The organism is Tateyamaria pelophila, assembly GCF_019966495.1.
GTDB lineage: Bacteria > Pseudomonadota > Alphaproteobacteria > Rhodobacterales > Rhodobacteraceae > Tateyamaria > Tateyamaria pelophila.
Genome location: NZ_JAIMIA010000004.1, coordinates 57,672 through 115,342, shown reverse-complemented (window position 1 = coordinate 115,342; position 57,671 = coordinate 57,672). Strand labels below are relative to the sequence as shown.

The following is a 57,671-nucleotide window of genomic DNA, read 5'->3' as shown; positions in this document are numbered from 1 at the left end:
AGCGGTGGCCTGCGAAGTCGATACGCTGGCGATGGCGCTGACCCTGGAACGGTACAAGGATCAGGCCGAAACGACTGAAATCGGCGATGCTTCAGCCATGCTGAAATATGCGGGAACCGAATTGAACAAACGTCGGTACGAACTGATGATGAAGGTCAGGGGGGCAGATGCTTTGAGGTGGGATGAGGGCGACGCCGAAGATTGGCTGCGGACCAAGGCCAACTCGATCGAAGGCGGCACATCCGAGGTGATGCTGTCGATCATCTCGCGCCGTGTTCTGGGACTGCCGGGATGAGCCTTTTGCCAACCGAAGACGAGATCATGCTGGCCGACACAGCCCGCGGTTTTCTGGACGCCGCGGCCCCCGTCAGCCATTTACGCGGCCTGCGCGATGCGGGCATGACGCATGATCCGGCGCTATGGGCAGAGATGGTCGCGATGGGTTGGGCCGGTGTCTTGGTGCCGGAGGCGCAAGGCGGTGCAGACATGGGCCACGCGGCGGCTGGCGTTCTGGCACGTGAGATGGGTCAGACCCTTGTGTCCTCACCGTTTCTCAGCACAGCCGTGATGGCCGCAACGGCCTTGCGACAAGTGGCGAACACACGCGCAAATGACGCCCTCCGCCAGATCGCCGACGGCACGCGCATCTATGCACTGGCCCTCGACGAAGCCGCGAAACACGATCCGGCAAAGACCGAGCTTCAGGCGGAGGCTGATGGCAACGGATTTCGCCTGACCGGGGCCAAGACGTTTGTGGTCGATGGCGGTTTTGCCGACCGGGTTCTGGTCCTGGCGCGCACAACGGGCGGCTTGACCCTGTTCGATCTGCCGACCGACCGGAAGGGCATCACGCGAAAGACCCAGGCAATGATCGATAGCCGGGATGCGGTCGATCTGGATTTTGACGCGGTCAGCGCAACAGGCGATGATGTCTTGGGTCATGTGGACGACGCCATGACTGTGCTGGCGCCCGCCCTTCACGCCGGGCAAGCCGCGCTCGCCGCCGAAATGACCGGACTTGCCGCACGGGCTTTGGCCATGACCGTTGGCTATCTCAAAGAGCGCAAACAATTCGGTGTTCCCATTGGCGCATTTCAGGCACTTCAACATCGGGCCGCACATCTCTGGTCTGAAACGGAAATCACCTCGAGCGCAATACTGAACGCAGGCCGTGTTCTGGACAGTGGCGACGATGCCACGCTGGCCGTGAGCCTTGCCAAGGCCCGCGCCACCCAAACCGCCCAACTGGCGGTTCAGGAAGGTGTGCAAATGCACGGGGGTATCGGAATGACGGATGCCTTTGATATGGGGTTCTATATGAAACGAGCGCGCGTCTCTGCCGAATGGCTTGGCGACTACAGTTATCACGCGGAACGCGTTGCCCGGCTGCGCGGCTTCTGAGAAAGGATCAGACATGACACCTGACACTCTGTTTTCACTGCACGGCAAGACGGCTCTGGTGACCGGAGGTGCGACTGGCATCGGGCGCATGGCCGCCACCGGGTTGATGATGGCCGGTGCGCATGTACTGATTGCCTCGCGCAAGGAAGATGCCTGTATCGCTGTCGCGCAAGAGCTGAACGCCATGGACGCGCCGGGATCGGTCGAGGGGTTCGCGGGCGATGTCAGCACCGAGGCCGGGATTGATGCGCTTGCCAAAGCTACAACCGAACGGACGGGCAAACTGCACATTCTGATGAACAATGCCGGCATCACCTGGGGCGCGCCGATGGGCCAGTTCCCGCATCACGCGTGGGAAAAAGTGATGAACGTCAACGTTGCGGGCCTGTTCCACCTGACACAGGCGCTGTTGCCAACACTGATCGCGACGGCCACGCCCGAGGATCCGGCGCGGGTCGTCAATGTCGGCTCGGTGATGGGCGAGGCGGCCCTGGGGGACGGGGCCTATAGCTATGCCGCGTCGAAGGCGGCCGTGCTGCACCTGACCAAGATCATGGCCAAGGAGCTGGCGCCGCATCACGTCACGGTCAACGCCCTTGCCCCTGGACCATTTGTCAGCCGGATGACCGCCTTTGCCACCGCCGATGAGGGCATGCGCGAAAAGGTCGGGGCGGATGTGCCGCTGGGTCGCGTGGGCCGGGATGAGGACATCGCCGGCTGCATGCAGTTTCTCTGTGGTCTCGGCGGCAGTTACCTGACCGGAGCGGTCCTGCCGGTCTCCGGCGGCATTCAGGTGATGAGCGGGCCGAACCTGTTTCGCTCGGCCCTCGAGGGAAAATCATGATCCGCTTTGAGGATCGCGTCGCTATCGTGACCGGCGCCGGGGTCGGGTTGGGCCGATGCCATGCACTGGGTCTGGCCGCGCGCGGAGCCAAGGTCGTTGTGAATGATCTGGGGGTCGGTCCGGATGGCCGCGGGCAAGGTTCGGACGCGGCGCGCCGCGTCGTATCGGAGATTGAGGCCGCAGGCGGTGAGGCGATGGCCCACGGTGCGGATGTCTCGGACGCGGATCAGGTTGCGGATATGGTGGCGCAAACCATGGCGCGCTGGGGTCGGATCGACATCCTGATCAACAATGCGGGCATCTTGCTGGACAAGACATTCGCCAAGATGCCGCTCGCAGATTTCCGCAAGGTGGTCGACGTGCACCTGATGGGCAGCGCCACCTGTTGCCACGCGGTCTGGCCGATCATGCGGGCGCAAAAATACGGACGGATCGTGCTGACATCCTCTGGCTCGGGACTTTATGGCAATTTTGGCCAGTCGAATTACGGGGCCGCAAAAGCGGCGATGGCGGGGCTGATGAACGTCCTGCACCTCGAAGGCGCGCGCGATAACATCCGGGTCAATACACTTGCGCCCACAGCGGCAACACGGATGACAAAGGATTTGCTGCCCGAAGCGGCTCTCGACCTTCTCAAACCCGAAACCATCACACCGGGCGTGCTGTACTTGGTCAGCGAAGATGGCCCCAGCCGCACGATCCTGAGTGCCGGCGCCGGAACATTCGCCCAGACTCGCATCTACGAGACGCAAGGCCACTTGATCGAGGGCGATATCACGCCCGAAGCGGTCGCAAGTCACTGGGCGCAAATTACGGACCCTTCGGATCAAGAAGAACTGCAAGATGCATTTGCCCAAACCCGTAAATACGCGCTGCGTGCCGCACAGGCCAAAAACATCAAGCTGGACTGGTAAAGCATTGGCGATCATTCCTCTCTTGGCTAAAAGTATCCCGGGGGTCTGGGGGCTGGCCCCCAGTAAAGGCTCGGTTTTGGGGCTGACCCCGAGTAAAAACTCCGTCTGGGGGCTGACCCCGATAAATCTTCCCTACCGAGGCCGATCTCCCGATTCTGACTTTTCATGACACAAGGACACATACTCATGCGTGACGCCGTTATCGTCTCCACTGCCCGCACGCCCATCGGCAAAGCCTATCGGGGGGCATTCAACGCAACAACACCGCAAGCCCTTGCGGCACATGCCATTTCCAACGCGGTGACACGCGCGGGTCTGGATGGGGCCGAGGTGCAGGATGTGGTCATGGGGGCAGCACTTCAGCAAGGTCACACTGCGTCCAACATCGCGCGGCAGGCGGCGATCCGGGCCGGGTTGCCCGTGACCGTGGCAGGCATGTCGCTGGACCGGCAATGCGCGTCCGGCATGATGGCGATTGCGGCAGCCTCCAAGCAAGTGGTGCAAGACGGGCAGGACGTCGTTATTGGCGCGGGCGTCGAAAGCGTGTCGATGGTCCAGACACCCGAAATGCGCGCCCATGCCGATCCGTGGCTCAAGGCACGCAAACCCGAGATTTACATGACCATGCTGGAGACCGCGGAAACGGTTGCAGCCCGTTACGGCGTCACCCGCGAAGAACAGGACCGTTATGCGGTGCAATCCCAGGCCCGGACGGCGGCGGCACAGTCTGCGGGCAAGTTCGATGACGAGATCGTGCCGATGACGACTGTGATGAAAGTACAAGATCGCGAGACCAAGGACATCTCGGACCATGAAATCACGCTTGAAAAAGACGAAGGCAATCGCCCCGGCACGACCTACGAGAACATTGCAGGCCTCAAGCCCGTGTTCGCCAATGGCCTCCACTTGGCGCAAGGTGAATTCATCACCGCGGGCAATGCATCGCAGCTCAGCGACGGAGCATCGGCGGCGGTCGTGATGGAGGCGAGAATGGCCGAAAAACGCGGTCTGGCACCCCTGGGGCGCTGCGTGGGTGTGATCGCGGCAGGCTGCGAGCCGGACGAAATGGGGATCGGCCCGGTCTTTGCCGTCCCGAAACTGCTTGAGGTCCACGGCCTCAAGATGGACGATATCGGTCTTTGGGAATTGAACGAAGCCTTTGCCGTGCAAGTGCTGTATTGCCGTGACAAGCTTGGCATTCCGGACGAACTTCTCAACGTGAATGGCGGCGCGATTTCCATTGGGCATCCTTACGGAATGTCAGGCGCGCGGATGGTCGGGCATGCTTTGATCGAAGGAAAGCGGCGCGGTGCAAGGCATGTGGTCTGCACCATGTGCGTCGGCGGTGGCATGGGGGCTGCAGGCCTGTTCGAAGTGCTTTGATCGCAGTTTTTGCGGCATCTGTCGGAGCCTCCGGCGGGGATTTTTTGGAACAGAGAAGAATGGACCAGTGCTTTGACTAACCGAACGGACGGCCATTTGCCTGACGCTTTGCAGGGGTTGCGCATTCCGATGATTGCGGCGCCCTTGTTCATCATTTCGGTACCCGAGTTGGTGATTGCGCAGTGCAAGGCCGGCATCGTCGGTTCGTTTCCGGCGTTGAATGCCCGCGAGGCAGAAGGCGAGCCTCCTTTGCTTGAGCTCTGGCTGACCCAGATCAGCGAAGAATTGGATCGTCACAATCAGGCCAACCCGGACAGGCCCGCAGCGCCCTTTGCCGTCAATCAGATCGTGCACCGCTCCAACACACGTCTGGACCGCGATCTGGAGATTTGCGCGCGTCACAAGGTGCCGCTTTGGATCACGTCCCTTGGCGCCCGGGTCGAGGTGAATGAGGCCGCCCATTCCTGCGGCGGCATCGTGTTACACGACATCATCAACAATACCTTTGCCCGCAAGGCGATCGCCAAAGGGGCGGATGGTTTGGTCGCCGTGGCCGCGGGCGCCGGTGGCCATGCAGGCCAGCAATCGCCCTTTGCTCTGATCGCTGAAATTCGCGAGTGGTTCGACGGGCCTTTGGCGTTGTCGGGCGCTATTGCCACGGGCGAGGCATTGCTGGCTGCGCGTGCACTCGGGGCGGATTTCGGCTATGTCGGGTCACCGTTCATTGCCACGGAAGAAGCGAATGCGCAGACGGACTACAAGGAGATGATCGTGCAAAGCGGCGCCGAAGATATCATTTATTCTTCACTTTTTACAGGCGTTTGGGGGAATTACCTGCGTGGGTCCGTCAAAAATGCAGGTATGGACCCGGACAACTTGCCTCAGGCAGATGCGTCGTCGATGAATTTTGCGTCCGGATCGTCCAAACCCAAGGCGTGGAAAACCATATGGGGATCGGGGCAGGGCATCGGGGCCGTGAAATCCGTCGGTTCTGCGGGGGCCATAGTGGATCGCATGGCTGCGGAATACGCTCTGGCCGGACAGCGCGTGGCCCAGGAATTCAGGGACTGACATGACCGATACCCAGACACTCGATACCAATGTCGTCTCCGCCTACCTCAAGGACAAATTGCCGGGGTTTGACGGGCCCGTCACAGCACGTAAATTTGAAGGCGGTCAGTCGAACCCCACATTCCTTTTGATGACGGGAGCGGGCGACTACGTGCTGCGCCGCAAACCACCGGGTCAATTGCTGAAATCCGCACATGCCGTTGACCGCGAATTCCGGGTGCAACGCGCGCTTGCCGGTTCCGATGTGCCTGTCGCGACGATGCATGTGCTCTGTCAGGATCAAAGCGTGATCGGATCGGATTTCTATGTGATGGATCACGTGGCGGGCCGGAATTTCAATGAACCCACCATGCCCGAACTGGACAATGTGGGACGCGGCGCAGTGATCGAAGATATGAACCGGGTGCTGGCCGCTTTGCACGCTGTGGACATCGACGCGGTTGGGCTTGGCGACTACGGCCCCCCCGGAAACTACCTGGAACGACAGGTCGGGCGCTGGACCAAGCAATATCGCGCCTCCGAGACCCAAACGATCCCAGCCATGAACACATTGATGGACCGTCTCGCAGCCGAGATGCCCACCGATGACGGGCAGCGCACGCTGGTGCACGGAGACTACCGGATCGACAATCTGATTTTTGAGGCTGAAGGCACACGCTGTCTGGCTGTTCTGGATTGGGAATTGAGCACGATCGGCCACCCGTATGCCGATCTCGCCTCGGTCATCATGCAATGGCAACTGCCAGCAGGCAGCGACGGGCGCGGCCTGCAAGGTGTGGATCGCGCCGCTTTGGGTCTGCCCAGCGATGCGGAATTCATTGCAAATTATTGCCAACGGCGCGGTTTGCCCGGCATAGACAACTTTGGCTTTTATCTGGGCTTTTGCTTTTTCCGCATGGCTGCCATCATTCAAGGTGTGCTGAAACGGGCGTTGGATGGCAATGCATCGAACCCGGAACGCGCGATGAAAGTCGGCGCATATGTGCCCATTTTCGCCGAAAATGGCCTGAAATCTCTAAATAGTACGCACTTATAAAACCTTGCAGGCATAACCTAATGCATTGAGTGAAGCTGAGGCGCGCCGTGAGACACGTATGAAGAGTGCTTGCGACGCTTGACTTATTGCTCTGGTGTGTAACGCTGCGGACATCCCGGCAGACAATCCGCGCGACAAACGGCGCACGCGCCGGGCACATGTTCTAGGGAGGAACTCATGCGCAAATCCATCACGCTTGGCGTGGCTGCAGCACTGACTCTGAGCGTCAGCAGCTTTTCCGTCGCCGCAGATACCATAAAGATCGCCTTCATCGACCCGCTGAGCGGCCCCTTTGCGGGCACCGGCGTCAACGGATTGCATCAGTATGAATTCGCCGCTGAGGAATTGGTCAACAAGAAGGGCGGCGTTCTGGGCGGCGACATGTTCGAGATCGTGGCCTTTGACAACAAGATCAGCCCAAAGGAATCGCTGATCCAACTTCAGGTCGCCATCGATCAGGGCATCCGCTACATTGCGCAGGGCAACAGTTCTGGTGTGGCCAATGCGCTGACGGAGGCCATCGACAAACACAACCGCCGCAACCCCGAAGACCGTGTCCTGTTTCTGAACTACTCGGCCGTCGATCCCGCGCTGACCAATGACAAATGCAACTTCTGGCACTTCCGCTTTGACGCGAATGCCGACATCAAGATGGACGCACTCACCGACGTCATCGCCGAGGATACCGGCATCACAAAGGTCTACATCATCGGGCAGGACTATTCCTTTGGCAAAGCCGTCGCCGCCGCCGCCGTACGATTCATTGGTGAAAAACGTCCTGATATCGAGATTGTCGGAAACGAGCTGCACCCGATTGGCAAGGTCAAGGATTTCACCCCTTACAGCCGCAAGATCATGGCTGCGGAAACGGACGCGATCATCACGGGCAACTGGGGCGCGGATATGCTCGGTCTGGGGAAATCGGTCCTCGAAAATGGCTACGAGGGTCCGATCTTTACCTATTACGCCGCGGCCGACGGCATCACGGCCGCCTTTGGTGAAACCGGCGAAGGATCGCTCAGACTTGTCGCTGAGGGCCAGATCAATCCGCCTGCCAGCGACGCCGCAGCCGCCTATTACGAGTCTTTCAAAGCCAAATATCCCGACGGTAACATCAGTCAGGCCCGGATCACCAACGTGATCGAGATGCTGGCCAAGGCGATCGAGGAAGCAGGTACAGCTACGGATGTTGTGCCAGTCGCCTATGCCTTGGAAGGGATGGAGCACGAAAGTCTCTGGGGCGGCAGCGTTAAAATGCGCGAAGTTGATCATCAGTTGATCCAGGATGTCCACATCCACGCGCATACAGGCGATGATATCACCTTCGACTACGACAATTCCGGCTTTGGGATCAAAGTCGAAAACACGGTAACCATGGCCGCGATGGACAGTCCAACCACCTGCAACATGCGCAGGCCCTGAGGTCCGACAGGTCGGCGCGCGCTCAACCGTGGGCCGACCTGTCGCGTTTCTCCTGGCTTGAAATATCCCGGGGGAGTCCAAAGGACGGGGGCAGAGCCCCCCCAAAACATGTTGTGGCGCAGCCGCATTCGGATCAATTCGGGACAGCTCAAATGGATCTCATCCTTGTCAATCTTATCGACGGACTGGTCACCGGACTGTTGCTTTTCATGCTGTCAGCCGGCCTGACGCTGATCTTTTCGATGATGGGCGTGTTGAACTTTGCCCATGCCAGTTTCTACATGTTGGGCGCCTATTTTGCCTTTCAGATCAGCATGGCGCTTGGGTTCTGGATGGGTCTGCTGCTCGCGCCCCTGATCGTGGGCGTCTTGGGGGCGGGGGTGGAACGCTACGGGCTCAGGCGCGTGCACCAATACGGCCACGTTCCAGAACTGATCTTCACCTTCGGGCTGGCCCTGCTGATCGAAGAACTGGTGCAATTCATCTGGGGCAAGAACCAGATGCCTTATGAAGCGCCGGAGATCCTGCAATTCACCGCCTTCGCCATCGCGGGCAATTCCATTCCGGCCTACAAGATTTTCATGATCTTCATCTCGGTCATCATCTTCATCGGTCTGCTCTGGGTCCTCACACGGACCCGGGTGGGGATGATCATTCAGGCAGCGCTGACCTATCCCAAGACGGTCGAGGCCCTTGGCCATAATGTCCCGCTGATCTTCATGGGGGTTTTTGGCGTCGGCACGGCGCTGGCAGGCGTCGCCGGCGTGATCGCAGGCCCGGTTCTGGGTACTTTCCCCGGCATGGCCTTCGTGCTGGGCTCCATTGTTTTCGTCACCATCGTGATCGGCGGGCTTGGCTCGCTCTGGGGCGCGCTTGTCGCATCGCTGCTCATTGGCTGGATGACGACCTTCGCCAAATCCTACAACCTGCGGATGGAAGACCTGCTGACCTGGCTCGGATTCACCAAACCGGAAAACATCTGGGACAGCGCGTGGCGGGACCTCTGGACAATCACCAGCCCGCAGATCGCCGATATCCTGCCGTATATCCTGATGGTGCTGATCCTGATCTTCCGACCCTACGGGCTGTTTGGAAAGCGTGACGCATGAGCGATCAACAGGCCAGGAAACCCGCACAGCCGCTGCAGGCAGGATCGATCGCCTTGCCGATGATACCGTGGGGGATCGCGGCGGTCCTGCTCTGCATCCTGCCGTTCATCTTTACCAACAATTCCGCCATCACGATCATGAACCAGATGGCCATCACGATCATCTTTGCGCTGGCTTACAACATGTTGCTGGGGCAGGGCGGCATGCTGTCCTTCGGTCACGCGGTCTATGCTGGTGTCGGGGGATTTGCCTGCATGCATATCATCAACTCGGGTGATTTCTTCTCCGGCCTTCCCTTGCCGGTTCTGCCGATTTTCGGCGGCCTCGTGGGGATGTGGCTGGCCATTATCGTGGGCGCGTTTTCCACCCGCAAGGCGGGCACGGTTTTTGCCATGATCAGCCTTGGCGTCGGCGAATTGATCGCAGCCTGCTCGGTCATCATCGTTGTGTTCTTCGGTGGAGAAGAAGGGGTTTCGGGCGACCGGACCTACGGGTTGCCCTTCTTCGGCGTCGAGTTTCTGCAGCAGATCGAAGTTTACTATCTGATCGCCTTCTGGCTGATGCTGTCGGCCATTCTGATGTATCTTTATTCGCGCACCCCGATGGGCCGGATGGCCAATGCGGTGCGCGACAATCCCGAGCGGGCCGAGTTTCTGGGCTATTCCGCGCGCTGGGTCCGGTTCTACAGCTTCGTCGCGTCCGGCTTTTTCGCAGGTATCGCGGGTGCGCTCTTCGCCATCAACTACGAGATTCTGACCGAAGAAAACCTCAATACCACCCAATCCGGCATCATCCTGCTGGTGACCTTCCTTGGCGGCGTCGGGTTCTTCTTTGGTCCGATCCTTGGCGCGATCGTCTTCACGCTGGTGCAAACGGTGCTCAGCCTCCAGACCGAACTTTGGGGATTCTACCTCGGCATCATCTTTGTGGCGACGGTCATGTTCTTTCCCGGTGGTCTGGCCGGCCTGATCATGATGCATGTACCGGCCCTCAGGCTGGGCAAATTGGGCCGTCTTGGCGTGCCATATCTCAAAACGCTGCTGCCCGCGGCCATCGGCGCACTGGGCGCAGCCGCGCTGGTCGAAATGATCTTTCACGTCCGCCATGCCCCCAACGGCGATCAGGAGATGACCCTGTTCTGGACGACATTCGACAGTCACACGATCCTGCCTTGGGGGATTGCAACCTTGGTCACCGTCGTGGGGTTTGGCATCATGCGTGCCACGGCACCGGCACTGGTCGAGGCCTGGAACGAGGCCAACACCCCGGATGGAATGTCGGAATGACCGCAGCGCTTGAACTGGACGGGCTGAAAAAGTCCTTTGGCAAGACCGAGATCATTCGCGGTGTTGATCTGTCGATTGGCACCGGCGAACGCCACGCCATCATCGGGCCGAACGGGGCCGGGAAATCCACACTTTTCAATCTGATCACCGGGCGTTTTGCCCAATCAGGGGGGGCTATCCGCCTGCATGGCACCGATCTGGCTGGCAAGGCCCCCTTCGAGATCAACCGCATGGGGCTCAGCCGGTCGTTTCAGATCACCAATATCTTCCCCAAGATGACCGTGTTCGAAAACGTGCGTTGCTCCCTGCTCTGGGCGATGGGCTATCGCTATAATTTCTGGTCGATGGTGGGGCGCAGCCGGGCGCTGACGGACGGGGCAGATGAAATCCTTGAACAGATCAACCTGACCGCGCGGCGCGATCTGCCTGCCGGTGTGCTGAGCTATGCCGAACAGCGTGCGCTTGAGATCGGGATCACCATTGCCGGCGGCGCTGACGTGATCATGCTGGATGAACCCACCGCCGGGATGAGCCATTCGGAAACGGACTATATCGTCGATCTGATCCGCACCGTGACCGAAGGCAAGACGCTGATCATGGTGGAACATGACATGGGCGTGGTCTTTGGTCTGGCCGATCAGATCTCGGTGCTGGTCTATGGCGAAATCATCGCCACCGGCACGCCCGAAAACGTACGTGCCAACGCCCGGGTGCAAGAAGCGTATCTTGGCACTGCGTTGGAGGATCACTGATGCTGACCGTCACGGATTTGCATGCGTATTACGGCAAGTCCCATATTCTGCAGGGCGTGGACTTGCAGATTGGGGAAGGCGAAATTGTCGCCCTTCTGGGCCGCAACGGTGTGGGCCGGTCCACGACATGCAAAGCTGTGATGGGTGAGGTAGAGCCGCATGGCTCAGTCATATTCAAAGGACAGGAGATTGCAGGCAAGAAAGCCTTTGAGGTGGCCAATCTCGGAATTGGGTATGTCCCGGAAAACCGCGATATTTTCCCCGGGCTGACCACCCGCCAAAACCTGATCCTGGGGCTGAAGCCCGGGCAAAAGGACGGCACGGGCCGCTGGTCCATGCAGGACATGTTCGAGATGTTTGAAAACCTGGACCGACGGGCGGATGTCGAAGCCTCGGTGCTGTCAGGGGGCGAGCAACAGATGCTGACGATGTGTCGGACCCTGATGGGGGATCCCGATCTTGTGATGATCGACGAGCCCACCGAAGGGTTGAGCCCGCAGATGGTGCAAAGGGTCGCCGAGTTGCTGCAGGAGATTGCGCGTCGCGGCATCGCGACGCTGCTGGTGGAGCAGAAGCTCTCCATCGCGCTTGATATCGCTCACCGGGTCTATGTGATGGGGCATGGCAAAGTGGTGTTTGAAGGCACGCCTGCGGAACTGAAGGCGCGCGAAGACGTCCGCAAGGAATGGCTCGAGGTCTGAGGGGCGCGGAAACCGACACGGTTTCCGGCCGTTTTCCGATGATCGGAAAACGCTAGCTCAACCGCCACTCCAGATCGTTCAGCGCGTCCTTTCCAAAAAACATCTCTTCGTTCAGGAACATCGTGGGAGACCCAAAGACACCCCGCGCCACGGCGGCCGTTGTCGCGTCGACCAAAAGGCCTTTGACTTCCGGGATTTGTGTGGCCGTAAGGATATCGTCCGCCGGCAATTCCGCGTCCAGCAGCACCTCCATGACCACCGCCATATCCGACATATCGTTCCCATCCACCCACATGGCCTTGAAAACGCGATCGATGTAGCGTCGCTCCCAAGACTTGCCCGATGCAAAGCTGGCCCCACGCATCACGGCCAACGTGTTGACGGGAAAGTGCGGATTCCAGGCGAATGGCACGCCATGTCGTTCGACAAACCGATCCAGTTCGACCCTCAAATACTCATTTCTTCCTGCCACGTTTTCGAAGGTGATCATCGGTGCCTGATTGTTCGTGGCTTTGAACACCCCACCCAGCAAGACCGGGCACCACAAGACGTCTGCGCCATGCCGGGCAGCGATGTCTGGCAAAACCTGATGAACAAGGTAGGCATTGGGGCTGCCAAAATCATAAAGGAATTCAATCGTCTGCATTACCATGTCTCCTTGTAGGGACGGATATCCATTTCAAATGTCCAAGCATCGCGCGGTTGATGCGCCAGCGCCCAATAGGTTTCGGCCACAGAGGCCGGATTCATCAATGTATCCGCTTCCAGCGCGGCGGCATCCACCCCACGTCTTGCCAGGATCTCGCGCACCCATTCCGTGTCTATCGCGGCATCAATGACAACGTGCGCCACGTGAATGCCTTGGGGACCAAGTTCACGCGCCATGGATTGCGCCAAATTCCGCAACCCTGCCTTGGCGGAGGCAAATGCCGAAAACCCGTTGCCACCCCGCATGGACGCCGTCGCACCGGTGAAAAAGATGCATCCCGTGCCCCGAGGCACCATCGCCGTCGCAGCGGCGCGCCCCGTCAGAAACCCGCCAAAACAGGCCATCTCCCAGACCTTGCGAAACACCCGCGCTGTTGTGTCCCGGATCGGGAACCGGACATTTCCGCCGACATTGAAAATCACCACGTCCAGCGGCGCGACCGCTTCCGCCTTGGCAAAAACGTTCTGAACACTGGCTTCGTCACGCGCATCCATGCTGTGTCCAAAGGCTTTGCCGCCCGCTTGGTTGATATCCTCCACCAGCGGTGCGAGCGCCTCCCCCCGTCTGCGCCCCATCGAGACGGTCCAGCCCCCTTGTGCAAAGCGTCGCGCGATGGCCGCGCCCACGTAATCGCCGGCCCCAACGATCAGGATATGGCTCACAGGCTTTCGGCCTTCTGCAAGGCCGGGCGGGCAGCGAGCCGCTCAATGTAGGCGGCCAGATTTGGCAAAGCCTCAAGCGGGACACCAATGCGCTGCGCCGACATCACGGCCGAGCCTGTCATGATATCCGCCGCCGAAAAGTCGCGCGCCAGGTAGTCGCGTCCCTCAAGCGCGGCATCGACGGCCATCATCATTTGACCCAGCAATTTCAGGGCGCGTTTGGCATGCACCTCGGACTGCCGTTCGGGCGGCAGGAAAAACGTCTCGACCATATAGGAATTGATCGGCGGCATGATCATCCCTTCGGAATAATGCAGCCATTGCAGATAGGCCGGAAACTCAGCGCTGTGCGGGGCAGGGCGGAAGCGACCGTCGCCGTGCCGCGCCAGCAGATATTCGAGGATGGCACCGCTTTCCATGATGGTGACTGCGCCGTCTTCCAGCACCGGTACGCGGCCCATTGGATGCACTGCCCGATATTCCGGTGCGCGCATCGCGGGATCCCCCAGCGCAAAACTGTGCACCTCATAGTCGAGCCCCATTTCTTCGAGCAACCAGGCCACCCGCAACGCCCGGCTTTTGGGCGCATAATAGAGCTTGAGCATTCATCTTCCCCTCTGACTTTCCCTGACAAGGTACGCGGCTCGGTTTTACCTTGGCAAGGCTGATGGGCAGGCTATCGTGCCACAAGCACGGATACCCGAGGAAATCATATGTGGCCGACATTAGCAGGAGCACACAAAGCGGCGCAGGCCGCCGGTTTGATTGACCTGATCGCGCGCAAATGGAAGCTGATCGCCCAAGCCATCCAGCACGCAACGCAATACACAGTCATACCGCCGTTTGCCTGTGCGCCGGTAAATTCTCAAATCCGGGATGAAGCGTTCACGCGGATCAAGACCCATGTGGAAGAGCCGCGTACACGGTGGGACACGCTTGCGACCCGCAACGCGATGACTGTAATGCCCGGAGGATGTGATGACACTGACCCTTGATCCCAATCGGCTGGCCCGTATCACCCCTTGGGCCGCCCGCTATGTGGCGGAGCGCAAGTTTCCCGGCCTGTCCGTCCTGATCAGGCAATCGGGTCGGGAAGTGTTTTTCGATGCGGTCGGTCAGCGCGATCTGGCAAACGGCACCGCTTTCAGCCGTGATACCGTGGCGCGCATCTATTCCATGACCAAGCCGGTGACGTCGCTCGCCCTGATGATGCTGATGGAGGAGGGCCGGTTTACACTCGATACCCCCGTTTCGCGGTTCTTGCCCGATTTTTCCGACTGCCACGCCCTGATTCCGGGTGCCACCTCGCTTGATCAAGTCGAACCTAGCGCCCCGCCGACGCTGCACCAATTGCTGACGCATGTTTCGGGGCTCAGCTATCCATTCAACACATCGCTTGTGTCTCGGGCGATGGCCGAGCGGGACATCCTGTTCAAGCCAAACGCAGGCACGCTGGAGAGCCAATGCAAAGCCACGGCCGCCCTGCCATTGGCCTTTCAGCCCGGCACGCGGTGGGAATACTCCGTCGGCATCGACGTCATCGGGCGGGTGATCGAAGTCATCACCGGCCAGACCCTCGGCGCGGTGTTCAAGGAACGTATTTTTGAGCCATTGGGGATGACGGAGACGGCTTTTTCGGTGCCCGCTGCCCGACAAGACCGCTTTGCCAACCTCTATACGCCGCTGGCCGGCAACCCGATGGACCTTGGTCAAGCGGCAACAGAGACACCGACACTGCGCGAAGTCGACAACGCCGAAGGCTCCCCGTTCCTGAACCCGACGCTGCATTCAGGCGGCGGCGGATTGCTCGGCACGATCGACGACTACATGCGCTTTTCCGAGTGTTTGCGCCTGGGCGGGCAGGGGCCTGACGGACCGTTGATCTCATCCTCTACCGCGGCGTTCATGATGGCAAACCACTTGCCCGGTGACATTGCCAGTCTTGGCCCGTCCAGCTTTGCCGAACAACCGATGGACGGCGTCGGCTTCAGTCTCGCCGGGGCCGTCGTCCTTGATCCGGCGCGCAGTCGCGTCCCAAGTTCCGTGGGTGATTTCAGCTGGGGCGGCATGGCCTCCACCTTTTTCTGGATCGACCCCGTGCATGACCTGTCGGTCGTGATGTTCACCCAGCTTACCCCGTCTTCAAGCTATCCCGCACGCGCCGAACTCAAAGCCCTCGTACACGGAGCCCTGACATGAGCCGTCCCATTCTATGGACACCTTCACCTGACCGAGCCCAGGCCTCCAGCATGGCAGCATTCATGCGGTGGCTGAACACGGAACGCGACCTGAAGTTTGACGACTACAACGCGCTCTGGAACTGGAGCGTCACGGAGATTGACGCCTTCTGGGGCGCCATCTGGGATTTTTTCGATATTCAGGGCACCCGCCCGGACGTGTTTCTTGCCAAACGGCAAATGCCCGGTGCCGAATGGGGGCCGGGTGCACGATTGAATTACGCAAGCCAGATCCTGCGCCACTGCGAGACGGCTCCGGATGAGATCGCCCTGATCGTGCAATCGGAAACCTTCGGCAAAAGCACAATGACATGGGCCGCGCTGCGCGCCCAGGTCGCCAGTGTCGCACAGCATCTGCACTCCATGGGCGTCACCAAGGGCGACCGGGTGGTGGCGATCCTGCCCAACACCGAAACGGCGTTGATCAGCTTTCTGGCGACAGTGTCTCTCGGGGCGATCTGGTCGCTTTGCGCACCGGATATGGGGCATGTTGCAATCCTTGATCGGTTTAAACAGATCGCACCCAAAGTTCTGCTGGCGCAGGACGGCTATGTGCATGCCGGCAAGATGATCGACCGCAGCGCCGTTCTGAATGAGATCATCGCAGGGCTGCCTTCATTGACGGATGTGGTGATGAAACCGGTGTGCCAACCCTTGGCCGAAGACCGCATCGCTTGGGACAGTCTGACCGGAACGCAAGCGACGCTGACGCCGCTTGATGTGCCCTTCGATCATCCGCTCTGGATCGTGTATTCCTCAGGCACGACAGGAGACCCGAAACCGATCGTGCATGGCCATGGTGGCATCGTGCTCGAGGCCTTCAAACAGACCCTGCACCAAAACCTCACATCGTCGGACACCTATTGCTGGATGACCTCTTCGGGCTGGATCATGTGGAACCTGCAATGGCCCGGCCTGATGCAAGGGGCCACGGTCGCGATCTATGACGGCGCCGTCAATCATCCCGATCTGCTGGCGGTCTGGCGCTTTGTCGCCCAGCACCGCGTGACGAACTTTGGGTCAGGAGCCGCGTTCTATGACGCATGCCGCAAGGCAGGTGTCACTCCGCGCACCCTCGATCTGGAAGCGTTGAAATGCGTCGGATCGACAGGATCGCCGCTGTCACCAGACGCCTATGACTGGATATACCGCGACGTAAAATCCGACCTCTGGCTTGCCCCGATGTCCGGTGGCACGGATCTGGCCGGCGGTTTTGTTCTGGGCAATCCGATGTTGCCGGTCCGCGCAGGTGAAATGCAATGCCGCGCGCTTGGCAACGCCACGCGGGCGTTTGACGAGGCCGGTGTCGAGGTTTTTGATCAGGTCGGCGAGTTGGTCTGCACCGAGCCGCTGCCCTCCATGCCGCTGTATTTCTGGGGAGATGAGGACGGCGCTCGGTTCCATGCGTCCTATTTCGATACCTATCCCGGGGTCTGGCGGCATGGCGACTGGATCGAAATCACGCGTGACGGTGGCTCCGTCATCTATGGCCGCTCCGACGCGACGATCAACCGCAAGGGTCTACGGCTTGGCTCCGCCGAGATTTATCAGGCCGTCGAAGCAGTTGACGGGATCACAGACAGCCTTATCGTCGACCTGGAATATCTCGGACGGGACAGCTTCATGCCGCTTTTCGTTGTCGCGCCGGGAGGGCTGACGGACGAGATCAAAGATCAGATCAACGCCGCCATTCGGTCCAGCGTGTCGCCGCGCTTTTTGCCAAACGAAATTGTCGAAGTCGCAGACATCCCGCGCACACTCTCGGGCAAGAAGCTCGAAGTGCCGATCAAAAAACTGTTGCTCGGCGGCGATCCGGCGCGCGTGGTCAACCGGGACTCCATGGCCAATCCCGAAAGTTTTGACATCTTCGTCGCCTATGCAAAGGGACGCCCATGACCGACGCACACCAAACCCTGCTCGATCTGCTGGCTGTCGAGCCGCTCGAAGTGGATCTGTTTCGCGGCACGGGGCAGGGCGGCGAGACACCCACACGCATCTTTGGCGGGCAGGTCATCGGGCAAGCGTTGGCGGCTGCCTATCAGACGGTCGAAGGCCGACTTTGCCACAGTCTGCACGCCTATTTCATGCGGCCGGGCGACCCGTCCATACCGGTGATCTATCAGGTCGACCGCGCCCGCGACGGTGGCAGTTTCACCACGCGGCGGGTCGTTGCCATCCAACACGGCAAGCAGATTCTGAACATGTCGGCTTCTTTCCACATCGAAGAAGAGGGCTGGAGCCATCAGCACCCCATGCCGGACGTCGAAGGACCGGACCAACTTGCAGACCGCGAGACGCTGCGCGCCGCCGTTATTCACAAGATCCCACAACAGCACCACGCTGAATTTCTGCGCCCACGCCCCATCGACATCCGCGAAGTCGCTCCCCGCGATTTCTTCACGCCGGAGCCCGCCGACGACGTCAACCATCTGTGGTTCCGCATGGCCGCCGCGCGCGGGATCAGCCCACAACTGCAACATTGTTTGCTGGCTTATGCATCAGATATGAGCCTACTCGGTTCCGCTCTGCGGCCACACGGACAAACCTGGTTTACCGGCAAGGTCATGGCCGCCAGCCTGGACCACTCCATGTGGTTTCACGGGCCGACCCAATTCTGCGACTGGCACCTCTATACGTTGGACAGCCCCTGGTCAGGCGGCGCTCGCGGGTTCAATCGCGGCATGATCTACAACCGGGACGGTACGCTGATTGCCTCTGTCGCCCAAGAAGGACTGCTGCGCCCCATCAAACCGAAATCCTGACGGGTCTGTTTCTCTGTTCCAGAAAATCCCGGGGTCTGGGGCAGAGCCCCAGCCTGGCCGTCACAACCCACCGAACCGACGGTTCAGTTTTCGCATCCCGCCAATCCAACGATCATAGTCTGCCGTCTTCAGGCGCATGTACTCCAGAACACTGGGGTGAGGCAGCACCAGGAATGTCTCTGTTCTGATCGCTTCGATGCAGGCTTGCGCGGCATCGGCCGGCTCCAACATGCCGTCCAGCGCCGCCACATGGTCTTCGTGACCTTCGGTCATGGCCGTGCGCACCGCTTGCGGGCACAGGACCGAAACCTTGATCCCGTCGTCGCCGTGAGTCATCGCCAGCCATTCCGCAAGGCCCACCGCGGCATGTTTCGTCACCCCGTAGGGCGCGCTCCCGATCTGGTTCAACAGGCCCGCAGCAGAGGCGGTATTCAGCAAATACCCACCGCCGCGCGCCACCATACGCGGCAACAGGTGGCGCGCCGCCCATACATGGGACATCACGTTGATTTCCCAGAGCTTTTGCCAGTCGGCATTGGAAACTTCGACGCCGCCCTCGGTCAGAACACCCGCATTTGAACAAAACAGATCAATCGGCCCCAGATCGGCTTCGACCTGCGCGATCATTCTGGCGATCTCATCCTCTTTTGCGACATCAACTTTGAGCGGCAACCCATTGACAAGGCTTGCCGTTTCTTTGGCGCCGCTCAAATCCAGATCGACGCAGACAATGGATTTCGCACCTTGCTCCGCGAAGGCCAGACACAGCGCGCGCCCAATCCCTGCGGCAGCACCCGTTACAACGATGATCTTTTCCCTGAGATCCATGACTTGAGGTGTCCTCTTTTTATGTATCACGTCAGCGCGCGATTGCGGAACTATAGCTCTTGTTGGATTCAAGCTAGGGTGATTATCGCAGGTCCTCCATCATCTTTTTGCGATGGCTCAATCGCAAGCAAAAGGAGGCCCAAGGCGTCTGTGGGCAACGCGCAACCCGCGGGGTCGGAGATGGTCACTCCCATGTAAAAGGATGTCGCGTGACTGACAGCTCTTCGAACACACAGATCGGTAGATCGTATTCAGGCAAATTCTACACGGTCAATTACCGGTAGGGCCGCATCATCACATCCGCCTGATCTGCATCAGGAATGTAGCATTTCATACATTCCAAAATGAATGTGCCAGAATGCCAAGTTGTTGCAACCAAGTAGAAATGTCCGTCCTTGCGCAAAGTAGAAATGTCCCACTTGGTCGCTGAGGGGAACAAAGCCTGACAGGGCGGAGACTTCATATATCGCAGCCCTGTCTGGCTTTGCGTTCGGCGATGCGTTTGCGGTCAGCCAATGTGTTCCAGCCCGTGTTCCGACGCTCATTCTTTTTGTAGTTATTCTTCGCGCTGACGGGTTTGACCTTCGGCGGAGACGCGGCTTTCTCCTGCTCGTTCTTGATATGCGCCAGCACAGCGCTGAGGTGTTTGTTCTCTGTGATCGCTGCGTGGGTGACCCGCTGCTGATGCGGGTCGAAGATGCTGCAGGGCAGGGCAATGCCTTTGGCGCGCACCTGGATGCGCCCATCCGGCATCTCGTAGACATCGACGTATTTGCCAACCAAGCCACGCGTCAGATCATTGACCTCTAGCCGGATGCGCTTGCGGTCGTACTTCAGCGTCAGGTCCTTGGTGACATAGCGTTTGTCGCGGAGACAAAAGACTTCCGCGAGGCGATCAGGTTCGATGTTCAAAGCGCGATGCAGGTTGTCTGGTTTGGCCGGAGCCTTTGCAAACTTGGCGTTGTAGCGTTCAACGAAGCCCACTAAAAATGCGTTGCCATCTTCCATGTTGGAGATACCCGCAAGGCGCAGCTCCTTGACCAACCTGTCCTGCAACGTTCGGTTCGCGCGTTCGACACGCCCTCTGGCTTGGGATGAATTGGCGCAGATGATCTCAATGTTCAGCTCGGCCAAGGCACGCCCAAACTGAGTCATGCCCGTCATGTGTTCATTGGGCTTAGGAACCCTGAACACCGTGTGTTTGTCGCTGTAAAAAGCAACTGGTCGGCCATGTTTGAGCAGATAGCTTTCCAGTGCCTCGAAATAGCTGAAGGTGCTTTCTGAGGTCACGAACCGCAGTTCCATCAACGTACTGGTCGCGTCGTCGATGAAGACGAGAAGGGTGCAGGGATCACCCCGATCCTCGAACCAACGATGGTCTGAGCCGTCGATCTGAATCAGCTCGCCGAAGCATTCCCGGCGCAAACGCGGCTGGTGAAATGTGCGTCGCTGCTTGCGTGACAACCAAATCCCGTCCTCGACCATCCATTTGCGCAATGTCTCGCGCGACACCTTGAGCCCATGATGTTCGGCCAGCATCTCAGCAGCCAATGTCGGCCCGAAATCCGCGTAGTCCTCTTTGATGAAGCTCAGAGCATAGTCCCGCTTGGCATAATGGATGCGATTATTCGGAGGTTTGCCACGCGCCTTATGCCGGATCGCCGATGCGCCATCCTGACGGTATCGCTTCAACAGCCGGAAAATCTGCCGACGCGTCAGGTCCAACATGTTCGCAGCGTTGTCGACGCTCAGACGACCATCATCGACCTGCGCCAGAACCTCTACACGGTTCAGTTCGCGCTCGCTCATAACCACCCATCCCATGTCTGATTACCCTCAATGATTTTTGGGGGCAGAGTGACATTCCTGAATTGCTCATGGGTGACATTTTAGCTTTGCTGCTACACCAAGTAAAATCTTATAATCCACATTATGTAATTTTTTCATCGGCCGCACTGGAATGAATTCTGCTTATCTTCAGGATATTAAAACGCGAAGTCAAAGTAAGCCACTACCCAAGTGCATATCCGGCCCCGCGGACTGTGCGGACCGGATCACTGCCACCCGACTGGGTCAAAGCTTTGCGCAAACGGCCAATGTGCACATCGACCGTTCGCGTATCGACATAGATGTCGCGCCCCCAGACGCGGTCCAGCAATTGTTCGCGGCTCCAGACACGCCCCGGTTTCTCCATGAAGGTGCTGAGCAACCGAAACTCCGTCGGCCCCAGTTTGATATTGTCCGGGCCGCGCTGAACCTTGTGGCTTTCACTGTCCAGAACGATGTCGTCAAACTCCAGCCGTTGACCTACCGTCGAAGGCCGCACGCGGCGCAACTGGCTGCGAACGCGCGCCATCAGCTCGATCACCGAATACGGTTTGACCACGTAATCGTCTGCGCCGGTTTCGAGTCCGCGCACCTTGTCGATCTCTTCGGTACGCGCCGACAGCATGATCACCGGGATCGACCGGGTTTCCGGCCGGATTTTCAAACGGCGGCACACCTCGATGCCACTGAGACGCGGCATCATCCAGTCCAGCACGATGATATCCGGCAGGTCTTCGTCCACCAGCAGCAACGCTTCTTCGCCGTTTTGTGCGCGGCTGACGGCGAACCCTTCAGCTTCGAGGTTGTAGGCCAGCACTTCGCGTTGTGCAGGCTCGTCTTCGACCACCAGAACGCGGGGTTGATCGACGGACATGGGCGCGTCTCCTAAACTGGAAGCGAGGTTTTGTCGGCTTTTTGCCGCATTTCATCCGGGATCGTGCCGGTCACAAGGTACACCACCTGTTCCGCGATCGACGTCACGTGATCGCCCATGCGTTCCAGGTTCTTGGCGATGAAATGCAAGTGCATACAAGCGGTTATATTGCGCGGATCCTCCATCATGAACGTCAGGAATTCGCGAAAGAGCGCATTGTACATCTGGTCCACGTCCGTATCGCGGTCGATCACATCCTGCGCCAGTTCCGCGTCGCGGGCCACATAGGCGTCCAGAGCGTCCTTGAGCATCCGCTCCACTTCCTTGGCCATGCGGCGCAAGGCGGCCGCACTGTCATTGACCGGTGCCATCTGCGACAGAACACTGGTGCGTTTGGCCATGTTCTTGGCGTAATCCCCGATGCGTTCCAGGTTGGCGCTGACCTTCATCACCGAGAGCACAAGGCGCAGATCAATGGCTGTCGGCGCTCGCAAGGCAATGACGCGCGCCGTTTCCTCGTTGATGGTTTCTTCGAGCGCGTCGATGATTTTGTCGGCGTTGCGCACCGCCTCTGCCCGCTCTTCGTCGCGGGTCTCAAGGCTGATTGCAGCCTCAAGAATGGCATTTTCGACAAGTCCGCCCATCTTCATGATCTGGGCTTGAATGGCTTCCAGGTCGCGGTCAAAAGCCGAAGCAATGTGTTGATCTTGCATGATAATACTCCTCAGCCGATCCGGCCGGTGATATAGCTTTCGGTGCGCGGGTCCGTCGGGTTGGTAAAGATATGCCCGGTTTCGCCGTATTCCACGAGATTGCCGAGGTGGAAAAACGCCGTCTTTTGGCTCACCCGCGCGGCCTGTTGCATCGAATGCGTGACGATGACGACGGAATAGTTGCGGCGCAACTCGTCGATCAGTTCCTCGACCTGGGCCGTTGCGATCGGATCAAGCGCGGAGCACGGCTCATCCATCAGCAACACTTCGGGTTCTGTTGCCACGGCGCGCGCGATGCACAACCGTTGCTGCTGGCCGCCTGACAGGCCGGTGCCGGGCGCATCAAGGCGATCCTTCACCTCGTCCCAGATCGCCGCACGGCGCAGGGATTTTTCTACGATATCATCCAGTTCGGCCTTGTTCCGGGCCAGCCCGTGAATGCGTGGCCCGTAAGACACGTTGTCATAGATTGACTTGGGGAACGGGTTAGGTTTTTGGAACACCATGCCGACCTTGGCGCGCAACTGCACCGGATCGACCCTTGGGTCATAGATGTCTTCGCCATCGATCCGGATGTCTCCGGTCACGCGCGCCACATCAATTGTGTCGTTCATCCGGTTGATACATCGCAAGAAAGTCGATTTTCCACAGCCGGACGGACCGATAAAGGCCGTCACGGTCTTGTCCTGGATTTCGACATCCACATCCTTGATCGCATGCGTGTCGCCATAATAGACCTGCACACCCTTGGCCGAGATCTTAACGTTGTTGGTGTCCACGTCTCTCTCCACAATTCTCATATCGTTCATGGCTCGGTCTCCCTACCAGCGGCGTTCAAAGCGGCGCCGCAAGATCACGGCAATGGTATTCATCGAAATCAGAAAGCCCAGCAGGATGATGATACCACCCCAGGCCCGTTCGTAATAGGCGGGGTCTGCCCGTTTGGCCCATTCATAGATCTGGGCCGGCATGGCCGAGTTTGGATCGAGCAGCCCGCTGGCGATACCATCGGGCGCGTTCGACGCGATAAAGCCCACCATCCCGATCAGCAGCAGCGGCGCGGTCTCGCCCAGGGCCTGTGCCAGACCGATGATCGTGCCGGTCAGAATACCGGGGGCCGCCAAAGGCAAAACATGGTGAAACACCGCCTGCATTTTCGAGGCCCCTACCCCAAGCGCTGCGTCCCGGATCGACGGTGGCACCGCCTTGAGCGACGCGCGCGTCGAGATGATGATCGTGGGCAGCGTCATCAATGTCAGAACCAGACCACCCACCAGCGGCGCAGATTGCGGCAGGTGCATGAACTGGATGAACACGGCCAGACCCAGAATACCAAACACGATGGACGGGACCGCGGCGAGGTTGGCGATGTTAACCTCGATGATATCGGTGATCCGGTTCTTGGGGGCGAATTCCTCCAGATAGATCGACGCGGCAACCCCAATGGGCAGCGACAGCACCAAGACGACCAGCATCATAAAGAGCGACCCGATCATGGCCACTCCAATTCCGGCCGACTCAGCCCGGCTTTCGGAGGCATCAGAGCCTGTGATAAAGGCCAAGTTGAACGTCTTTTGCATGACGCCCAATGGCACCAGAGCGTCGACAATATCCAGATGGGTGGCGTCGATATTCTTGTCCCGCGCCACGTCTTCGCGCAGCACCCGGCCCTTGAGGTATCCATCGACCCGGCTGGACGCCAAAATCCGGAAATCAACGGTTTGTCCGATCAGGTCCGGATTTTCGATCACCGTATCGCGCACCTGCGCCGCCGCCGAGGCTGAAATCAACGCTTTCATGTCTCCGCGTTTTTCCAGTGGCGTTTCGATGCCGGCGTCCCGCACCTGTTGCAACAGCGCGTCCTGGATCAAAGGAGTGTAACCGAAGGTCGAGACTTTCTTGATCTCGTCAATATCGCGGTTGCCATTCTTGTCCAGCTTGGCCGCGTCCAGATAGACGGGTACGTTGATAAAGGTTTGCTGGAAAGCGCCCATGCCGCTTGAGACAATCGTCACCAACAGCACGACAAGAAAGATGAGACCCGTGGCGATCCCTGCGATCCCGTACATCCGAAACCTTTTTTCGGCGGCTTTGCGTTTTTGGGTCCGCGCATCGGGCGTCACCAGTGAAACCTTATGGCGCGTTTCAGGTGTCGCGGAGGGCATGCTTGCGTCGGTCATTCGTATTGCTCCCGATATTTACGCACGATGTAGAGGGCAAAGACGTTCAACCCCAATGTCAGGACAAACAGCGAGATGCCCAAGGCAAAGGCAACCAACGCTTCGGGTGAGGCAAAATCGCTGTCGCCTGTCAGCTGCGAGACGATCTTGGCCGTCACGGTCGTCATCGCCTCGAACGGGTTGAGCGACAAGCGGGCCGCGGCCCCTGCCCCCAATACCACGATCATCGTCTCGCCAATGGCGCGGCTGGCCGCAAGCAGGATCGCACCGACGATGCCCGGCAAGGCGGCGGGCAGAACCACTTGTTTGATCGTTTCAGAGCGTGTGGCACCCAGCCCGTAGGATCCGTCGCGCAGCGACTGCGGCACGGCGTTGATAATGTCGTCGCTGAGCGAGCTGACAAAAGGGATCAGCATGATGCCCATGGCAATCCCGGCGGTCATCACCGACCGGCCCCCGCCCATCCATCCGGTGCCGTCCTCACCGAACACGCTCATCAAGAGCGGGCCGATCGTCAGCAGGGCAAAGAGGCCGTAAACAATGGTCGGAATACCGGCGAGGATCTCGAGCAGAGGTTTGGCAATGCCGCGCACCCGGGCCGTCGCGTATTCCGACAGGTAGATCGCCGCAAAGAGACCGATGGGGACAGCGACCAACAGCGCCACGATCGAGATATAGATCGTGCCCCAGAGCAGTGGCAGAATGCCCAGGCTCGAGGCCCCGCCCCGGCCGGAAAAGCTCGGCGCCCATTCCAGCAAGGTGAAGAAGTCGGCCGCCGGATAGAGGCGAAAGAACTCGACGGTATTGAAGACGAGCGACAGAATGATCCCGATGGTCGTCAGGATCGCAACGGACGCCGCCGCGATCAGGATGGCGAGCACACCTTGCTCGACGACGTTGCGGGCCCGAAAATCGCGGCTGCTCTGCATCGCGCCCCAACCGCCACCGGCGAGCGCCACGATCAGCACCGCGAAGGTCATCAGCAGGCTCATCGTCGTGCTCATCTCGCGGTAGGCTTGCGCCGCGCGCAGGATCGGTTGGGTGATCTCGCTGGTGACGATCTGCCCTGCGTCCCTGAGGGTCTGCGTGATGCCGACCACGTCAGCGTTCGGGTTCTCTGCCGTCGCCTCATCGATAAAGCCGCCGTCGATGGCGTAGTCCAGCCCGTCGGCGGTGCGGCGGACTTCGGACATCACCAGACCGATATTGGCATCCTCGGCCAGCGCGCTTTCCGGGATCATACCAGAGATGCTGTTTTGAATGATGAGAGGTTGCGCCAGCGACCACAGGATCAACAATCCAAAGGCGGGGAAAATCGCCTTCATCAATGCGTTGGCGCCGTAATACACCGGCAGGGAATGCAAGCCGCGGCTGTCACCGCCCGACGCGCTGAGCGCTCTTTGTCGACCAAATGCAAACACCGCAACGGAAATCGCGATAACGATCAGCGAAAGCCATAAGACAGGCATGTGCCCTCCAATTCAATCCCGCGCGGCAAATGCGGGTCTGACGTGACAGCGGGCGGCAGAATGCGCCGCCCGCTTTGTTGTGTTCAGTGCAGTCTGATCGGCTCAGATCAGCTGCCGCCACCCATGACCTGCTCGTCTGCGACGCGTGCCTGCGTGGCGGCCAGCTCCGGGTCGGAGACCAGACCATATTGGGCCAATGGACCGTCGGGGCCCGCAATCTCATCTGCGACGAAGAATTCAGAGAATTCCTTCAGGCCTGGGATCACGCCGATATGCGCTTTCTTGATGTAGAAGAACAAAGGACGCGACACAGGGTATTCGCCGGCCGCGATGGTTTCCGTGGTCGGCTCGACACCGCCCATGGTGGCCACTTTCAGCTTGTCTGTGTTGTTCTCGTAAAACGCCAGGCCGAACACGCCGATAGCGTTCGCGTTGGCGTCGATCGAAGCCAGCGTTTCGGTGTAATCACCGTCGATATCGACCGAACGCCCATCGGTGCGCACTTCAAGGCAGGCATCTTCGGCATCGTCATGGCTCATGCCACCGGCGACCATCGCGTCCATGGCACCGGTCGCTTCGCACCCCGCAGCAATCACTTTTTCCTCGAACACTTCGCGTGTGCCGTGCTTGGTGCCGGGGATGAAGGCCAGGATATCAGCGTCGGGCAGATCCGCGTTGAAGTCGGACCACTTGGTATATGGGTTGTCGACCAACGCGCCATCCACCATGACCCGTGGGGCCAGAGCGTTGAAAATGTCGGACTGGGTGAAGGCGGTGAAGGCCGGCCCGTCGAACTGGCTGGCAAAGACGATGCCGTCATAGCCGATGCGCACTTCGATGATGTCCGTCACACCATTTTCAGCACAGACTTGCATCTCTTTTTCGCGAATCGCGCGCGAGGCATTGGCGATGTCCGTGTGCTCGGTGCCGACACCCTGGCAAAAACGCTTGAGCCCGGCAGAAGATCCGCCCGATTCCACAACCGGTGTCGGGAAGTCGAAGTTTTCGCCAAAGGCTTCGGCAACAATGGACGCGTATGGCAGCACGGTCGAAGATCCGGCGACCTGCACCTGGTCGCGCGCGGCAGCAGCCGTTGCCGCAACCGCTGAGATGGCCAGAGCCGAGGTGGTCAGTTTCACAAAGGACATGAATGTCTCCTGTCAGAATGTCAGTGATCCCCCCCATGGGAACCTTGGCACCCGTCTAGGAGGTGCGCGCAATGCTTTTGTGACAGTTGTGTAACGGTTTTATGACAGACGCGATATTTGTCGTCAGACGCCGGTCTAGATCAACCCGTCTTGCGCCAGGAGCGGCAAGAGCACGGTGAAGGTCGCCCCCTGCCCCAGTTCGCTTTCGACCCGCAACCGTCCCCTGTGCCGGTTGATGATATGCTTGACGATGGCCAGACCCAGACCCGTTCCTCCAAGGGCACGGCTGCGGTGATCATCACTACGATAAAAACGTTCCGTCAGGCGCGGTAAATGGACAGAATCGATGCCCGGCCCGTAATCCTTTACGCGAACGCGGGCTCCAGGTGACCGCAAGGCCGGTTCACGTGCGCTGGTCGTCAGGGTGAGTGTCACCCGCTTGCCGGAGCCGCCATATTTGATCGCGTTCTCGATCAGGTTGGTAAAGACCTGTTTCAGTTGGTCGGCATCGCCATGCATCCTGGCGGGATCGTCGCCCAGTGCCAGTTCAATCGCGACGCCGGCTTCGTCAGCAAGCGGCAGCAGCGTGCGCACCGTGGATTCGATGACATCGACCAGTGACACCACCGTCGTCGGACGCACCCGCTCGTCGCTTTCTACTCGGTTGAGCGACATCAGATCGCCCACCAGACGGTTCATCCGTTCCGCTTCACCCTGCATGATGTCCAGAAACCGCTCGGACGCGGCAGGATCATTGCGGGCGGGGCCGCGCAGGGTTTCGATAAATCCCATCAGCGCGGTGAGCGGGGTGCGCAACTCATGGCTGACATTGGCCACGAAATCGCGGCGCATCTGGCCCGCCTGCTCGACATGGGTGATGTCTTCGAACACCAGAACGGCCACTGCGCCGCCGTTCCGGCCGACACGCGGGACGGCCCGGCAGCTGACCTTGTAAGTGGTGTCCTGGGCGCCGTCATTGCTCAGGTACCGTGCCGTGCGCGCCGTCCCGTCTTGCAATGTTAACTCGATCGCATCCAGAAGGGCCGGCTGACGCAGCATCGTGACATAGTTCATGCCCACCGCCTGACCGCCGATCAGGGTCAGCGCGTCAATATTGGCTGCCATGATCCGTTCGGAACTGTCGATGGCCAGCACCGGCAAGGGAATGGAGGCCAGCATCGCGTCGATGGCTTCGCTGCTCATGGCGCGGCTCCGGCTCTCTACTCGGCTGCGGCCTGCACGGCCGCGGTGAACACATCGCACAAGACCTTTGGGTCTTCGAGACCGACCGACACGCGAAAGAACCCTTCGGACATGCCAAGCTCCGCCCGCCGCTCGGGCGTCATGGCGCGGTGCGACGACGATGCGGGATGCGATACGGTCGTACCCACATCCCCCAGCGTCGGTGCGAAATTCAGACCTTCGGCGGCCCGCGCAAAGGCATTGGCCTGCGCCCGCCCGCCCGGGATTTCAAAACTCACCATGTTGCAGAACTGATCCTTGAGCAGGATCGCCGCCTGTTCACGGTCCGGGTGATCGTGGCGGCCCGGATAAATCACGCGGCGCACGCCTTTCAGTCCGGCAAGATGATCGGCCAACATGGCAGCGGTGGCCTGTGCCCGATCAAACCGCAGATCAAAGCTGAGCATGCCCCGCTCGGCCAGCCAGCAATCAAACGGACTGGGCGTCATACCCGTCGTCACGGTAAAGACCCGCAGTCGGGTGTTGATATCCGCGTCACGCGCCGCCACATAGCCCAGCATCACATCCGAGTGGCCCGCCAACAGCTTGGTGACGGAATGAATGACGATATCCGCCCCGTGATCAAAGGCCTTGAACCCGCGCGGGGTTGTGAACGTGTTGTCCACGACCAGCAGAACGCCCGTTTCACGCGCCAGCGCCGCAAGGCCCAGAATGTCGGCAATGCGCAAGGTCGGATTCGACACGACCTCGACCAGAATCATCCGTGTTTCGGGGCGGATCGCGGCACGGACCGCGGCAACATCGCCCGGATCGACCAGCGACGTCTCGATGCCCAAACGGGGCAGATCCTCTGACATCATGCGCAAGGACCGACCATAAAGCTGGTTGCCGCCAATGACATGATCGCCCGCCTTGGTCAGGCCAAGCAGCACGGCTGACACGGCCCCCATGCCGCTGGACGTCATCACACCCATATGCGGCGCGCCTTCCATCCTGTCGATGGCTTGCGCGACCACGTCGGCATTGGGATGGCCTTCGCGACTATAGGTATAGCCATGCAGCTTGCCGTCGTACTGCGCGTCCAGCATGTCCGGCGTATCCGAGGAATAGACCACCGACGGGCTGAGCGGCGTCACGACTGGGCGCGAGGCGCTTTCCGGCAAAGGCGTCGGGCGCATCAAGGATCCGCGGTCGTTCTTCATGTTGGCACCTCTGTCATTTCATCGCGGAAGCGACGCATGTTTTCCTGATAATGGCGCGCCGAGTCGCGCAGCCCCTCGATGGCCTGCGCGTCCAATTCGCGTACGACCTTGCCCGGCATGCCCATCACCAATGAACCGTCCGGGATCACCTTGCCTTCGGTGATCAGAGCTCCTGCCCCGATCAGGCAGTTCTTGCCGATCTTGGCGCCATTGAGCACCGTCGCCCCCATCCCGATCAGAGAATTCTCGCCGATCGTGCAGCCGTGCAGCATCACCTTGTGACCGATGGTGCACCCTGCGCCGATCGTCAGCGGATAGCCCAGATCGATATGCATGACGCACTTTTCCTGCACATTGCTGCCCGCACCGATGCGGATCTCTTCGTGATCGGCGCGTATGGTGCAGCCGAACCAGACACTTGCGCCCTCCTCGAGCACCACCTTGCCAATCAGATTGGCATCGGGCGCAACCCAGGTATCGGCGTGACAGTCGGGGCGGTTCGCGCCCAAAGCATAAATCGGCATTACAGGTCCTCGAATTCAGCTTGAAGTTTGCGCACATGATCCGTCAGTTGCGGTTGTTGCAAGCGCCGCAAACGGGTGGCGGAAATGATGGTTTTGAGCTGCGCCTCGGTCTGGTCCAGATCGTCGTTGACCAAAACGAAATCATAGCTGTCCCAACGACTGATCTCGTCCCAGCTTTTGCGCATACGCTTTTCGATCACCTCATCGCTGTCCTGCCCCCGCGAGATAAGCCTGCGGTGCAGTTCGGTAATCGAGGGCGGCAGCAAAAAGATCGACAATGTATTGGTGCCAAGATCCGAGTTGCGGATCTGTTGCGCGCCTTGCCAGTCGATGTCGAACAACACGTCATGTCCACGGTCGATCGCCTGCGCGACAGGTTCTTTCGGCGATCCGTAAAAATGCCCGAACACATGCGCATGCTCCAGCATCTGGGCCTCTGCCACCATCATTTTGAAGTCGGCCTCGGCGGTAAAATGATAATGCTCGCCGTGCACTTCGCCGTCGCGCGGTGCGCGTGTCGTCGCAGAGACGGAAAACGCGATATCAGGGTCCCATGCGCGCAGACGCCTTGCCAGCGTGCTTTTCCCGGCACCGGAGGGCGAGCTGAGGATGATCAAAAGTCCACGGCGTTTGGTTTGGTCGACAGTCATTTCTTATTCCACGTTCTGCACTTGCTCGCGCATCTGATCGATCAGCGCCTTGAGTGCGAGGCCGATGCGCGTCAGGTCGGTATTTTGTGCCTTTGAGCACAGTGTATTGGCTTCGCGATTGAACTCCTGCATCAGGAAATCCAGTTTACGGCCGATGGCGCCCGCCTGGCCCAGCAGATCACGCGCCGCGCTCACATGGGCCATGAGGCGGTCGATCTCTTCGGTCACGTCGGCCTTGACAGCCAGCAACGCAAGCTCCTGTGCGACCCTGTCAGGGTCGGCACCTTCCGTGTTGTCCATCACGCGGGCAAGGTTACGCTTCAGCGTTGCAGCCACGTCGTCCTTTCGGGCCTCTGCCAAGACGGCCGCGTCCCGGGTCAGCCGCTCCATCTCGTCCAATTGCGCCATCAGGAGGCTTTCAAGCGCCGCGCCTTCTGTGCACCGCATGGCGTCAAACGCGTCAAGAACCGCGGGCAAATCCGCCAGCAGCGCTTTGCGCAATTCGGTCGGGTCATCCTGATCGACGGATTGCTCCAGGACGCCGCGCACCGCCGCAATGTCGCTGGCGCGCGCCGGGGCCAGTGACAGGCCCTGATCCATGGCTTCCGCTTCGATGTCCAACAGCGCCTGAACGACTGCGCGCATCTGCTCGGTGTTGACGCCGAGTTTGGCCACGGCGTCATCGCGACTGACGCGCAGCGACACGGTGACGTTGCCGCGTTTGGCATGCGCCGCCACGATGGGGCGGATCGCGGCCTCCAACCCTTCTATCCAGTCAGGCACACGAATGCGCAGGTCGAGCCCCTTGCCATTGACGCTGCGGATGTCCCAGGCCCAGCGGAACGGATTCATGTCGCCCGATTGCGTCGCAAACCCGGTCATGGAACGAAGGACGGTATTGGGATCGAAATTGGTCATGAGAGTGGCTTTAGGGGGATACGCGTATTCAGGCAAGCCAAAGCCTGTCGGTTCGAGCCGACACAGAGGTTAACCAATCCTTAGGATTTACCTCCATCAAACAGTCGGATTTGTTATACATTGTCGCAACGAGCAGCGGTGATGCTCTAAACACGTTTCGTTGAACAAGTGAAAGACGCAGGCAATGGACAAATCCGACCCAAGGGCCCACAATATCAAAGTCATGACAGATTTTCGCGCAGAAACCGGATATTCCGCTATTTCCCAGGTCGAGGCCTATTGGGAAGCCCTGCGCGGTATGCGGATGATGCCGAAACGGTCCGAAATTGATCCACGCGGCATCGAATCCGCGCTCGAATATACCTTTGTTCTGGAACGGATCGCACCGAGCATGGCGCGCATCCGCATCGCGGGCAGCCATCTGAGTGATCTGATGGGGATGGAGGTGCGCGGGATGCCGCTTACGTCCTTCATCACGCCTCCCGGTCGGGTGCAGGTGTCGGATGCGCTCGAAGAGGTTTTTCAGCGCCCGGCGGTCAGCGAACTGCGCCTGACCTCCGAAGTGGGTGCGGGTAAGCCGCATATGGACGCGCGGATGCTGCTGTTGCCGCTCAAAAGCGACTTGTGCGATGTAAGCCGCATTCTGGGCTGCTTTGTTGCGCAAGGCAATATGGGCACCGCACCGCGCCGCTTTGACGTTGCGGGCGCAAAAATCCGGGAGATAACGGCGCCTTCGACGCTACCGTCGGCCCAAACCGATCCCGCCCTTGCGGAACGGCGCAATGCGACGCGGCGCATGCCGGGCTTTGCCGAAGAAAATGCGGCGTTCGAGGCCTACACGCCGCGTCCGGATGTTCCGTATCTGCGCCTGGTCAAAACCGACGACTGAGATTGAGGCGGTTTCGAGGCGCCATCAAAAAAGGCGCGTCCTATTCGGGACGCGCCTTTCGGCTTGATTGTATCTTGGATCAACTGGCCGCGCGCGCCTTGGCCCGTGCAGTCCGCAAAGATGACAACTCTTCCGCCACGAGGAATGCCAGTTCCAGCGATTGCGACGCATTGAGGCGCGGATCGCAAGCGGTGTGGTACCGATCGCTCAGATCTTCGTCGCTCACAGCGCGCACGCCGCCTGTACACTCGGTCACATCCTGGCCCGTCATCTCGAAATGCACGCCGGCGGGCACGGTGCCTTCCGACTGGTGCACGCCAAAGAACTCGCGGACTTCGCGCAGCACGGATTCAAAAGGCCGTGTCTTGTAGCCGCTGGAGGACTTGATCGTGTTGCCATGCATCGCGTCGCACACCCAGACCACTTCAGCACCCTCTTCGCGTACGGTGTTGATCAGGCGTGGCAGATGTTCACCCACCGACCCCGCACCAAAGCGCGCGATCAACGTCAGACGGCCCGCTTCGTTTTCGGGGTTCAGCTTGGCCATCAGCAACTTGAGGTCTTCGCTGGTCATCGTCGGCCCACATTTCAGGCCAATCGGGTTCTGAACGCCGCGCGCATACTCAACATGTGCGCCATCCGGCTGACGGGTCCGGTCACCGATCCAGATCATGTGGCCGGAACCTGCAAGCCATTTTCCCGATGTCGAATCAAGTCGCGTCAGCGCCTCTTCATATTCCAGCAACAGCGATTCATGGCTGGTGTAGAATTCAACTGTCGAGAACTCATGCGTCGTGTCGGCATCAATTCCGGCAGCGGCCATGAAGTCGATCGTATCCTGAATGCGCTCCGCAATCTCGCGGTACTTTTCAGCACCATTTCCATCAGCAAAGCCAAGGGTCCACGAGTGCACGCGGTGCATGTCCGCAAAACCACCCGTCGAAAAGGCGCGCAGCAGGTTCAGCGTTGCGGCCGCCTGTGTGTAAGCTTGCAGCATCTTTTCGGGCGCAGGAATGCGCGACTCCGGCGTAAAGGCCAGGTCATTGATGATGTCACCGCGGTAGCTGGGCAGCTCCAAGCCATTGATCGTCTCGGTCGGTGCGGACCGGGGCTTGGCGAACTGGCCCGCCATCCGGCCCAGCTTGATCACCGGCACCTTGGCGCCATAGGTCAGCACCATCGCCATTTGCAACATGACCTTGAACGTGTCGCGGATGCTGTCCGCGCTGAACTGGTCAAAGGCCTCGGCACAATCGCCACCCTGCAACAGAAACGCGTTTCCGCGCCCCGCATCCGCCAGGTGTTGCTTGAGACGGCGTGCCTCACCCGCAAAGACCAGAGGCGGATATTTCGAGAGCTGCGCCTCGACCGCATTCAGGGCCGCCGCGTCTGTATAATCGGGCATCTGTACCCGGGGCTTGGCGCGCCAGTCAGATTTCGTCCAATCGCTCATCGTTTCTCTCCGCAAAATGTTAGCGATCTCATCATCGCGACACCTCTATACAAAAGCCTTTGGAAGGTGACCATATCCGAAATTCGACCCCTTGACGTCGTATTTGGCGCGTGGTCATGCTTTTTGACAGGCAGAAAAATACGTGCGCAAAGGATGGACGCACCGACAACGACAGGAACACGCCGCGATGTCGACCCAGCGCCCGGCCGCCCGAACCCAAGACGACAGCGACAAACCCAAGCAGTATGTGTTTGTTTTGCTTAACAATTTCACTCTGTTATGCTTTTCGGCCGCGTTGGAAAGCTTGCGCATCGCCAATCGGATGGCAGAGCGGGACCTCTACAGTTGGCGGATTATCGGCGAAGGCGGCGATGTTGCCTATTGCTCGGCCGGGACCGGTTTTAAACTGGACGGTGATCTGGACGAATTGAGCCGCGATGACGTGGTGATGGTCTGCGGCGGTATCGATGTCCAGTCGGCGACCACCAAACGTCTGCTGGGCTGGCTGCGCCGCGAAGCACGCAAGGGTGTGCCGATGGCCGGGCTGTGCACAGCTGCATATACACTGGCGCGCGCCGGATTGCTCAGCGGCAAGAAAGCGACGATCCATTGGGAAAACCAGGACAGCTTTTCCGAAGAATTTCCCGATGTCGAACTCACGAAATCCGTTTTTGTCGTGGACGGCTCACGATTGACCACGGCGGGCGGAACGTCGTCGATCGACCTGATGCTCAAGCTGATCGCCGATGACCACGGCGAGGAACTGGCCAATGCGGTGGCCGATCAACTGATCTATTCCTCGATCCGGACGGATCAGGACACGCAGCGGCTTTCTGTGCCGACCCGCATCGGGGTACGCCACCCCAAGCTCAGCCAAGTTATTCAGATCATGGAACAAAACATCGAAGAGCCGATCAGCCCGTCGATTCTGGCCAAGGATGTCGGCATGTCGACCCGGCAGTTGGAACGGTTGTTCCGTCGGTATCTCAACCGTAGCCCCAAGCGGTATTACATGGAACTGCGCCTGCAAAAGGCGCGCAATCTGTTGATGCAGACGGATATGAGCGTCATCAACGTGGCGCTGGCCTGCGGCTTTGCCTCGCCGTCGCATTTTTCCAAATGCTACCGCTCGCATTATGACACGACGCCGTATCGTGAGCGTGGCGCACATGCGGCACGGCTGTCGATCTAGAAATTCACGGGTTTCCGCCTGTCCAGAACTTGAATTTCGATCCGTAAGTCTTTGTAAAAAATGAAACTCTAGGCTTCTTCGCCTTTGAACCCCGTTGCGACGACGAATTTCTCGGAACTGTCCGAGCGTGACGCGGGCGGCTTCACGTTCGCAACCTTTTTGAAGCGCTGCTTCAACAGCTTTTGCAAGCTGCCTTCCGCGCCTCCGGCCAAGACCTTGGCCACAAAGGTGCCCCCCTCTTCGAGCACGTCAAAGGCGAAATAGGCCGCCGCCTCGCAAAGCGATATGATCCGCAAGTGATCGGTTTGTTTGTGGCCCGACGAAGCCGCCGCCATATCCGACATCACCACATCCGCCTTGCCGCCAAGCCATTCCTTGACTTGCTCATCCGCGCCATCATCCATGAAATCAAGCTGGTGCAATTCGCATCCCGCGATGGGCTCCATTTCCTGAAGGTCGATGCCCAGAATGGTGCCGACGGATTTGCCCGACCGCTCCGCCAGCACATTGCAGCGTTTGACGGCGACCTGACACCAGCCACCGGGGGCGGCTCCCAGATCGACGATTCGGGCACCCGGAACAAGAAAACGGTACTTGTCGTCCAACTCCATGATCTTGTAGGCCGCCCGCCCACGATAGCCTTCGGCCGTGGCACGTTTGACATAAGGATCGTTCAACTGCCGTTGCAGCCAGCGGGTCGAACTCAGCTTGCGCCCGCGCGCCGACTTTACCTTGACCTTGAGATCACGCTGTCCGCGCCCAGACGTGTTCTTGCCCGTGGGTGTCTTGCTTTTGCCGGTTGGGGTCTTGGCCACGATTGCACCTTTTTCTGTTGTTCCCGCGATACCGCGCCCTGCGCCCGGCATCAAGGGACAGCGCTACAGCCCGTCGGTGTCCAGCACGCCATCAGCGCTCATCTGCGCATAAAGCAGCCCCTCACGCAGGCCCCTGTCCGCCACCGACAGCCGATCCGTGGGCCAGCACCGCATCAGGGCTTGCAAGATCGCGGCCCCCGACATGATCAACGCATGCCGGTCCGATCCGATGCGCGGATCAGCACGTCGCCCGCCCGGCCCCATCGCCAGATAAGACCGGATGACCGTATCAATCTGTTCGGTGGACATACGCAGCCCATCAACCTTGGTCCGGTCGTATCGTTTCAGTCCCAGATGCGACGCGGCGACTGTCGTGACAGTTCCGGATGTTCCGACGATCTGAAACCGTTCCGTTGGCTCGGTGACGTGATAAGGCGTGAATTCCGAAAGGTTTTCCTCGAAATACCAGCTCATAAGGGCAAAACGGGCCGCGTCATCCTCAACATCGTTGAATTGCTCACGCAGGGTCGCCACGCCCAGCGGCACGCTGATCCAATCGACAACGCGGGCATGGGGGATATCCGACAACGCCGGTTTGAAGCCTGAATGAAGACGCATGATGGCTTGCGGACGATCATGTTTGGGCACGTGGCTCAGATCGATCCAGACCAGTTCGGTCGAGCCGCCGCCGATATCCACCACCAGAAGATTTTCGGTTTTAGGACTGACCAGCGGTGCGCAGGAGATCACCGCAAGGCGGGCTTCCTCCTCGGTCTCGATGATATCGAGGCGTAGGCCGGTTTCGCGATGCACACGTTCGATGAATTCACGGGCGTTCAGCGCGCGACGGCAGGCTTCGGTGGCGACAAGGCGCATGCGCGTGACCTGGTGCCGCTTGAGTTTTTGCTGACAGATGCGCAGGGCCTGCACCGTGCGCGACATGGATCCGCGCGACAAACGGCCCGAACGTTCCAGGCCAAGCCCCAGTTGCACTGATTTCGAAAAACTGTCGACAACGGTAAAGCCCGCGCCTCGCGGCTCGGCGATCAACATCCGACAACTGTTCGTACCCAGATCAAGCGCTGCGTATAACGCAGGCGACCCTGTGGCACGCGGTGCGGCCTGAGATGCGCGACCCGCACCTCGCTTTTCTTGCACGCCCGCACCGTAGGGACGCTTTGGCGCCATGATATTCCGCGCCTTTCATATCGAGTTAACCTGACGATATGACTAAGAAAGCCACCGCGCAAGGGCCTCGCGACCGTTCCGCCATGCGATCTTCCGAAAGCGGTGTAGCAAAGGTCTGAAACATGCCTGTCCGAGCGCACCAAAAACCATTGAAGCACCACATATTCGACCAATTTCTACGTCCTTTGTCAGCGCGTGGCGTTGAGCGGCCCTTCGTACAGATGCCCCGACGTGCCTGCGCGTCGCAACAGCTGTCGCATTTGTCGAAAACGGGCTGTGTGGATCGCACCGGGTGCCGTATTGAAGGCCAACTGAATGCGGAGGAATCACATGCCTGACGTCACAATCGTATACTGGCGCGACATCCCGGCCCAGGTCATCGTCGGCAAGGGTCGCCGTGGCTCCAAACGCCAGCTCGAAGAGCGGTTTGAGCAGGCCATTGATCGAGCCGCGATGAAGGTAAACGCAAAGGATGCCGACGCCTACCTGGCCGAATGGCGCAAAGCGGCCCCCTATACCGTCGAAGGCGACCCCGCAGAAGTGGCTGAGGCTGAGGGACAACGTCTTGAGGCTGAATATGACGCCGCCCGCATCAAGGCGCTGATCAACAACGAAGGTTGGGCCTGAGACCAGTGCGCTTAGGTTGGGTCGAAAACCGGCACAAGTAAGACGGGCCACAGGTCCACAGTCAGTCAGCAGACCATGGGTCTGAACAGGGAGACGCCGCAATGGCACTGTTGAAGTTCAAGAAAGACGACGGCCCTGTTGCCGGCTCGCTCGGGGCAGACGTCGAGGCCCTGCTGGAGAATTACTCGATCGAGGTGATGCCGCGCACAGCCGAAAAAGTCGAAGACTTCCGCGCCCTGTTGCCCGAGGGCACCCGTGTCTACATCGCCCATATCGAAGGCACGCCGATCGAGGACATGGTCGCGACGGCCAAACGTCTGAACGCCGATGGTTTCCCCGTTATGCCGCATTTTCCCGCGCGCATCATCAAGGACACGGTTACGCTCAACGACTGGATCGCCCGCTATCAGGGCGAGGCAAATGTGGATCAGGCCTTGCTTCTGGCGGGCGGCGTCGACACGCCCCATGGTGATTTTGACAGCTCGATGCAGCTTATGGAAACTGGCGCCTTTGATCGCGCAGGTTTCAAACGGCTGCATGTCGCGGGCCATCCCGAAGGCAACAAGGACATCGACCGCAACGGCGGCATGGCCAATGTGGACGCGGCCTTGCGCTGGAAACAGGCGTTTTCCGAACGCACGGATGCGCAAATGGCCCTTGCAACGCAGTTCGCATTCGAGGCCAAGCCGATCATCGCCTGGGCTGACGCGATCAAGGCCGCAGGGATCGATCTGCCCATCCATATCGGCATAGCAGGACCTGCCAAGTTGCAGACCATGATCAAGTTCGCTATTGCCTGCGGTGTCGGCCCGTCTCTACGGGTGTTGCAACGCCGCGCCAAGGACGTGACCAAGCTGCTGGTGCCGTTTCAACCGACGGACGTGATCTCGGAACTGGCCGCGCACAAGGCCGCCAATCCCGATTTCAACGTGACACACGTCCACTTCTTTCCCTTGGGCGGCATCAAGACCAATGCCCACTGGGCCATCGAAAACGGCGGTGCTTCGGCCCGCCCAGCCAACGTCTGAAGGACTATCTGAATGGTACGCACCATCGTCGAATCCAAAACCAAGACTGCCATCATCGGCTTTGACCAGCCGTTTTGCGTCATCGGAGAGCGGATCAACCCAACGGGCCGCAAGGTGCTGAACGAAGAGTTGGAGCGTGGCGACTTTTCCCGCGTCGAAGCCGATGCCATCGCGCAAGCCGCCGCCGGTGCCACGATCCTCGACATCAATTCGGGCGCGGTGTTCTCAAACAAGATGGCCGAAGACCCGCGCTATGCCGACAACAACTTTGTCGAGCCTACACTCATGCGCGAATTGGTCGAGCGGGTGCAAGCCGTTGTGGACACGCCGCTTTGCATCGACAGTTCGGTTCCGGGTGCGCTTGAGAACGGCCTGGCCGCCGCCGAGGGACGCCCCCTGCTCAATTCGGTGACCGGGGAAGAAGAGCGCATGGAATTGGTCCTGCCGCTGGTGAAGAAATACAATGTCCCAGTCGTTGCGATCTCCAATGACGACACCGGCATATCCGAAGATCCCGACGTGCGCTTTGCCGTGGCCAAGAAGATCGTCGAGCGCGCGGCTGATTTCGGGATTCCCGCCCATGATATCGTCGTTGATCCGCTGGTGATGCCTATTGGCGCTATGGGCACGGCCGGTTTGCAGGTCTTTACCCTCGTGCGCCGCTTGCGCGAAGAATTGGGCGTCAACACGACGTGTGGTGCCTCCAATATCTCTTTCGGCCTGCCCAACCGGCACGGCATCAACAACGCCTTCCTGCCCATGGCCATGGGCGCCGGCATGACGTCTGCCATCATGAACCCGATCGCCCTGCCTGTCGGGCCGCTGAAAATCGCGGAGAAACGGGCCGAGATCGAGGCCGCCGGGATCATCCTGCCGGACGGCATGGACGACGAAGCATTCGTGCAGATGTTTGGCATGGGATCGACCAGGCCGCGCGCCGGCAAGGAAATGGAAGCGATCCGCGCGGCCAACTTCCTCACCAATAATGACGAGGGCGGCGGCGCGTGGATCCAGTTCAACCGGCAACCCCCGAAAGCCGGTCAAGAAGGCCGCGGCCGCGAAGGCCGCACAGGTGGACGCCGTCGGCGCGCCTGACCTCGTCCTTTCATGCAGGCAAAACCCGTGGCCGAAACAGGCTGCGGGTTTTGTCGTTTGGGCGTCGTCCTATTCAAAAAATGCTCAAGCTGAAGAGCCTTGTCGCGCCTTGCAGTGCGCAGCACCCACATCTGGTCCGGCGGCTTACTCCAAAATACCGACTGGGTGATTGACTGCCCGACATGGCGCGGCGCGTGACGACAAGCATTGATCTGGCATCTTGTGCGGTCTACACCTAGCGCGCATCTGACACACCGCTCTGGACACATGCGTGCGCTGGATTATGTCAGCGATACGGGGGAGACTGGAACAAGATGAACATCCAAGGCACGTTTTGCGTGTTAACCCCTTTTTTCCAACCACAATCGATTTGCCCGGCAGCGATCCGACACATCGTTGATGTCACCTGTTTCCAGATCTGAACCTCAAGGAAAGACCTATGGCCCAAACACTCAGCGCTCTACTTGCCGCCCATGACGGTGCACTCCCAGCCCTTGGCGCACCGGATCGCGCGTGGCTGAGCTATGACGCTCTGCGTCAATTGTCGACGGATGTTGCGGCCGGGCTTGCAGGCTTTGGGATCACATCCGGGGATCGGGTCGCCATTGTATTGCCCAACGGGCCGGAAATGGCTGCCGCCTTTGTCACCATCGCGCAGGCCGCGACAACAGCGCCTTTGAACCCGGCTTACAAGCAGGACGAGTACGAGTTCTATCTGGATGATCTGAGCGCCAAGGCCCTTGTCGTCATGGCGGGTGAGAACGGGCCTGCAGTGGCCGCGGCGACCAAGCTTGGCATGTTGATCCTGCGTGTCGACGTAGGCCTAGACGCGCCCGCCGGACATTTCACATTGTCGGCGGACAGCACAGCGACGCCTGTCGAGGCCAAGGCGGTGACCGAAGACGACGTGGCCCTGATCCTGCACACATCCGGTACAACATCGCGACCAAAAATCGTACCGCTGCTGCATCGCAATCTGGCGGCCTCTGCACTCAACATCAAAACCGCGCTGGCGTTGACGCCCGAGGATCGGTGCATGAATGTCATGCCGCTCTTTCACATTCACGGATTGATTGCAGCGGTCTCCGCCTCTCTTGCGGCTGGCGGGTCGATCTGGTGCGCGCCCGGCTTTGATGCGTTGCGGTTTTTTGGCTGGATGCAGGCCGCGCAGCCCACATGGTACACGGCTGTGCCGACCATGCATCAGGCGATCTTGTCGCGCGCACCGCGCAATGCAGAGACCATCGCCGCGGTCCCGTTGCGCTTCTTGCGATCTTCATCCGCGTCCCTGCCCGCACAAGTCATGGAGGCGTTGGTCAAAACCTTCAACGCCCCCGTCATCGAAGCCTACGGCATGACCGAAGCCACCCACCAGATGGCGTCCAACCCCCTGCCCCCGCGGGCGCAAAAGCCGGGCTCGGTCGGGATTGCGGCCGGGCCCGAAGTCCGGATCGCCCATGAGATCGAAAATCACCTGATTGATGGGGTTGGCGAGATTGTCATTTCCGGGGACAACGTTACGCCGGGCTATGAAAGCAACCCCGATGCCAACGCCAAAAACTTCTTCGAGGATGCTGGCAAGCGCTGGTTCCGGACAGGCGATCAAGGCTCGCTGGATGACGAAGGGTATCTGAGCCTCACCGGTCGACTCAAGGAGATCATCAACCGAGGTGGCGAAAAGATCAGCCCGCTGGAAGTGGACGGCATCCTGATGGATCACCCCTCCGTTGGACAGGTCGTGACCTTTGCCCTGCCCCATCCGAAACTGGGCGAAGAAGTGGCTGCCGCCGTTGTCCTGCGCGAAGGGGCCGACGCGACCGAAGCCGACATTCGCAGCTTTGCGCAGGAACGGCTGGCCGAGTTCAAAGTGCCACGCAAGATTATCATCATGGACGAAATCCCCAAGGGCGCGACGGGCAAGATGCAACGCATCGGCCTTGCCGAAAAACTCGGGCTGGTCCGTCCGGCCTGAGGAATCCGTCGCAAACGTAAGGAAACACTATGAAAATCTGTATTTTCGGCGCGGGCGCCATCGGTGGTTACATGGGCGTGAAACTGGCGCAGGCCGGCGCGGATGTGAGCCTTGTGGCGCGCGGACCGCATTTGGCGGCGATGAACGCCAAAGGGCTGACCCTGATCGAAGACGGTGCCGATCCGGTGACGGTTTCGGTCACCGCCAGCGACAATCCGGCCGATCTGGGGCCGCAGGACTATGTGATCGTGACCCTCAAGGCCCATTCTGTTCCGTCTGTCGTGGGGGCCATGCAGCCCTTGATCGGTGATCACACGACGATCGTCAGTGGTGTGAACGGGTTGCCGTGGTGGTATTTCCACAAGATCGGCGGCGATCTGGAAGGCACGCGTCTGACATCGGTCGACCCCGGCAATGCGCAGTGGGACGGGTTTGGCCCTGACCGGGTATTGGGCTGCGTGGTCTATCCGGCGGCTGACGTTCCCGAGCCGGGCACCATCCGGCACATCTCCGGCAATCGGTTTCTTCTGGGCGAGCCGGACGGCAGTCGGTCCGACCGTGCGGTAGCGTTGTCGCAGGCTTTGATTGCCGCAGGGCTCAAGGCACCTGTGCGCCCCAAATTGCGCGACGACATCTGGGTCAAACTGTGGGGGAACCTGTCGTTCAACCCCATCTCTGCCCTGACCGACGCAACTCTGGAAGTGCTGTGCACCGATCCCGGCACGCGCGACGTAGCGCGCAACATGATGATCGAGGCTCAGATGATTGCCGAAAAGCTGGGTGTGAAGTTCCCCATCGACGTGGAGCGGCGCATTGACGGCGGCGCATCCGTGGGCGCGCACCGCACATCGATGTTGCAAGATCTTGACGCTGGACGGCCGATGGAAATCGATGCGCTGGTCAGCTCGGTTCAGGAACTGGGCCGCGTGACGCAGACCCCGACGCCCACGATCGACACTGTTCTTGCCCTCGTCAAACTCAGGGCCCGCACCGCTGGCCTCTATGGAGGGTGATCAAACGCCTCGTGGACTGTCACGTTCCGCGCGCCAGTGACCCGTGATCCATGCGTGCGCCCAAATATTCGGCTCGGCACGATTTTGCCGAAGTGTACGTCAAATATGACGTGTGGACATAGCAACCTGTGCGCAAAATGGCCTTTAGATTGCTCGCATCCATTGTCATAAGGGGCGCGAAGAAGTCAGTTAGGGATAGATCCGCTGCGTAGCGTTCTGACAATATTTTTTAAGGCAGGCGGGACAAGACCGATCGTCGTGCTGCTGTGCCTGTTCCTGAGCGGGATCGCGCAAGGTATCGGACTGGCCAGCCTCTTGCCGACCATTTCCATGGCGCTCGGCGATGCGGGTGGCGAGCAAAGCTCGAGTGTGACGAAAGTCACAGAATGGCTGGGCTATTTCGGGATCGAAGCCACCATTGCAACGCTTGTGGCGTTCGTGGTTTCGACGGTCATTCTCAAGAACGTGCTCACGCTGACGGCCATGACCTATGTGGGCTATACGGTTGCCGACATCACCACCAACATCCGCCGTGATCTGGTCAACGCGCTTCTTGTAGTGCGTTGGGGCTATTTTACGACACAGCCGATTGGCAGGATTACAAACGCCTTGAGCGGTGAAGCGACCCGTGCCGGGACCGCCTATCTCGCCGCTGCGAACATGATGGTGTATACGATTCAGGCCGTTGTTTATACGGTGGTTGCCATCTTCATTTCCTGGGAGGCCGCCCTGATCGCCCTGGCCGTGGGCGCGACGGTGGCGATGTCGCTCGGCTTCATGATCAGAAGCGCCCGGCGCGCGGGTATGAAACAAACCAAGCACGCCCGCAATTTCATTTCCTATCTGAGCGACACGCTGAACAATATCAAACCGCTCAAGGCCATGGCACGCCAAGCCGATTTTGAGCGCCTCATGAGTGGGAACATCGCGAAACTGCGCAGCGCCTTGCGCAAGCAGGTCGTCGCCAAAGAGTCGCTCAAGGCCTCGAACGAGACACTGGCCGCGATTGTTCTGGGCGTCGGCATTACACTGGCCATCGTCTACTGGGGTTTTCCCCCAGCAGAGCTGGCCGTGATGGGTCTGGTGCTGACCCAATTGGTTAAAACCTTCAACAAGATGCAAAATGAGTACCAAAAGGCCGCGATCTCAGAGAGCGCATATTTCACCCTGCTGGATCAGATTGCCGAAGCCGACAGCGAAAAAGAGCCCGATCCATCGACAGAGGCTCCTTCTTTCGAGCGGGAATGCAGTTTCGTCGATGTGCATTTCGCCCATCCGCGCAGTCCTGTTCTTCAGGGGCTGACCCTTGAATTCAAGAAGAATGCGACGACCGTGCTGACCGGGCCTTCCGGCTCGGGAAAAACAACGATCACCGATATTCTGCTGGGCTTTTATGCGCCGGATTCCGGTCAGGTGCTGATTGATGGTCGGCCCTTGCAGGACTTTTCGCTGCGCCAATGGCGGTCGATGGTGGGCTATGTGCCGCAGGAACCGATCCTGTTTCATGACACCATCTATTCCAATATCGCGCTGGGCAACGCAGAGATCAGCGAAGAGGACGCTTTGCGCGCTCTGTCCCTCGCGGGTGCACGCGAATTTGTCGACACGATGCCCTTGGGGATCCACACCGAAGTTGGTGAAAAAGGGGCCATGATTTCAGGCGGGCAGCGTCAAAGGATCGCCCTTGCACGGGCTTTGGTGTGCAAGCCCAGCATCCTGATCCTGGACGAGGTCACAAGTGCGCTCGACCCCTCATCAGAGAAGGAAATCGTCGAGAATATCAGCACCCTCGGCGGTCAGGTGACGGTCATCGCGATCACCCACAGGCCCGCATTTGTCGATATTGCGGATCGGGTGTATCAACTGGCTGGAGGAAAGGTTGCATCTATCGTGGGTGGATCAGCACCTTTCGTTGCAAGCGCCGAATAGGTCTGCGTGCATCGTCTCGGGACACTGGCTGTATAATCAGCCAAAGATGTCTTTATTGAGTATCAATCCGTTCTGCTCCAGCACCTTTTTCTGGCGCTTGCTGAGGCAATAAAGCCGCCGAAACACCATCCTGATTGGTTTGTTCCCAAGCCGACCTGCGACATTGGCAAGCCGCGCCTGACGTTTGCGCTTTTTGCTCCCCGTGCCGCCATCTTCCTTGAACTTCGGCGCGCGGCGTTCAAACTTCACTTTCCAACGTCTAAAGCTGATGGCGTCGTAGTGCGCCAGATAAACCATCGATCGCCCCCCGACTTTTGACGCCAGGGTCGAGATTTCCTTGCCGTCCCGTTCAGCTTCGTGCGTACCGACACAGATATCGTCAATGCCCGTGCGCGTAATGCTCTTGCCGTGTGAATGGCTGGCGAGCCCTTCGGCCATGTATCGCCCAATTAGCCCATAAAGCCAAAATCTCTTGCGCTTCCATTCCGAAACATCAGTGAAGGGCAGCCGAAACAAGGTTGTCCCGAAAGCAGTATCAATATCTTCGCCCGGCCCCCAGACGGCCTCTGCCGTTGGAAAGTTGACGGATTCAATCTCTTTCGGAACAGCCTCTAACCACTGCCCCAAAGGTTCGTCGGAAATGATGAACTCGTCTGCATCGCACACAAGAAGCCAGTCACTTTCGCAAGTCTTGTAAGCCATCTGATAAACTGCGTATTGCCGATCTCGCAGTCGACCGGGCCTTGTGCTGCCATGGTCTTGCCAAAACTCCGGTGTACAGGGGATCAGTGACACCGGGCCATCAGGCGCGAAAATGCCCGTTTTGGAAAAGTGATCGACGGCACCGTCAAAGAAAACGAAAATATGCTGCGCGCCAAGGCGTTCATACTGCTCGCAGAAATGACGAACAATTTCTTCGTCCTCTTTCACAATCGCCACGACCGAAAAACTTGCCAAAACCGGACTTCCTCACGCTTGGTGCTCTTTGTCAGCTACATATCTCACCGGGAATGATTTGTAATGTCACTTTCAAATTACATGGCTGGTTTTCGTGACGCTCGACGAATTACCCTTACTGTCAGACCTGCGGCGAAGCAGGATATTTCTTCTTGCCAATATGGCCCCAGTGGGACCCATCAAGTTCCACCTGTAACAGATCACTTATCATTCCGGGGACATTGTCATTATTTATGTCGATCTCAACAAAATTTGTGGCCCCTTTGAAATAAGACCTGACATCTGCCTCGAGGCGGAGCCTCTGTGTTTTCCAGACTTCAAAAACGACATCAGGTTCGGATGTGTTATTCAGGCTCATTTGTCTTTTGATAAATGAATTCTCGCCCAATTTCTGTGATTGTGATGCTCTGCTTCGTAGCCAGTCTTCCAAATTGCGTTTGTTGTAAATGAAGAAGCTTCCCGGGTAATCACGGTCCAGGATCTTGAAAAAACTGTTCGCCTCAATGTTTATGCTGTGATTGGCAAAAATCATATCGGAATAGACTTGGTACCGTCGATCGTAACCGGTCAGAATTTTCTTGCCGGACAACATGTTGCGCAGCATCCGCAATGCCAGTTTTCCGTCATCCCAATGCACCGATGCGTACCCATTTCCGGCAAACAACTGGTGAATGGATCGAGTGGCCGTCTTGTTGAACCCAATTATGAAAATGAGGGGTCTTTGTTCCTTCTTCCACCAAGCAAATTTCATGATCGCGTCGCGAACAGCGTCGAATAGAAAGCTCCAAGATTTCATGATGAAAGTGTCGACGGATCGCGCTTCCATGCGTCGATACAGTCGATCATGACGCGCCGCGCCGCTTCGATATCGTCCCGATCCACGGTGCGGCGCTCGAAGTTGATCTCACCTTCGAATGGCTGGGCATACCCTTTTTTAAGGGTGGTTTCGATAAATCGGTGATTTCTGGTGCCTTCGCGTTTCACCGGAAGCTTGACAGTATAGACGGGTTTGCCCGTCGCACAGGCTTCGGCAACCATTGTGATCGAATCCGGTGTCACGACAAAAGCTCCCGCCCCCGCGCATGCGTCCAGAAATCCCTGTCGGTCCGCCGCATCCACCAGTTTGGCGCTCGTGTTTGCAAACCGCTTATGAAACGCCTGCTCGACCTCTGGTTTGGTCCGCCGTGAAAAGACGATGCTGATGGAAAAGGATTGCACCAAAGCGTCGAGATGATCGAGGAAGGCCTCGTAGTCCGCAACTTCGTCGCCATAGGTGATGTTCAGCCCACCCAGCAAAACCGCGACCCCGTTCTCCTTGGAGGCAGAAACGGGCAAGGGCCTGCAGATCGGGGCATCAACCCAGATCTGTTTCGGGTTCCAGGGATAGCGATTTTCTTCGTCACGATCCTCTTCCCGCTCGTGTTTCGACCGCAGCATGACGTCCGTGCACCTTGTGGTCCACTTTTTGGGGGATCCGATAAACAGGATGAACACGTTATCGCCGCGCAGTTTCTTGATCAACCGGCATGCCGGCAGAACCGAACGTCCGCTGGCCAGAATGATGAACTTACCCTTGCGAAAACGCCACGCGATCCGCAACGCGGGTAAGAGCCAGCGGGTTTTTTCCAGCTCGCGACGCCAGTCCGGCAAGGCCTTGTTCACGCCGGGTTCCTGAATCACGTCTTCGATTTCGAGACCGATCAGGTCAGCCACGGCAATGCACTGTGTCACATGGCCGTTTTTGGCTGTACTGAGCACAAATGACCGGATCGCTTCACCGTCATGTGCAATCAGATCGGACCCGCCACCCGCGACAGGTATGGTATCCGTTTGTGCAGTCGTCGCGTGGGCCAACCGTGTGAGCGATTCAGTCACAATGCATCTCTTTCTTGTCTAGGCCTCAGCTTCGGCAAGGCTCGACAGGTCTTGGTCGTATGGGTGCGCTCAAGCGGCTTTGCGGACGTCGTTCAACACGAGATCCACAGCGGGAACCCGGTCCATCACGTCAAAGGCATCGTGACGGACATGGTTATGGGCCATCTCCGCCTTGATTTGCTCTTCCGTGATCTCACCGGCATCAAGGCATTCCTTCAACAGACTGAAAAAGAACTGTTCCTGCCGGGGATCGGGATGTTTCAGATAGCTGCCTTTCTTCTTGTATCCGCTTATGCCGAGCATGCGCAAAAGCTTGTTCGGACGGTTTGTGAAGTCAATCGGCAGGCCGGTCTTCCACGGCTGTGTGCGCCGTTTCGTGTTGTGGATCAGCTTCGTGTCCGGCTCCAGGCGGTCAAAGTCGTTCCAGAACGATTCCAGATACCCGATGGAGCCTTCGGGCTCATTGCGCAATTCGATCCAGTCCTCGTAGTCCAGATCTCCCGCGAACATCGCTTCGAACTGCTTTTTGACGTTCCAGTGGCCCAGTTTCGCGCAATCCAGCAGCATCACGCTGGACGCCACATAGTTGGCGTGCCCTTTGTGACCGGGGCGCGGCTTCGCACAAACGGCTTTGCCTTCCATGTCTCGATCGAAGAGTTCGTTGATATCGCCCACCGCAAAGACATCCGGGTCGATGACGATCGCGCGCCCTTCATATCCCATGATTTCGGGGGGCATGAACCGGACCGGAGTAAAGGACTGCAGGTCGGCGTTTTGCCAGGTGCGCCAGTTGCCCCCCCGCAAGAATTTCCGGCCCTCGAATTCCGCAAACACCGGAAAATCTTCCTGCGCCGTGATCTGCACGTCAAAGGCGTCCGGATTGGCAGAATTCCGCTTGAGCGAGTGTTTGCCGACAATCGCCCCAGCCATCTGCTTCGAATTGGTATGGATGAAAACCGTCTTTTTCAATGGATTGCCCTTCCTTCGAATTCACACTGCGCCAGCTGTTGCCATGGATGGCTGAGCAATTGGATTTTTTTAACGCCTTTCCCGTTTCAGCGCAATCCGCTAGGCTCCGGGTTCAGTCAGCGGTGCTCATAGGTGTCCGGATACGTGAAAGCAAGAACAAGTGATCGCGCATCATATACGGACGATGATCGGACCTTGCCACAGGTGTGGGTTTTGCAGGGGCATCGAACCGGCGACAATCTTCAGGTGCAGGCCTTGGCCGACGGTTTGGGATGGCCTTGGGCCAGTAAAACGCTGGAGTGGCAAAAGAGGCTGCCACGCTGGACGCCGCTTTATGGTCGATCCGCCCATTTGAATCATCTGACCCCAAAGGCCAGAGGCGCGTTTGCACCGCCATGGCCTGATCTGGTCTTGTCGATCGGATGGCGCAGCGTGCCTGTGACCCGATGGATCAAATCGCAATGCAACGCCCGTCTGGTTCATCTGGGGCGTCCCCGCGCGCCGCTTGCGCCGTTCGATCTGGTGCTGACCACGCCGCAATACCGCCTGCCGGACAGCCCCAATGTGGTGCAACTGTCAGGCCCCCTGACGGCCATGTCTCCGGACATGCTGACCGCATCGGCGGCGGCCTGGGCACCTCAGCTTGCTGATCTTCCCGGTCCATGGACCGCGGTGCTGGTTGGGGGTGACACGCCCACGTTGCGTTTTCCGTCGGAAGCGGCAGACGTATTGGCCGCCGCGTGCAATCGGCATGCGGCACAAAACCAAGGTGCGCTGTTGATCGCCACCAGCCCCCGGACCCCGGCCAGGGTGACTGAGATACTACGTCAATCCATCACCGCACCGTCGTTCTTTCACGTCTGGCACAAGGACGCTGACAACCCCTATGCCGCTTTTCTGAAATTGGCCGATCAGTTCATCGTCACCAATGACAGTATATCGATGACCCAGGAGGCGGCCCTGACCGGGCGCCCGTTGCACATTTTCCCCCTGACCTCGCAGGATCGATGGCGAGACAGCGCCATGCGCAGTCTGGACGGAAAACTGCGCCGTGGCGACAGCGCGATCGCTCGGGTCTACCTGCGCATGATCCGGGAGGGAGTGCTCTATCCGCCTAAATCACCGTCCGACTATTTTCAGGCTCTTTTACGCGATGGGCGTGCCGCGATGCTGGGCAAGCCCGGCGCGCGAGGCCAAAATGTGCCGGTCCTGCCGGAAACCGAGGCTGCGGTTCAGGCAGTGCGGGCGCTTTTTGAAACGACACACGCGACACAAACGGGCAACACCTGACCGGGCAAAGACCGCGTTGCGGCACAATTAATACTTCACTTTGGCAACAACTTGTGAGTATGCACGGCCCGCTCCATCTGGTGTGTATGCGGCGGATGTGAATCGACGCAGTGCGGCGACACTATTTCTTTTGCCACGGCGGTGACGACACGCATCACCCGCGCACCGAACGAACGAGGAAACGACGGCTTGACCAAGATTGCGACCCCCACTCCGACCGACCGTGGTATTCCCTTCAAGGCGGCGGGCTTTCGTTCCTTTCCAGAAGCATTGGATTATGCGGCGCAAGGCGACACCGGCGTCAACTTCTTTACCGGGCGCGGCGAAATCAACGAAGTTCTACCCTACAGGGATTTGCGGCTGCAATCATTGCAATTGGCACAACAACTGATCGCCCTTGGTCTGGAACCGGGCGACCGTGTTGCCATCATCGCCGAAAGCGACGGTGATTTTCTGCGGGTGTTTGCGGCCTGTCAATATGCCAGCCTGATCCCGATGCCCGTGCCCCTGCCCGCCGCGTTTCGCGGGCGTGCCGGTTACGTCGACCAGACCCGCCGGATGATCGCCGCCGCCCGCGCCAAGGCGGCGTTTGGCCCCGCGGAGATGCAGAGCATGCTGCTTGAGGCCACGGCAGATCTGGGATTGAAGTTCACCGGCACGGTGGCCGAGGTGCCCGCGCTGCAGGACACGGTTATATTGCCAGACCTGCGCACGGATGGGCTGGCCTATCTGCAATTCTCTTCGGGCAGCACACGCGCGCCGATGGGCGTGGCCGTGACGCACGACGCGTTCATTGCCAACACGGCTGCCATCTCGCTGTCGGGCATGACAATCCAGCCCGAAGACCGCTGCACCACCTGGCTGCCGTTTTATCATGACTTGGGACTGGTGGGCTGTCTGTTGACGCCGATCGTCACTCAGATGTCCATCGACATCATCCCGACCCGTGATTTCGCCAAACGCCCCATGACATGGCTGTCCACGATTAGCACGCATGGCGGAACGTTGTCCTTTGGGCCAACCTTTGGATATGAACTGTGCGTGCGTCGCGCCGAACGCACGAAACCACCCGAAAGCCTTGACCTGTCCAAGTGGCGGGCTGCTGGCATTGGCGGTGACATGGTACGCCCGTCCGTTCTGGAAAGCTTTTCAGGGACGTTTGCCGAATATGGGTTCCGCGCCAGCTCGTTCTCGCCCAGCTATGGAATGGCCGAGGCCGTCGTGGCCATCAGCTTTCATGAGCCTGGAAAAGGGTTGGTGGTCGACACCGTCGACCTGGACAGGTTGGAAGAAGATGGGCATGTGGTGCCCGCAACCGAAAGTACAGCCCGCGTGCGTTCTTTTGTCCGCTGCGGCAAGGTGCTGCCGGGACACGAATTGCAAGTCCGCGACGGCGACGGCAATGTTCTGCCAGATATGCGCGTGGGCTGTTTTTTCCTGCGCGGCCCCAGCATGATGCAAGGCTATGATGGCCTGCCCGAAGAAACCGCCGCTGTGCTTGCCGAAGATGGCTGGTTGAATACGGGCGATCTTGGCTATCTGTCTGACGGTGAGATTGCGATTACAGGCCGGGCCAAGGATCTGATCATCATCAACGGTCGCAATATCTGGCCTCAGGATCTGGAATGGTCCGTGGAACGTGAAGTCAGCGCGTGTCGCACCGGTGACGTGGCTGCCTTCTCGCTTCAGAAGGATAATGAAGAAGTAATTGTCCTTCTGGTCCAATGCCGCGCCACGGATACTGCGGCTCGAGAAGCCCTGCGTGCTGAAGTCGAGAATGTCGTGAGCGGCTCACATGGTGTACATTCCAAGGTCGTTCTCGTACCGCATAACAGTTTGCCACACACTTCATCTGGCAAGCTGAGCCGCACCAAATCCCGCCAGCAATACCTTGATGGTATTATTGCAGAACTGCCTGCACCACAGACACCGTGACGCCCCGGGATCAGTGTCTTGACCTCGCCGCATAAGCCACTGGCCGTCGTGACAGGCGGAACCGGCTTTGTCGGTCGTTACATTCTGGCAGATCTGATCCGGGCGGGCTGGAATATCCGGATGCTGGTGCGCAGCGAACCCCTGCACCCGCTTGTGCCCAACCTGAACGCCGAGATTGTTCTGGGCGACCTGTCGGATCAATCCGCGTTGGAACGGCTCTGTGCGGGCGCTGATGTGGTTATCCATGGCGCTGGTCTGATCAAGGCAAGGTCTCGCGACCATTTCTTTTCCGTGAACGAAAACGGCAGTGCGAACCTCGCGCGGGCCGCTGCCCAAGTCGCCCCCAAAGCTCCTGTTCTAGTGGTTTCATCGATGGCTGCGCGAGCGCCAGAGCTATCAGATTACGCTGCCAGCAAGCGCGCGGGCGAGGATGCGGTGACCAAAAATGCGACCGGATCGGTCATAGTTTTACGCCCATCGGCAGTTTATGGCCGATGGGATCGGGAAACATTTCCATTGTTTCAGATGGCGTCCAAGGGACGGGTTTTCGCCCCTAAAGCGCCTTCGTCCCGCATATGCCTGATTAATGCAACCGATGTTTCAAGCGCCGTTGTTGCAATGGCCAAAGCTGGCGATCACGACGCGATTTACGAACTGACCGACGACGTGCGGGACGGTTACACATGGGGTGAAATCGCTCGGGCTGCAGGTCAATCTGTCGGAACATCGCCAAGCGTTATACGCATTCCACCTTTTATTTTAAGGGCGGGCGGCCATATTTCCGGGATCAGCGCCCGCCTGATCGGAAAAACTCCGATCCTGACGGCAGGCAAAGTGCGTGAAATGCTGCATGGCGACTGGAGTTCCTCGGCCAGCGCCCAACCCCCGCCCGAAATCTGGCGTCCTCAGGTCACGCTGAAAGACGGATTTTCAGACACCGCAAAATGGTACAAGTCACGGCATTGGCTCTGAAATACTTAGTAGGAAAACGTGACGCCCATTTGCGCCACCAGACCTTTTCAAAAGGCCCATTAACACTTGATAAGGAGGGCACATAAAAAAACTGCGACGATAACGCTGCAGGCACATTGGACAGAAACGATATGGACAACGCAGAGATCGAGACGGTGATCGTCACCGAACTTACGACGATTACCAACGGCGCGGCCGGTATCACAGCCGAAACAAACATTGTTCGGGACCTGAGCCTGGACTCATTGGCTGTGATGGACCTGGTGATGGCGCTCGAAGATCACTTCGACATTTCGATCCCGCTGGATCGTATTGCCGAAACTGAGACCGTCACACAATTGGCGGGTGTCGTTCAGTCCTTGCAAACAGAGGTAGAAGCATAATGGGTATTCTGGACAAATTCAAAGATCTGCGCAGCGCCTATGACGATGTTAAGTCAGCGGGCAGCGATCCATTCTCCGTTCGCTTTGACAAAATCCTGTCGCCGACCGAGGGGATCGTCGCTGGCAAGAAGACCATATTGCTGGGCACCAACAACTACCTCGGGCTGACCTTTGACAAGCAAAGCGTCGAGACCGCCGTGACGGCGTTGCGTGAAAACGGCACTGGCACAACAGGCTCGCGGATCGCCAATGGCTCTTACGGCTGGCATGCCCGCCTTGAGCGTGATCTGGCGGCATTCTTTGGCCGCAAGCATGCAATGATGTTCACCACTGGCTATCAGGCCAACCTGGGGATCATCGCAACATTGGCAGGTCGGGACGACCACCTTGTAATCGACGCGGACTCCCACGCCTGTATCTATGACGCGTGCAAGCTGACACCGGCCCCTGTGACGCGGTTCAAGCACAACGATCCCGACGACCTGCGCACACGTCTGCGCCGCCTCAAGAACAAGGGCGGCAACGTGATCGTGGTGACCGAAGGCATCTTCAGCATGCTGGGCGACAAGGCCCCGCTGAAAGAGATCGTCGAAGTGACCAAGGAATTCGGTGCGTATCTGATCGTGGACGAAGCCCACTCGATGGGCGTTCTGGGCAAGCACGGTCGCGGATTGGCCGAGGAGTGTGGCGTTGAGGACGATGTCGACTTTATCGTCGGCACGTTCAGCAAAAGCCTCGGTGCCATCGGCGGGTTCTGTGTTTCGAACATCGACGACTTTGATCTGCTGAAAGTGGCGTGCCGCCCCTATATGTTCACGGCGTCGCTGCCCTCGTCGGTCGTGGCGTCGGTCGTAACCTCGCTGGAAAAAGTCAAGAACGGCGAACTTCTGCGCGAAAAGCTGATGGGCAATGCGCGTCGTCTTTACGACGGCATGGCGGCAGCTGGTTTTTCGGTTGGTCCGGATGCGAGCCCTGTCGTCGCGGTTCAATTGCCATCGCCCGAAATGGCGATCGCCTTCTGGAACGCGCTGCTGAATGAAGGTCTCTATGTCAACCTTGCGTTGCCACCGGCCACGCCGGCAAACATGTGCCTGTTGCGCAGCAGTGTGAGTGCCGCGCATTCGCATGAGCAAATCGATCAGGCCATTGCCCTCTTTACCAAGATCGGTCTTGCGTTCGGCGTGATCGAACCCGAGCGTATTGCAAGCTTTGGCTAACGCCTGAAAATATCACCTGAAACAACAAAATCCTCCGCGGCTTTGGATAATCAATCCAAACGCGGAGGATTTTTTTTGATGGCTATGCGATGCGTTTGCGCCCCGATTTGGGCAAACGCTAACGCACGGCACCCTGCCGCCACAGCCGCCACAAAACACCGGGTGCAGCAATCAGCGGGTGTCGCTTCTGGAAATCCGTCAGGTGCAGTGGTTTGCCGGTATGGCGCTCGACCTTCCACTGGATATACTCGACCTTCTGATCGAAGGTGAACGCTGCTTTGACCAACCGCGAGATGTTCAGCACTTTTCCATAAATGCTTTTGCGTCGCCACATACACATGTACTGCCGCGCCGTTTTGCCCTGCGCGTCTGGCCACCCGCTGCTGCCTTGCCTGGCCGTCGCATGTGCAAGGGCGGGCGCCAGCATCGCGTCAAAATAGTGTTCGGCCTGATGATAGATCGTCTGGCCTCGATCCCCGCCATCTTCGACACGCAACTCGGCCCCGTATGTGTTTTGAAACAATGCCGTCCACAGATCGGCGGACGTCCCGCCCGATGGCCCGAGGCGTTGCGCCCACACCGCTCCGGTCGCCACGGCATCTGCAACGGCCTCAACCGTTGTAGCGGCGGCCTGCCCGTCGCGCGCATAGAGCAGCGCGGCGGGTTGGCAGAACCGCGCCCACATTGTCGTGTCATTGCTGTCCGGGAGCATCTTGCGCGCGAAGGCAGTGGCCGAGATCACGGCGATCTTGGCGCGGGCTTCTTCTCCGTGTCGGTAACGCACGGTGGGCGGCAAAATCGCGTTGGCAGCGGCACCGATCCAGCTTGCGTGGTAGTTGCTGTATGTGTCCACAAGAATATAGAAATCCAGCACCCCTTCGACCGTCTGATTGCGCAGGCATGAGCCATAAAACAGCACGGCCACCACCGCCGTCCCACTCTCCGAAGCAAGTTCATTTGCCAAGGCGCGCGCTTCATCCGGTACAGGGCGCTCAAGGCCCGCACGCACAAGATCCGGCAGCGCGGCACTCATTCGCCGACAAATCCGATAGGTTGCGTTGCGGCGACCCGGATATGGCCATGGGGCTCATAAAGCTCACCGTCCAGAACGAAGGGTTGGTCAAATTTGACCTCCATCGTTTCAGCGCGGCCGCTGGCATAACCGTTGTCTTCCATCCACGCTTTGCGCTTGCCCAGGGCCATCGACACGATGCCAACAACGGCGCGCTTGGGTGGCGCCGAGATATCGAGCCAGTTGATCGCTCCCCTGCCCTGATCCCAGAACGGTTGCAGACCCAGCGTCAGACGGTCCAGCGTGCTGGCCAGAACAAGGAAGTGGCGCGTGCCGTTCACCTGCGCGCCATCGACAAGAACCGTACCTGCTTCGCCCGACGCTTCGCGGTTTTTCGAACCGCTCAGCAAGCTGCGGCGCAAGACACCGCCGATGGCCATGGCAACGGCAAGCCCCTTGTTGATGCCCATCGGATGGATCGATTGATTGGCCATCCGCACACCATCCGCAAAAGCCGCAAAGCCCAGCAGGAAGCCGCGCTGGACCGGATCATCACGGCCCGGCCATGAGATTTCGATCGCGGCGCATTGGGTTTGCATGTCGGCCAGTTTGCCGGTTTTCCGAACGGCAAGCAAACGTTCCCATCCCTTCTGTCCGGTACCGAAGTGGCCCACCTGCCCCGCAATGACGTTGGTCTTGCCGGATGGCAGAAGAGCCATCAGGGGCCAGTGATCGCCATATGCCTGATCAATATTGCTGACGATATCGCGCACCGTTCCATCGCCCCCGTCGATGGCGATCACGTCCACACCGTCGCGGGCGAAGCGGATCAGATCTTCAACAAGCTGATCATGGCCACGCGGCTGGGCGACGCAAATATCATCGCTTGGGGCGACGCGTGCGGCAACCCCACCGCTCTTGCGGTTGGCACGGCTGAGCGGATTGCTGATCAGACCGATTTTCAATGATCGAGCCAGGATTGCAGCGGACGCGGGGCGCGCAGCGCTTGCGCGATCTGCAGGCTGTGTACGACAAGCGAAACCGCCGTCCAGACCGCAACCGCGATCAGACCCTCGGCGGGATAACCAAAGAGTGCAAAGACCGTCAGAAGCGCGAGGTTCGGATTGCGCCGGGCCACGACCAGGCGGTACAGGCTGTCGAACCGGCGCCAGATGTGCATCTCCATGTTGAAAGCCTTGATGAAGATCCCTTCCTGAAGTCGCTGCACCACATAGCCGACCACGGTAACCCAAAAGGCGGTGGTCAGATCCGGCGGGTTGTCCACCGTCGCGGCCACACCCACGACCCACGCCCAGTACCAGAACGGGGGGTGCACCAGATCGATCCCATGATCGAAGACATTTCCGAATTTTGTTGATGTCACGGTGACCCGCGCCAGCTTGCCATCGACCGTATCGAGGAAGGTCATCAACCATGCGGCGATTATCCCCGTGATGAAAAACCCGTTCCAGAACAGCCACATCGCCGCCAGCACCAGCACCAGACTGAGTGTCGTGACCATGTTGGGCGTGATCCGCGCAGTCGCACACCACCGCACGACCGCGATGGCGGGTTTGGGCCAGCAATAAAGCGTGACAAAATCCGTCACACCTTTGTACGACCCATCGAACGTGCGCTGTTCAACCGCGCGCACGGTCTCGGGGGTCAGCGCCATGACATAAGGCACTTCGCGCTTGCGCAGGGTTTCGTCATAAGCAGAGCTGAGCTGGTCCGGTTCGCACGATGTCAGATCGGCGGCGCGCGACAGCTGTCCGTCGGCAATATCCTGCGCGATGTTAGCGGCCCTGTCCTCCGATACATATGCGGCGACGGGGCGGCCATTGGAAGTCAGCACCGTGCCCACCGTTCTGGACAAATCCGCCAACAGCACTTGGGCATAGGCGTGATCGGCGCTGACCACATAACAGGCTTCGGCGGCGGGTGTGGCCCCGTCCCACGCGGAGACATCCGTCACCTTCAGACGGGCAAACATCCGGCGCAGCCGCTCTGCGGACGTCATGCCCCAGACCGAAAC

General features: G+C 59.2%; 55 protein-coding genes (2 of these 55 cut by a window edge). 29 read left to right on the top strand and 26 right to left on the bottom strand.

All coding sequences use genetic code 11. From position 1 onward, the window contains the following. The 12 genes from LC354_RS02795 to LC354_RS02740 form a co-directional block, all read left to right on the top strand. A protein-coding gene (locus LC354_RS02795) for an acyl-CoA dehydrogenase family protein (protein ID WP_223421314.1) crosses the window boundary here: on the top strand, positions 1–295 show its final stretch. The gene continues 857 nt to the left of window position 1, outside the view; the window shows 295 of its 1,152 coding nt (coding positions 858–1,152); its start codon lies off the left edge, out of view; the stop codon is at positions 293–295. After that, complete coding sequence (locus LC354_RS02790) at positions 292–1,401, top strand: acyl-CoA dehydrogenase family protein (RefSeq protein WP_223421313.1); 1,110 nt, start codon at positions 292–294, stop codon at positions 1,399–1,401. The genes LC354_RS02795 and LC354_RS02790 overlap by 4 nt, the downstream gene beginning before the upstream one ends. 13 nt (positions 1,402–1,414) lie before the next feature. Continuing rightward, the gene (locus tag LC354_RS02785) at positions 1,415–2,245 is read left to right on the top strand and encodes an SDR family NAD(P)-dependent oxidoreductase (RefSeq protein ID WP_223421312.1); all 831 of its coding nucleotides are present in this window, start codon (positions 1,415–1,417) and stop codon (positions 2,243–2,245) included. Next, positions 2,239–3,159 carry an SDR family NAD(P)-dependent oxidoreductase gene (locus LC354_RS02780; protein WP_223421328.1) on the top strand — a complete coding sequence of 307 codons (921 nt, stop codon included), beginning with the start codon at positions 2,239–2,241 and terminating at the stop codon, positions 3,157–3,159. The genes LC354_RS02785 and LC354_RS02780 overlap by 7 nt, the downstream gene beginning before the upstream one ends. Positions 3,160–3,345: 186 nt before the next feature. Next, complete coding sequence (locus LC354_RS02775; RefSeq protein ID WP_223421311.1) at positions 3,346–4,542, top strand: acetyl-CoA C-acyltransferase; 1,197 nt, start codon at positions 3,346–3,348, stop codon at positions 4,540–4,542. Positions 4,543–4,671: 129 nt separating this feature from the next. Further along, positions 4,672–5,613 carry an NAD(P)H-dependent flavin oxidoreductase gene (locus tag LC354_RS02770; protein WP_223421327.1) on the top strand — a complete coding sequence of 314 codons (942 nt, stop codon included), beginning with the start codon at positions 4,672–4,674 and terminating at the stop codon, positions 5,611–5,613. 1 nt (position 5,614) lies between these two features. Further along, positions 5,615–6,649 carry a phosphotransferase family protein gene (locus LC354_RS02765; RefSeq protein ID WP_223421310.1) on the top strand — a complete coding sequence of 345 codons (1,035 nt, stop codon included), beginning with the start codon at positions 5,615–5,617 and terminating at the stop codon, positions 6,647–6,649. Between the two features lie 177 nt (positions 6,650–6,826). Beyond that, complete coding sequence (locus tag LC354_RS02760) at positions 6,827–8,071, top strand: branched-chain amino acid ABC transporter substrate-binding protein (protein WP_223421309.1); 1,245 nt, start codon at positions 6,827–6,829, stop codon at positions 8,069–8,071. 152 nt (positions 8,072–8,223) lie between these two features. Continuing rightward, entirely contained in the window at positions 8,224–9,180 is a 957-nt protein-coding gene (locus LC354_RS02755) for a branched-chain amino acid ABC transporter permease (RefSeq protein WP_223421308.1), read from the top strand. Continuing rightward, complete coding sequence (locus LC354_RS02750) at positions 9,177–10,466, top strand: branched-chain amino acid ABC transporter permease (RefSeq protein WP_223421307.1); 1,290 nt, start codon at positions 9,177–9,179, stop codon at positions 10,464–10,466. The genes LC354_RS02755 and LC354_RS02750 overlap by 4 nt, the downstream gene beginning before the upstream one ends. Further along, positions 10,463–11,218 (top strand): ABC transporter ATP-binding protein, encoded by a 756-nt coding sequence (locus LC354_RS02745; RefSeq protein ID WP_223421306.1) that lies wholly within the window; start codon positions 10,463–10,465, stop codon positions 11,216–11,218. Before LC354_RS02750 ends, LC354_RS02745 begins: the two co-directional genes overlap by 4 nt. After that, a complete protein-coding gene (locus tag LC354_RS02740; RefSeq protein WP_317849263.1) occupies positions 11,215–11,919 on the top strand; it encodes an ABC transporter ATP-binding protein in 705 nt (234 codons plus the stop codon). The genes LC354_RS02745 and LC354_RS02740 overlap by 4 nt, the downstream gene beginning before the upstream one ends. A 52-nt stretch (positions 11,920–11,971) precedes the next feature. Here the strand turns inward: LC354_RS02740 and LC354_RS02735 are convergent, their stop codons facing one another. The 3 genes from LC354_RS02735 to LC354_RS02725 are packed head-to-tail and all read right to left on the bottom strand — an operon-like array spanning position 11,972 to position 13,895. Beyond that, entirely contained in the window at positions 11,972–12,565 is a 594-nt protein-coding gene (locus LC354_RS02735) for a 2-hydroxychromene-2-carboxylate isomerase (RefSeq protein ID WP_223421304.1), read from the bottom strand. Then, complete coding sequence (locus tag LC354_RS02730; protein WP_223421303.1) at positions 12,565–13,290, bottom strand: SDR family NAD(P)-dependent oxidoreductase; 726 nt, start codon at positions 13,288–13,290, stop codon at positions 12,565–12,567. Before LC354_RS02730 ends, LC354_RS02735 begins: the two co-directional genes overlap by 1 nt. Then, positions 13,287–13,895 carry a glutathione S-transferase family protein gene (locus tag LC354_RS02725; RefSeq protein ID WP_223421302.1) on the bottom strand — a complete coding sequence of 203 codons (609 nt, stop codon included), beginning with the start codon at positions 13,893–13,895 and terminating at the stop codon, positions 13,287–13,289. Before LC354_RS02725 ends, LC354_RS02730 begins: the two co-directional genes overlap by 4 nt. 108 nt (positions 13,896–14,003) lie before the next feature. Between LC354_RS02725 and LC354_RS02720 the strand changes: the two genes are divergently transcribed. Genes LC354_RS02720 through LC354_RS02705 form a run of 4 tightly spaced genes read left to right on the top strand, consistent with a single transcriptional unit; the run spans position 14,004 to position 18,289 of the window. Then, on the top strand, positions 14,004–14,285 hold the full coding sequence (locus tag LC354_RS02720; protein WP_223421301.1) for a hypothetical protein: 282 nt from the start codon (positions 14,004–14,006) through the stop codon (positions 14,283–14,285). Beyond that, positions 14,269–15,489, top strand: coding sequence for a serine hydrolase domain-containing protein (locus LC354_RS02715; RefSeq protein WP_223421300.1), 1,221 nt, complete (start codon positions 14,269–14,271; stop codon positions 15,487–15,489). Before LC354_RS02720 ends, LC354_RS02715 begins: the two co-directional genes overlap by 17 nt. Further along, positions 15,486–17,423: an acetoacetate--CoA ligase gene (locus LC354_RS02710; protein ID WP_223421299.1), complete on the top strand. Its 1,938-nt coding sequence runs from the start codon at positions 15,486–15,488 to the stop codon at positions 17,421–17,423. The genes LC354_RS02715 and LC354_RS02710 overlap by 4 nt, the downstream gene beginning before the upstream one ends. Then, complete coding sequence (locus tag LC354_RS02705) at positions 17,420–18,289, top strand: acyl-CoA thioesterase (protein ID WP_223421298.1); 870 nt, start codon at positions 17,420–17,422, stop codon at positions 18,287–18,289. The genes LC354_RS02710 and LC354_RS02705 overlap by 4 nt, the downstream gene beginning before the upstream one ends. Before the next feature lie 60 nt (positions 18,290–18,349). Here LC354_RS02705 and LC354_RS02700 read toward each other — a convergent pair whose 3' ends face one another. The 13 genes from LC354_RS02700 to LC354_RS02640 all read right to left on the bottom strand — a co-directional run bounded on the left by LC354_RS02700 (position 18,350) and on the right by LC354_RS02640 (position 31,825). Continuing rightward, complete coding sequence (locus LC354_RS02700; RefSeq protein WP_223421297.1) at positions 18,350–19,117, bottom strand: SDR family oxidoreductase; 768 nt, start codon at positions 19,115–19,117, stop codon at positions 18,350–18,352. Positions 19,118–19,576: 459 nt separating this feature from the next. Then, positions 19,577–20,941 (bottom strand): ISNCY family transposase, encoded by a 1,365-nt coding sequence (locus LC354_RS02695; protein ID WP_223421296.1) that lies wholly within the window; start codon positions 20,939–20,941, stop codon positions 19,577–19,579. Positions 20,942–21,128: 187 nt separating this feature from the next. After that, positions 21,129–21,818, bottom strand: coding sequence for a phosphate regulon transcriptional regulator PhoB (phoB, locus tag LC354_RS02690; protein ID WP_223421295.1), 690 nt, complete (start codon positions 21,816–21,818; stop codon positions 21,129–21,131). A gap of 11 nt (positions 21,819–21,829) precedes the next feature. After that, entirely contained in the window at positions 21,830–22,531 is a 702-nt protein-coding gene (gene phoU, locus LC354_RS02685) for a phosphate signaling complex protein PhoU (RefSeq protein WP_223421294.1), read from the bottom strand. A gap of 11 nt (positions 22,532–22,542) precedes the next feature. Continuing rightward, entirely contained in the window at positions 22,543–23,340 is a 798-nt protein-coding gene (pstB, locus tag LC354_RS02680; protein ID WP_223421293.1) for a phosphate ABC transporter ATP-binding protein PstB, read from the bottom strand. Positions 23,341–23,352: 12 nt separating this feature from the next. After that, entirely contained in the window at positions 23,353–24,711 is a 1,359-nt protein-coding gene (gene pstA / locus LC354_RS02675; RefSeq protein WP_223421292.1) for a phosphate ABC transporter permease PstA, read from the bottom strand. Continuing rightward, the gene (gene pstC / locus LC354_RS02670; protein ID WP_223421291.1) at positions 24,708–26,180 is read right to left on the bottom strand and encodes a phosphate ABC transporter permease subunit PstC; all 1,473 of its coding nucleotides are present in this window, start codon (positions 26,178–26,180) and stop codon (positions 24,708–24,710) included. Before pstC ends, pstA begins: the two co-directional genes overlap by 4 nt. Before the next feature lie 107 nt (positions 26,181–26,287). Continuing rightward, on the bottom strand, positions 26,288–27,328 hold the full coding sequence (locus tag LC354_RS02665; RefSeq protein ID WP_223421290.1) for a substrate-binding domain-containing protein: 1,041 nt from the start codon (positions 27,326–27,328) through the stop codon (positions 26,288–26,290). 135 nt (positions 27,329–27,463) lie between these two features. Beyond that, on the bottom strand, positions 27,464–28,531 hold the full coding sequence (locus LC354_RS02660) for a sensor histidine kinase (RefSeq protein WP_223421289.1): 1,068 nt from the start codon (positions 28,529–28,531) through the stop codon (positions 27,464–27,466). A gap of 17 nt (positions 28,532–28,548) precedes the next feature. After that, a complete protein-coding gene (locus LC354_RS02655) occupies positions 28,549–29,733 on the bottom strand; it encodes a trans-sulfuration enzyme family protein (RefSeq protein WP_223421288.1) in 1,185 nt (394 codons plus the stop codon). Further along, a complete protein-coding gene (locus tag LC354_RS02650) occupies positions 29,730–30,257 on the bottom strand; it encodes a gamma carbonic anhydrase family protein (RefSeq protein ID WP_223421287.1) in 528 nt (175 codons plus the stop codon). The genes LC354_RS02655 and LC354_RS02650 overlap by 4 nt, the downstream gene beginning before the upstream one ends. Beyond that, positions 30,257–30,907 (bottom strand): guanylate kinase, encoded by a 651-nt coding sequence (gene gmk / locus LC354_RS02645; protein ID WP_223421286.1) that lies wholly within the window; start codon positions 30,905–30,907, stop codon positions 30,257–30,259. Before gmk ends, LC354_RS02650 begins: the two co-directional genes overlap by 1 nt. Positions 30,908–30,910: 3 nt before the next feature. Further along, positions 30,911–31,825: a YicC/YloC family endoribonuclease gene (locus LC354_RS02640; protein WP_223421285.1), complete on the bottom strand. Its 915-nt coding sequence runs from the start codon at positions 31,823–31,825 to the stop codon at positions 30,911–30,913. A 184-nt stretch (positions 31,826–32,009) separates the two neighbouring features. Between LC354_RS02640 and LC354_RS02635 the strand changes: the two genes are divergently transcribed. Then, entirely contained in the window at positions 32,010–32,714 is a 705-nt protein-coding gene (locus LC354_RS02635) for a PAS domain-containing protein (protein ID WP_223421284.1), read from the top strand. Between the two features lie 79 nt (positions 32,715–32,793). Here the strand turns inward: LC354_RS02635 and LC354_RS02630 are convergent, their stop codons facing one another. Beyond that, positions 32,794–34,167: a class II 3-deoxy-7-phosphoheptulonate synthase gene (locus LC354_RS02630; protein ID WP_223421283.1), complete on the bottom strand. Its 1,374-nt coding sequence runs from the start codon at positions 34,165–34,167 to the stop codon at positions 32,794–32,796. 187 nt (positions 34,168–34,354) lie between these two features. Between LC354_RS02630 and LC354_RS02625 the strand changes: the two genes are divergently transcribed. Beyond that, positions 34,355–35,359, top strand: a complete 1,005-nt coding sequence (locus LC354_RS02625; protein WP_223421282.1) for a GlxA family transcriptional regulator — start codon at positions 34,355–34,357, stop codon at positions 35,357–35,359. A 68-nt stretch (positions 35,360–35,427) separates the two neighbouring features. Here the strand turns inward: LC354_RS02625 and LC354_RS02620 are convergent, their stop codons facing one another. Together LC354_RS02620 and LC354_RS02615 are read right to left on the bottom strand one after the other, a co-directional pair. Beyond that, complete coding sequence (locus LC354_RS02620) at positions 35,428–36,174, bottom strand: RlmE family RNA methyltransferase (RefSeq protein ID WP_223421281.1); 747 nt, start codon at positions 36,172–36,174, stop codon at positions 35,428–35,430. 63 nt (positions 36,175–36,237) lie between these two features. After that, positions 36,238–37,362 carry a Ppx/GppA phosphatase family protein gene (locus tag LC354_RS02615; protein ID WP_223421280.1) on the bottom strand — a complete coding sequence of 375 codons (1,125 nt, stop codon included), beginning with the start codon at positions 37,360–37,362 and terminating at the stop codon, positions 36,238–36,240. A 330-nt stretch (positions 37,363–37,692) separates the two neighbouring features. On the opposite strand from LC354_RS02615, the gene LC354_RS02610 reads away from it, so the two are divergent. The 6 genes from LC354_RS02610 (at position 37,693) to LC354_RS02585 (ending at position 45,026) form a co-directional block, all read left to right on the top strand. After that, positions 37,693–37,989: a virulence factor gene (locus LC354_RS02610; RefSeq protein ID WP_223421279.1), complete on the top strand. Its 297-nt coding sequence runs from the start codon at positions 37,693–37,695 to the stop codon at positions 37,987–37,989. 101 nt (positions 37,990–38,090) lie between these two features. Next, the gene (locus LC354_RS02605; RefSeq protein ID WP_223421278.1) at positions 38,091–39,017 is read left to right on the top strand and encodes a methylenetetrahydrofolate reductase; all 927 of its coding nucleotides are present in this window, start codon (positions 38,091–38,093) and stop codon (positions 39,015–39,017) included. A gap of 12 nt (positions 39,018–39,029) precedes the next feature. Then, on the top strand, positions 39,030–40,112 hold the full coding sequence (locus tag LC354_RS02600) for a dihydropteroate synthase (protein WP_223421277.1): 1,083 nt from the start codon (positions 39,030–39,032) through the stop codon (positions 40,110–40,112). 439 nt (positions 40,113–40,551) lie between these two features. Further along, on the top strand, positions 40,552–42,084 hold the full coding sequence (locus LC354_RS02595; protein WP_223421276.1) for an acyl--CoA ligase: 1,533 nt from the start codon (positions 40,552–40,554) through the stop codon (positions 42,082–42,084). A gap of 29 nt (positions 42,085–42,113) precedes the next feature. Further along, entirely contained in the window at positions 42,114–43,097 is a 984-nt protein-coding gene (locus LC354_RS02590) for a 2-dehydropantoate 2-reductase (protein ID WP_223421275.1), read from the top strand. 258 nt (positions 43,098–43,355) lie between these two features. Further along, the gene (locus tag LC354_RS02585) at positions 43,356–45,026 is read left to right on the top strand and encodes an ABC transporter ATP-binding protein (protein ID WP_223421274.1); all 1,671 of its coding nucleotides are present in this window, start codon (positions 43,356–43,358) and stop codon (positions 45,024–45,026) included. A 36-nt stretch (positions 45,027–45,062) separates the two neighbouring features. Here LC354_RS02585 and LC354_RS02580 read toward each other — a convergent pair whose 3' ends face one another. The 4 genes from LC354_RS02580 to LC354_RS28235 form a co-directional block, all read right to left on the bottom strand. Beyond that, complete coding sequence (locus LC354_RS02580) at positions 45,063–45,983, bottom strand: glycosyltransferase family 2 protein (protein ID WP_223421273.1); 921 nt, start codon at positions 45,981–45,983, stop codon at positions 45,063–45,065. A 121-nt stretch (positions 45,984–46,104) separates the two neighbouring features. Continuing rightward, the gene (locus tag LC354_RS02575; RefSeq protein WP_223421272.1) at positions 46,105–46,734 is read right to left on the bottom strand and encodes a sulfotransferase; all 630 of its coding nucleotides are present in this window, start codon (positions 46,732–46,734) and stop codon (positions 46,105–46,107) included. Between the two features lie 41 nt (positions 46,735–46,775). Next, entirely contained in the window at positions 46,776–47,858 is a 1,083-nt protein-coding gene (locus tag LC354_RS02570; protein WP_223421271.1) for an ELM1/GtrOC1 family putative glycosyltransferase, read from the bottom strand. A gap of 69 nt (positions 47,859–47,927) precedes the next feature. Continuing rightward, positions 47,928–48,827: a glycosyltransferase family protein gene (locus tag LC354_RS28235; protein ID WP_223421270.1), complete on the bottom strand. Its 900-nt coding sequence runs from the start codon at positions 48,825–48,827 to the stop codon at positions 47,928–47,930. Between the two features lie 144 nt (positions 48,828–48,971). Between LC354_RS28235 and LC354_RS02560 the strand changes: the two genes are divergently transcribed. The 5 genes from LC354_RS02560 to spt all read left to right on the top strand — a co-directional run bounded on the left by LC354_RS02560 (position 48,972) and on the right by spt (position 54,624). Further along, positions 48,972–50,117, top strand: a complete 1,146-nt coding sequence (locus tag LC354_RS02560; RefSeq protein ID WP_223421269.1) for a mitochondrial fission ELM1 family protein — start codon at positions 48,972–48,974, stop codon at positions 50,115–50,117. A 189-nt stretch (positions 50,118–50,306) separates the two neighbouring features. Further along, positions 50,307–52,052, top strand: a complete 1,746-nt coding sequence (locus LC354_RS02555) for a fatty acyl-AMP ligase (protein WP_223421268.1) — start codon at positions 50,307–50,309, stop codon at positions 52,050–52,052. 18 nt (positions 52,053–52,070) lie between these two features. Continuing rightward, a complete protein-coding gene (locus tag LC354_RS02550) occupies positions 52,071–53,024 on the top strand; it encodes an NAD-dependent epimerase/dehydratase family protein (RefSeq protein WP_223421267.1) in 954 nt (317 codons plus the stop codon). A 131-nt stretch (positions 53,025–53,155) separates the two neighbouring features. Further along, a complete protein-coding gene (locus LC354_RS02545; RefSeq protein ID WP_223421266.1) occupies positions 53,156–53,407 on the top strand; it encodes an acyl carrier protein in 252 nt (83 codons plus the stop codon). Further along, the gene (gene spt, locus LC354_RS02540) at positions 53,407–54,624 is read left to right on the top strand and encodes a serine palmitoyltransferase (protein WP_223421265.1); all 1,218 of its coding nucleotides are present in this window, start codon (positions 53,407–53,409) and stop codon (positions 54,622–54,624) included. The genes LC354_RS02545 and spt overlap by 1 nt, the downstream gene beginning before the upstream one ends. 118 nt (positions 54,625–54,742) lie before the next feature. Here the strand turns inward: spt and LC354_RS02535 are convergent, their stop codons facing one another. The 3 genes in view from LC354_RS02535 to LC354_RS02525 are tightly spaced (each overlapping or abutting the next) and all read right to left on the bottom strand, a layout consistent with a single transcriptional unit that may run on beyond the window. Next, entirely contained in the window at positions 54,743–55,657 is a 915-nt protein-coding gene (locus LC354_RS02535) for a hypothetical protein (RefSeq protein WP_223421264.1), read from the bottom strand. After that, complete coding sequence (locus tag LC354_RS02530) at positions 55,654–56,601, bottom strand: diacylglycerol kinase family protein (RefSeq protein WP_223421263.1); 948 nt, start codon at positions 56,599–56,601, stop codon at positions 55,654–55,656. The genes LC354_RS02535 and LC354_RS02530 overlap by 4 nt, the downstream gene beginning before the upstream one ends. Continuing rightward, positions 56,598–57,671: the 3' portion of a CDP-alcohol phosphatidyltransferase family protein gene (locus tag LC354_RS02525; protein WP_223421262.1), read on the bottom strand. It continues 63 nt past the right edge of the window; 1,074 of the gene's 1,137 nt are visible here — the last part of the coding sequence; its start codon lies off the right edge, out of view; the stop codon is at positions 56,598–56,600. The genes LC354_RS02530 and LC354_RS02525 overlap by 4 nt, the downstream gene beginning before the upstream one ends.

What these genes read in the sequence shown, in the direction of transcription:
- LC354_RS02790 (WP_223421313.1), top strand. Translation starts at nt 292, where the DNA reads ATGAGCCTTTTGCCAACCGAAGACGAGATCATGCTGGCCGACACAGCC.
- LC354_RS02785 (WP_223421312.1), top strand. Translation starts at nt 1,415, where the DNA reads ATGACACCTGACACTCTGTTTTCACTGCACGGCAAGACGGCTCTGGTG.
- LC354_RS02775 (WP_223421311.1), top strand. Translation starts at nt 3,346, where the DNA reads ATGCGTGACGCCGTTATCGTCTCCACTGCCCGCACGCCCATCGGCAAA.
- LC354_RS02770 (WP_223421327.1), top strand. Translation starts at nt 4,672, where the DNA reads ATGATTGCGGCGCCCTTGTTCATCATTTCGGTACCCGAGTTGGTGATT.
- LC354_RS02765 (WP_223421310.1), top strand. Translation starts at nt 5,615, where the DNA reads ATGACCGATACCCAGACACTCGATACCAATGTCGTCTCCGCCTACCTC.
- LC354_RS02760 (WP_223421309.1), top strand. Translation starts at nt 6,827, where the DNA reads ATGCGCAAATCCATCACGCTTGGCGTGGCTGCAGCACTGACTCTGAGC.
- LC354_RS02755 (WP_223421308.1), top strand. Translation starts at nt 8,224, where the DNA reads ATGGATCTCATCCTTGTCAATCTTATCGACGGACTGGTCACCGGACTG.
- LC354_RS02750 (WP_223421307.1), top strand. Translation starts at nt 9,177, where the DNA reads ATGAGCGATCAACAGGCCAGGAAACCCGCACAGCCGCTGCAGGCAGGA.
- LC354_RS02745 (WP_223421306.1), top strand. Translation starts at nt 10,463, where the DNA reads ATGACCGCAGCGCTTGAACTGGACGGGCTGAAAAAGTCCTTTGGCAAG.
- LC354_RS02735 (WP_223421304.1), bottom strand. Translation starts at nt 12,565, where the DNA reads ATGCAGACGATTGAATTCCTTTATGATTTTGGCAGCCCCAATGCCTAC.
- LC354_RS02725 (WP_223421302.1), bottom strand. Translation starts at nt 13,895, where the DNA reads ATGCTCAAGCTCTATTATGCGCCCAAAAGCCGGGCGTTGCGGGTGGCC.
- LC354_RS02720 (WP_223421301.1), top strand. Translation starts at nt 14,004, where the DNA reads ATGTGGCCGACATTAGCAGGAGCACACAAAGCGGCGCAGGCCGCCGGT.
- LC354_RS02715 (WP_223421300.1), top strand. Translation starts at nt 14,269, where the DNA reads ATGACACTGACCCTTGATCCCAATCGGCTGGCCCGTATCACCCCTTGG.
- LC354_RS02710 (WP_223421299.1), top strand. Translation starts at nt 15,486, where the DNA reads ATGAGCCGTCCCATTCTATGGACACCTTCACCTGACCGAGCCCAGGCC.
- LC354_RS02705 (WP_223421298.1), top strand. Translation starts at nt 17,420, where the DNA reads ATGACCGACGCACACCAAACCCTGCTCGATCTGCTGGCTGTCGAGCCG.
- LC354_RS02700 (WP_223421297.1), bottom strand. Translation starts at nt 19,117, where the DNA reads ATGGATCTCAGGGAAAAGATCATCGTTGTAACGGGTGCTGCCGCAGGG.
- LC354_RS02695 (WP_223421296.1), bottom strand. Translation starts at nt 20,941, where the DNA reads ATGGGATGGGTGGTTATGAGCGAGCGCGAACTGAACCGTGTAGAGGTT.
- phoB (WP_223421295.1), bottom strand. Translation starts at nt 21,818, where the DNA reads ATGTCCGTCGATCAACCCCGCGTTCTGGTGGTCGAAGACGAGCCTGCA.
- phoU (WP_223421294.1), bottom strand. Translation starts at nt 22,531, where the DNA reads ATGCAAGATCAACACATTGCTTCGGCTTTTGACCGCGACCTGGAAGCC.
- pstB (WP_223421293.1), bottom strand. Translation starts at nt 23,340, where the DNA reads ATGAACGATATGAGAATTGTGGAGAGAGACGTGGACACCAACAACGTT.
- pstA (WP_223421292.1), bottom strand. Translation starts at nt 24,711, where the DNA reads ATGACCGACGCAAGCATGCCCTCCGCGACACCTGAAACGCGCCATAAG.
- pstC (WP_223421291.1), bottom strand. Translation starts at nt 26,180, where the DNA reads ATGCCTGTCTTATGGCTTTCGCTGATCGTTATCGCGATTTCCGTTGCG.
- LC354_RS02665 (WP_223421290.1), bottom strand. Translation starts at nt 27,328, where the DNA reads ATGTCCTTTGTGAAACTGACCACCTCGGCTCTGGCCATCTCAGCGGTT.
- LC354_RS02660 (WP_223421289.1), bottom strand. Translation starts at nt 28,531, where the DNA reads ATGAGCAGCGAAGCCATCGACGCGATGCTGGCCTCCATTCCCTTGCCG.
- LC354_RS02655 (WP_223421288.1), bottom strand. Translation starts at nt 29,733, where the DNA reads ATGAAGAACGACCGCGGATCCTTGATGCGCCCGACGCCTTTGCCGGAA.
- LC354_RS02650 (WP_223421287.1), bottom strand. Translation starts at nt 30,257, where the DNA reads ATGCCGATTTATGCTTTGGGCGCGAACCGCCCCGACTGTCACGCCGAT.
- gmk (WP_223421286.1), bottom strand. Translation starts at nt 30,907, where the DNA reads ATGACTGTCGACCAAACCAAACGCCGTGGACTTTTGATCATCCTCAGC.
- LC354_RS02640 (WP_223421285.1), bottom strand. Translation starts at nt 31,825, where the DNA reads ATGACCAATTTCGATCCCAATACCGTCCTTCGTTCCATGACCGGGTTT.
- LC354_RS02635 (WP_223421284.1), top strand. Translation starts at nt 32,010, where the DNA reads ATGGACAAATCCGACCCAAGGGCCCACAATATCAAAGTCATGACAGAT.
- LC354_RS02630 (WP_223421283.1), bottom strand. Translation starts at nt 34,167, where the DNA reads ATGAGCGATTGGACGAAATCTGACTGGCGCGCCAAGCCCCGGGTACAG.
- LC354_RS02625 (WP_223421282.1), top strand. Translation starts at nt 34,355, where the DNA reads ATGTCGACCCAGCGCCCGGCCGCCCGAACCCAAGACGACAGCGACAAA.
- LC354_RS02615 (WP_223421280.1), bottom strand. Translation starts at nt 37,362, where the DNA reads ATGGCGCCAAAGCGTCCCTACGGTGCGGGCGTGCAAGAAAAGCGAGGT.
- LC354_RS02610 (WP_223421279.1), top strand. Translation starts at nt 37,693, where the DNA reads ATGCCTGACGTCACAATCGTATACTGGCGCGACATCCCGGCCCAGGTC.
- LC354_RS02605 (WP_223421278.1), top strand. Translation starts at nt 38,091, where the DNA reads ATGGCACTGTTGAAGTTCAAGAAAGACGACGGCCCTGTTGCCGGCTCG.
- LC354_RS02600 (WP_223421277.1), top strand. Translation starts at nt 39,030, where the DNA reads ATGGTACGCACCATCGTCGAATCCAAAACCAAGACTGCCATCATCGGC.
- LC354_RS02595 (WP_223421276.1), top strand. Translation starts at nt 40,552, where the DNA reads ATGGCCCAAACACTCAGCGCTCTACTTGCCGCCCATGACGGTGCACTC.
- LC354_RS02590 (WP_223421275.1), top strand. Translation starts at nt 42,114, where the DNA reads ATGAAAATCTGTATTTTCGGCGCGGGCGCCATCGGTGGTTACATGGGC.
- LC354_RS02575 (WP_223421272.1), bottom strand. Translation starts at nt 46,734, where the DNA reads ATGAAATTTGCTTGGTGGAAGAAGGAACAAAGACCCCTCATTTTCATA.
- LC354_RS02545 (WP_223421266.1), top strand. Translation starts at nt 53,156, where the DNA reads ATGGACAACGCAGAGATCGAGACGGTGATCGTCACCGAACTTACGACG.
- spt (WP_223421265.1), top strand. Translation starts at nt 53,407, where the DNA reads ATGGGTATTCTGGACAAATTCAAAGATCTGCGCAGCGCCTATGACGAT.
- LC354_RS02535 (WP_223421264.1), bottom strand. Translation starts at nt 55,657, where the DNA reads ATGAGTGCCGCGCTGCCGGATCTTGTGCGTGCGGGCCTTGAGCGCCCT.